Annotated in this window: 58 protein-coding genes and 2 tRNA genes (2 of these 60 running past the window's edge); 24 read left to right on the top strand and 36 right to left on the bottom strand. The window is 63.3% G+C overall.

Annotation, left to right across the window (positions count from 1 at the left end; translation table 11 throughout):
- Window positions 1-47 carry the final stretch of a LysR family transcriptional regulator gene (locus M1E10_RS09370; RefSeq protein WP_499176084.1) on the top strand. The gene continues 856 nt to the left of window position 1, outside the view, so the window shows 47 of its 903 coding nt (coding positions 857-903); its start codon lies off the left edge, out of view; the stop codon is at window positions 45-47.
- A gap of 3 nt (window positions 48-50) precedes the next feature.
- Here M1E10_RS09370 and M1E10_RS09365 read toward each other — a convergent pair whose 3' ends face one another.
- Complete coding sequence (locus M1E10_RS09365; protein WP_499176083.1) at window positions 51-1,079, bottom strand: glycoside hydrolase family 25 protein; 1,029 nt, start codon at window positions 1,077-1,079, stop codon at window positions 51-53.
- A gap of 308 nt (window positions 1,080-1,387) precedes the next feature.
- Here M1E10_RS09365 and M1E10_RS09360 point away from each other — a divergent pair, with 308 nt between their 5' ends.
- From M1E10_RS09360 to M1E10_RS09340, 5 genes are all read left to right on the top strand, one after another.
- Window positions 1,388-2,119, top strand: a complete 732-nt coding sequence (locus M1E10_RS09360) for a nutrient deprivation-induced protein (protein WP_499176082.1) — start codon at window positions 1,388-1,390, stop codon at window positions 2,117-2,119.
- A complete protein-coding gene (locus M1E10_RS09355; RefSeq protein WP_499176081.1) occupies window positions 2,112-2,528 on the top strand; it encodes a phage holin family protein in 417 nt (138 codons plus the stop codon). Before M1E10_RS09360 ends, M1E10_RS09355 begins: the two co-directional genes overlap by 8 nt.
- Window positions 2,528-3,541: a DUF3618 domain-containing protein gene (locus tag M1E10_RS09350; protein WP_499176080.1), complete on the top strand. Its 1,014-nt coding sequence runs from the start codon at window positions 2,528-2,530 to the stop codon at window positions 3,539-3,541. The genes M1E10_RS09355 and M1E10_RS09350 overlap by 1 nt, the downstream gene beginning before the upstream one ends.
- A gap of 179 nt (window positions 3,542-3,720) precedes the next feature.
- Complete coding sequence (locus M1E10_RS09345; protein ID WP_499176079.1) at window positions 3,721-4,029, top strand: Rdx family protein; 309 nt, start codon at window positions 3,721-3,723, stop codon at window positions 4,027-4,029.
- 92 nt (window positions 4,030-4,121) lie between these two features.
- A tRNA-Leu gene (locus M1E10_RS09340) sits at window positions 4,122-4,208 on the top strand.
- Window positions 4,209-4,387: 179 nt separating this feature from the next.
- Here M1E10_RS09340 and M1E10_RS09335 read toward each other — a convergent pair.
- The 3 genes from M1E10_RS09335 to M1E10_RS09325 all read right to left on the bottom strand — a co-directional run bounded on the left by M1E10_RS09335 (window position 4,388) and on the right by M1E10_RS09325 (window position 9,742).
- Complete coding sequence (locus tag M1E10_RS09335) at window positions 4,388-7,570, bottom strand: efflux RND transporter permease subunit (RefSeq protein ID WP_499176078.1); 3,183 nt, start codon at window positions 7,568-7,570, stop codon at window positions 4,388-4,390.
- Between the two features lie 133 nt (window positions 7,571-7,703).
- Window positions 7,704-8,891 carry an efflux RND transporter periplasmic adaptor subunit gene (locus M1E10_RS09330; protein ID WP_499176077.1) on the bottom strand — a complete coding sequence of 396 codons (1,188 nt, stop codon included), beginning with the start codon at window positions 8,889-8,891 and terminating at the stop codon, window positions 7,704-7,706.
- A 53-nt stretch (window positions 8,892-8,944) separates the two neighbouring features.
- Window positions 8,945-9,742 (bottom strand): alpha/beta hydrolase family protein, encoded by a 798-nt coding sequence (locus tag M1E10_RS09325; RefSeq protein WP_499176076.1) that lies wholly within the window; start codon window positions 9,740-9,742, stop codon window positions 8,945-8,947.
- A gap of 148 nt (window positions 9,743-9,890) precedes the next feature.
- Here M1E10_RS09325 and M1E10_RS09320 point away from each other — a divergent pair, with 148 nt between their 5' ends.
- Complete coding sequence (locus tag M1E10_RS09320; protein WP_499176075.1) at window positions 9,891-10,871, top strand: LysR family transcriptional regulator; 981 nt, start codon at window positions 9,891-9,893, stop codon at window positions 10,869-10,871.
- A 28-nt stretch (window positions 10,872-10,899) separates the two neighbouring features.
- Here the strand turns inward: M1E10_RS09320 and M1E10_RS09315 are convergent, their stop codons facing one another.
- The 6 genes from M1E10_RS09315 to M1E10_RS09290 form a co-directional block, all read right to left on the bottom strand.
- The gene (locus M1E10_RS09315) at window positions 10,900-11,796 is read right to left on the bottom strand and encodes an NAD-dependent epimerase/dehydratase family protein (RefSeq protein WP_499176074.1); all 897 of its coding nucleotides are present in this window, start codon (window positions 11,794-11,796) and stop codon (window positions 10,900-10,902) included.
- A 52-nt stretch (window positions 11,797-11,848) separates the two neighbouring features.
- Window positions 11,849-12,625 (bottom strand): SDR family NAD(P)-dependent oxidoreductase, encoded by a 777-nt coding sequence (locus M1E10_RS09310; protein WP_499176073.1) that lies wholly within the window; start codon window positions 12,623-12,625, stop codon window positions 11,849-11,851.
- A 147-nt stretch (window positions 12,626-12,772) separates the two neighbouring features.
- On the bottom strand, window positions 12,773-13,132 hold the full coding sequence (locus M1E10_RS09305; RefSeq protein ID WP_499176072.1) for a hypothetical protein: 360 nt from the start codon (window positions 13,130-13,132) through the stop codon (window positions 12,773-12,775).
- A gap of 82 nt (window positions 13,133-13,214) precedes the next feature.
- Window positions 13,215-14,063, bottom strand: coding sequence for a C40 family peptidase (locus tag M1E10_RS09300; RefSeq protein ID WP_499176071.1), 849 nt, complete (start codon window positions 14,061-14,063; stop codon window positions 13,215-13,217).
- 12 nt (window positions 14,064-14,075) lie between these two features.
- The gene (locus tag M1E10_RS09295) at window positions 14,076-14,417 is read right to left on the bottom strand and encodes a MarR family winged helix-turn-helix transcriptional regulator (RefSeq protein ID WP_499176070.1); all 342 of its coding nucleotides are present in this window, start codon (window positions 14,415-14,417) and stop codon (window positions 14,076-14,078) included.
- A gap of 56 nt (window positions 14,418-14,473) precedes the next feature.
- Window positions 14,474-15,859, bottom strand: coding sequence for a leucyl aminopeptidase family protein (locus M1E10_RS09290; protein ID WP_499176069.1), 1,386 nt, complete (start codon window positions 15,857-15,859; stop codon window positions 14,474-14,476).
- A gap of 128 nt (window positions 15,860-15,987) precedes the next feature.
- Between M1E10_RS09290 and M1E10_RS09285 the strand changes: the two genes are divergently transcribed.
- Entirely contained in the window at window positions 15,988-16,815 is an 828-nt protein-coding gene (locus tag M1E10_RS09285) for a tetratricopeptide repeat protein (RefSeq protein ID WP_499176068.1), read from the top strand.
- A 65-nt stretch (window positions 16,816-16,880) separates the two neighbouring features.
- Entirely contained in the window at window positions 16,881-17,441 is a 561-nt protein-coding gene (locus M1E10_RS09280) for a dual specificity protein phosphatase family protein (protein WP_499176067.1), read from the top strand.
- A 4-nt stretch (window positions 17,442-17,445) separates the two neighbouring features.
- Here M1E10_RS09280 and M1E10_RS09275 read toward each other — a convergent pair whose 3' ends face one another.
- From M1E10_RS09275 to M1E10_RS09235, 9 genes are all read right to left on the bottom strand, one after another.
- Window positions 17,446-18,423: a type II secretion system F family protein gene (locus M1E10_RS09275; RefSeq protein ID WP_499176066.1), complete on the bottom strand. Its 978-nt coding sequence runs from the start codon at window positions 18,421-18,423 to the stop codon at window positions 17,446-17,448.
- A gap of 9 nt (window positions 18,424-18,432) precedes the next feature.
- A complete protein-coding gene (locus tag M1E10_RS09270; protein ID WP_499176065.1) occupies window positions 18,433-19,446 on the bottom strand; it encodes a type II secretion system F family protein in 1,014 nt (337 codons plus the stop codon).
- 4 nt (window positions 19,447-19,450) lie between these two features.
- Window positions 19,451-20,947: a TadA family conjugal transfer-associated ATPase gene (locus tag M1E10_RS09265; RefSeq protein WP_499176064.1), complete on the bottom strand. Its 1,497-nt coding sequence runs from the start codon at window positions 20,945-20,947 to the stop codon at window positions 19,451-19,453.
- A gap of 51 nt (window positions 20,948-20,998) precedes the next feature.
- The gene (locus M1E10_RS09260; RefSeq protein WP_499176063.1) at window positions 20,999-22,288 is read right to left on the bottom strand and encodes a CpaE/TadZ family protein; all 1,290 of its coding nucleotides are present in this window, start codon (window positions 22,286-22,288) and stop codon (window positions 20,999-21,001) included.
- A gap of 34 nt (window positions 22,289-22,322) precedes the next feature.
- Complete coding sequence (locus tag M1E10_RS09255; protein ID WP_499176062.1) at window positions 22,323-23,081, bottom strand: CpaD family pilus assembly protein; 759 nt, start codon at window positions 23,079-23,081, stop codon at window positions 22,323-22,325.
- Window positions 23,078-24,487, bottom strand: a complete 1,410-nt coding sequence (locus M1E10_RS09250; RefSeq protein WP_499177132.1) for a type II and III secretion system protein family protein — start codon at window positions 24,485-24,487, stop codon at window positions 23,078-23,080. Before M1E10_RS09250 ends, M1E10_RS09255 begins: the two co-directional genes overlap by 4 nt.
- Window positions 24,488-24,580: 93 nt before the next feature.
- Complete coding sequence (cpaB, locus tag M1E10_RS09245; RefSeq protein ID WP_499176061.1) at window positions 24,581-25,381, bottom strand: Flp pilus assembly protein CpaB; 801 nt, start codon at window positions 25,379-25,381, stop codon at window positions 24,581-24,583.
- A 108-nt stretch (window positions 25,382-25,489) separates the two neighbouring features.
- Complete coding sequence (locus M1E10_RS09240) at window positions 25,490-25,930, bottom strand: A24 family peptidase (RefSeq protein WP_499177131.1); 441 nt, start codon at window positions 25,928-25,930, stop codon at window positions 25,490-25,492.
- Window positions 25,931-26,076: 146 nt separating this feature from the next.
- Window positions 26,077-26,277, bottom strand: coding sequence for a Flp family type IVb pilin (locus M1E10_RS09235; protein ID WP_499176060.1), 201 nt, complete (start codon window positions 26,275-26,277; stop codon window positions 26,077-26,079).
- Between the two features lie 346 nt (window positions 26,278-26,623).
- Here M1E10_RS09235 and M1E10_RS09230 point away from each other — a divergent pair, with 346 nt between their 5' ends.
- The 7 genes from M1E10_RS09230 to M1E10_RS09200 all read left to right on the top strand — a co-directional run bounded on the left by M1E10_RS09230 (window position 26,624) and on the right by M1E10_RS09200 (window position 32,017).
- Window positions 26,624-27,049: a type II and III secretion system protein family protein gene (locus M1E10_RS09230; protein ID WP_499176059.1), complete on the top strand. Its 426-nt coding sequence runs from the start codon at window positions 26,624-26,626 to the stop codon at window positions 27,047-27,049.
- A 106-nt stretch (window positions 27,050-27,155) separates the two neighbouring features.
- Window positions 27,156-27,755: a TadE/TadG family type IV pilus assembly protein gene (locus tag M1E10_RS09225; RefSeq protein WP_499176058.1), complete on the top strand. Its 600-nt coding sequence runs from the start codon at window positions 27,156-27,158 to the stop codon at window positions 27,753-27,755.
- Window positions 27,755-28,342: a TadE/TadG family type IV pilus assembly protein gene (locus M1E10_RS09220; RefSeq protein ID WP_499176057.1), complete on the top strand. Its 588-nt coding sequence runs from the start codon at window positions 27,755-27,757 to the stop codon at window positions 28,340-28,342. Before M1E10_RS09225 ends, M1E10_RS09220 begins: the two co-directional genes overlap by 1 nt.
- Before the next feature lie 103 nt (window positions 28,343-28,445).
- Complete coding sequence (locus tag M1E10_RS09215; RefSeq protein WP_499176056.1) at window positions 28,446-29,666, top strand: phosphopentomutase; 1,221 nt, start codon at window positions 28,446-28,448, stop codon at window positions 29,664-29,666.
- Window positions 29,663-30,673, top strand: coding sequence for an adenosine deaminase family protein (locus M1E10_RS09210; protein WP_499176055.1), 1,011 nt, complete (start codon window positions 29,663-29,665; stop codon window positions 30,671-30,673). The genes M1E10_RS09215 and M1E10_RS09210 overlap by 4 nt, the downstream gene beginning before the upstream one ends.
- Window positions 30,674-30,742: 69 nt before the next feature.
- Window positions 30,743-31,372: a uracil phosphoribosyltransferase gene (upp, locus tag M1E10_RS09205; protein WP_499176054.1), complete on the top strand. Its 630-nt coding sequence runs from the start codon at window positions 30,743-30,745 to the stop codon at window positions 31,370-31,372.
- A gap of 123 nt (window positions 31,373-31,495) precedes the next feature.
- Entirely contained in the window at window positions 31,496-32,017 is a 522-nt protein-coding gene (locus M1E10_RS09200; RefSeq protein ID WP_499176053.1) for a retropepsin-like aspartic protease family protein, read from the top strand.
- On the opposite strand, the gene deoA is transcribed toward M1E10_RS09200, so the two are convergent.
- The 10 genes from deoA to M1E10_RS09150 form a co-directional block, all read right to left on the bottom strand.
- Complete coding sequence (gene deoA, locus M1E10_RS09195; protein ID WP_499176051.1) at window positions 32,018-33,328, bottom strand: thymidine/pyrimidine-nucleoside phosphorylase; 1,311 nt, start codon at window positions 33,326-33,328, stop codon at window positions 32,018-32,020.
- A gap of 7 nt (window positions 33,329-33,335) precedes the next feature.
- Complete coding sequence (gene deoC / locus M1E10_RS09190; protein WP_499176050.1) at window positions 33,336-34,106, bottom strand: 2-deoxyribose-5-phosphate aldolase; 771 nt, start codon at window positions 34,104-34,106, stop codon at window positions 33,336-33,338.
- 66 nt (window positions 34,107-34,172) lie between these two features.
- Window positions 34,173-34,994 carry a purine-nucleoside phosphorylase gene (locus M1E10_RS09185; RefSeq protein ID WP_499176049.1) on the bottom strand — a complete coding sequence of 274 codons (822 nt, stop codon included), beginning with the start codon at window positions 34,992-34,994 and terminating at the stop codon, window positions 34,173-34,175.
- Window positions 34,991-35,383, bottom strand: a complete 393-nt coding sequence (locus tag M1E10_RS09180; protein WP_499176048.1) for a cytidine deaminase — start codon at window positions 35,381-35,383, stop codon at window positions 34,991-34,993. The genes M1E10_RS09185 and M1E10_RS09180 overlap by 4 nt, the downstream gene beginning before the upstream one ends.
- Window positions 35,384-35,386: 3 nt before the next feature.
- Window positions 35,387-36,358, bottom strand: a complete 972-nt coding sequence (locus tag M1E10_RS09175) for an ABC transporter permease (protein ID WP_037168658.1) — start codon at window positions 36,356-36,358, stop codon at window positions 35,387-35,389.
- A 10-nt stretch (window positions 36,359-36,368) separates the two neighbouring features.
- Window positions 36,369-37,472 (bottom strand): ABC transporter permease, encoded by a 1,104-nt coding sequence (locus M1E10_RS09170; RefSeq protein ID WP_499176047.1) that lies wholly within the window; start codon window positions 37,470-37,472, stop codon window positions 36,369-36,371.
- A 7-nt stretch (window positions 37,473-37,479) separates the two neighbouring features.
- Window positions 37,480-39,003: an ABC transporter ATP-binding protein gene (locus tag M1E10_RS09165; protein WP_499176046.1), complete on the bottom strand. Its 1,524-nt coding sequence runs from the start codon at window positions 39,001-39,003 to the stop codon at window positions 37,480-37,482.
- A gap of 65 nt (window positions 39,004-39,068) precedes the next feature.
- Complete coding sequence (locus tag M1E10_RS09160) at window positions 39,069-40,061, bottom strand: BMP family lipoprotein (protein ID WP_499176045.1); 993 nt, start codon at window positions 40,059-40,061, stop codon at window positions 39,069-39,071.
- 241 nt (window positions 40,062-40,302) lie between these two features.
- Window positions 40,303-40,953 (bottom strand): peptide-methionine (S)-S-oxide reductase, encoded by a 651-nt coding sequence (gene msrA, locus M1E10_RS09155; protein WP_499176044.1) that lies wholly within the window; start codon window positions 40,951-40,953, stop codon window positions 40,303-40,305.
- A 75-nt stretch (window positions 40,954-41,028) separates the two neighbouring features.
- Window positions 41,029-41,349, bottom strand: coding sequence for a hypothetical protein (locus M1E10_RS09150; RefSeq protein ID WP_499176043.1), 321 nt, complete (start codon window positions 41,347-41,349; stop codon window positions 41,029-41,031).
- A 205-nt stretch (window positions 41,350-41,554) separates the two neighbouring features.
- Between M1E10_RS09150 and M1E10_RS09145 the strand changes: the two genes are divergently transcribed.
- From M1E10_RS09145 to M1E10_RS09125, 5 genes are all read left to right on the top strand, one after another.
- Window positions 41,555-41,644, top strand: a tRNA-Ser gene (locus tag M1E10_RS09145).
- A 238-nt stretch (window positions 41,645-41,882) separates the two neighbouring features.
- Window positions 41,883-42,965, top strand: a complete 1,083-nt coding sequence (gene gmd / locus M1E10_RS09140; protein WP_499176042.1) for a GDP-mannose 4,6-dehydratase — start codon at window positions 41,883-41,885, stop codon at window positions 42,963-42,965.
- A 3-nt stretch (window positions 42,966-42,968) separates the two neighbouring features.
- Window positions 42,969-43,901 (top strand): GDP-L-fucose synthase family protein, encoded by a 933-nt coding sequence (locus M1E10_RS09135; RefSeq protein WP_499176041.1) that lies wholly within the window; start codon window positions 42,969-42,971, stop codon window positions 43,899-43,901.
- Window positions 43,902-43,983: 82 nt separating this feature from the next.
- The gene (locus M1E10_RS09130) at window positions 43,984-44,145 is read left to right on the top strand and encodes a hypothetical protein (protein WP_499176040.1); all 162 of its coding nucleotides are present in this window, start codon (window positions 43,984-43,986) and stop codon (window positions 44,143-44,145) included.
- A 153-nt stretch (window positions 44,146-44,298) separates the two neighbouring features.
- Complete coding sequence (locus M1E10_RS09125; protein ID WP_499176039.1) at window positions 44,299-44,697, top strand: DUF1236 domain-containing protein; 399 nt, start codon at window positions 44,299-44,301, stop codon at window positions 44,695-44,697.
- A 63-nt stretch (window positions 44,698-44,760) separates the two neighbouring features.
- Here the strand turns inward: M1E10_RS09125 and pncB are convergent, their stop codons facing one another.
- From pncB to M1E10_RS09090, 7 genes are all read right to left on the bottom strand, one after another.
- Entirely contained in the window at window positions 44,761-46,065 is a 1,305-nt protein-coding gene (gene pncB / locus M1E10_RS09120) for a nicotinate phosphoribosyltransferase (protein WP_499176038.1), read from the bottom strand.
- Between the two features lie 167 nt (window positions 46,066-46,232).
- On the bottom strand, window positions 46,233-46,550 hold the full coding sequence (locus M1E10_RS09115) for a hypothetical protein (RefSeq protein WP_499176037.1): 318 nt from the start codon (window positions 46,548-46,550) through the stop codon (window positions 46,233-46,235).
- A 78-nt stretch (window positions 46,551-46,628) separates the two neighbouring features.
- Window positions 46,629-47,579: a 2-hydroxyacid dehydrogenase gene (locus tag M1E10_RS09110; protein ID WP_499176036.1), complete on the bottom strand. Its 951-nt coding sequence runs from the start codon at window positions 47,577-47,579 to the stop codon at window positions 46,629-46,631.
- A 15-nt stretch (window positions 47,580-47,594) separates the two neighbouring features.
- A complete protein-coding gene (locus M1E10_RS09105) occupies window positions 47,595-49,223 on the bottom strand; it encodes an ABC transporter ATP-binding protein (protein ID WP_499176035.1) in 1,629 nt (542 codons plus the stop codon).
- Between the two features lie 4 nt (window positions 49,224-49,227).
- On the bottom strand, window positions 49,228-50,379 hold the full coding sequence (locus M1E10_RS09100) for an ABC transporter permease (protein ID WP_499176034.1): 1,152 nt from the start codon (window positions 50,377-50,379) through the stop codon (window positions 49,228-49,230).
- Window positions 50,379-51,473 (bottom strand): microcin C ABC transporter permease YejB, encoded by a 1,095-nt coding sequence (locus M1E10_RS09095; protein WP_499176033.1) that lies wholly within the window; start codon window positions 51,471-51,473, stop codon window positions 50,379-50,381. Before M1E10_RS09095 ends, M1E10_RS09100 begins: the two co-directional genes overlap by 1 nt.
- 137 nt (window positions 51,474-51,610) lie before the next feature.
- The gene (locus M1E10_RS09090) at window positions 51,611-53,455 is read right to left on the bottom strand and encodes an extracellular solute-binding protein (protein WP_499176032.1); all 1,845 of its coding nucleotides are present in this window, start codon (window positions 53,453-53,455) and stop codon (window positions 51,611-51,613) included.
- 180 nt (window positions 53,456-53,635) lie between these two features.
- Here M1E10_RS09090 and mepA point away from each other — a divergent pair, with 180 nt between their 5' ends.
- The 3 genes from mepA to M1E10_RS09075 form a co-directional block, all read left to right on the top strand.
- Window positions 53,636-54,673, top strand: a complete 1,038-nt coding sequence (gene mepA / locus M1E10_RS09085) for a penicillin-insensitive murein endopeptidase (protein ID WP_499176031.1) — start codon at window positions 53,636-53,638, stop codon at window positions 54,671-54,673.
- 132 nt (window positions 54,674-54,805) lie between these two features.
- Window positions 54,806-55,126 (top strand): methylglyoxal synthase, encoded by a 321-nt coding sequence (locus M1E10_RS09080; protein ID WP_499177130.1) that lies wholly within the window; start codon window positions 54,806-54,808, stop codon window positions 55,124-55,126.
- An 18-nt stretch (window positions 55,127-55,144) separates the two neighbouring features.
- A protein-coding gene (locus M1E10_RS09075; RefSeq protein WP_499176030.1) for a glucokinase crosses the window boundary here: on the top strand, window positions 55,145-55,377 show its beginning. It continues 790 nt past the right edge of the window; only the first 233 of its 1,023 coding nucleotides appear in the window; it begins with the start codon at window positions 55,145-55,147; its stop codon lies beyond the right edge, outside the window.

Genomic DNA, 55,377 nt, shown 5'->3' with positions numbered 1-55,377 from the left:
TGACCGAATGGCTGAAGGCGGAGTCCGCCGCGCCGCCTGTCGCCTAGCGCTCAGCTCGCGTGCCGCGCCACCCAATTGTGCCAGCCATCCTCGCTGCCGTTGAAGACATTGAGGTCGATCTTGCCATTGACGCCCTGCGACAGGCCAGAGCCCGAGTACTGCCAGAATACCCACTTGCGGCCCGGATAGACCGTGGAGGGATGCTGGGCCACCGCGCGCAGCCAGAACGGATAGTTCTCAAAGGCGCCGATCAGGTTGTCCTTGTAGAAGTCCGGGGCGGTGTAGATCACCGGCCGCTGGCCGTAGTGGCGCTCGAGCTTGTCCATGAAGACCTGCATCTTCTCGATGACATCGGCGCGCGAGGGCCGACGCTTGCAGCTCGATTCGCCATTCCACTCCACATCGATGACCGGCGGCAGCGCGTCTGGATCGCGCGGCACGTTGCGAATGAACCAGTCGGCCTGTTCGCTGGCGCGGCGGCACCAGTAGAAGAAATGATAGGCGCCGCGGCGGATGCCGGCTTCCTTGGCCTTGCGCCAGTTGGTCTTGAACATCGGATCGAGATGATCGCCGCCGTCGGTGGCCTTGATGTAGGCAAAGTTGGCGCCCTGCGTGCGCAGCTTTGGCCAATTGATATCGCCCTGCCAGCGGGAGACATCAACGCCGTGGACGGCGTAGTGCTTGGGCTGAACCTTGCCGAAGTTGATCGGCTTGGCATCGCTGAACTGCTGGCCATAAACACGAAGACGCCCCTGCGACCTGGAGGCTGCCGGGTTCTGCGGCGACATCATGGCCATGGGGCGATCAGTCGGAACCGGCATACCGACCGTTGTGACGGCCGGGGCAAAGGCCTGTGCATGCGGTGCTCCGTCTGCCCAGGCGAGAGCCTCCGGCGGCTGACCTTGCGCCTGCGCCGCCGGCGAACCGACCGCTGCCGAGGGCACAGGTCCCTGGGTGACGGAACCGGTCACCTCCCTCGACGGGAGGCCCGCCATGAGACCTTCAGGACCGGAGCCGGACGTGCAGCCGGAGAGCATTAGGCCGGCAAGGAGAGCCGCTGACAAAGCCGAAAAACGCATGAGCACCCGCACGCAAAACAGAGCCGAAACAAGCCAATCGCTGCGCGCCTTACGACGCCGTCGTTGAAAAGCTAACGGATAATTACCGGGAAAGGTTGAATCCAATCTTAACCGGGTGCCGCCTGGTGCGTCGAAACAGAGGTGTTGACGGGCTGATCGCGCAAAGGTGATTGGCTTCAAAGTCAGCCCGGCTCTGCTGCCGATTGCAGACAATTTCGGAACATTTTGACGTCACGAAAGGTTGAGCTGTCGATCACATCAGAACGATGTCGTCACATCGTCCCTTTCACCCAATCTGGGAGAGTCCCATGACCGAACGAGATTTGAATCGAGGATCCGGCCTCAACCCCGGTTCCCCACAATCGCCCGCGCAACCGGCGCAACAGGCCCATTCTTCCACCAGCCCCTCGTCGTCGAATGTCCAATCCGCAGCGTCTGCCGCGGGAGCAGCCGCGTCCTCGACAGCCCATCAGGCCGCAGGCGGCTTGAAGGAAAAGGTCAACGAGGACTGGCAGAGCGCGAAATCCACCGCCCAAGCCGAACTCGGCAACGTCAAGCAGCATGCCACGGACGCAGCCACCGACCAGAAGAATTTCGCCGCTGAACGCGTCAGCGGCATCGCGTCAGCGATCGAGAAGGTGGGCAAGGAACTCGAGCAGGGCGACCAGCCTGAAGTGGGTCGTTACGCGACGCAGATCGGCTCCAGCGTCCATCGCTTTGCCGACGACATCAAGGGCAAGGACATGGGCCAGATCGCCGGCATGGCCGAAGACTTCGGCCGCCGTCAACCGGCCGCCTTCATCGGAATTGCTGCGCTTGCCGGATTTGCCGCCAGCCGTTTTCTGACCGCCTCCGCAGACCGTGGCGCCAAGACAACGCAGGGTTCGGCAGACCGCACCAGTGCGAACACAACGGCCGGGACGGCTCCAGGCCGCAGCGCCGCAGCAAGCTCGACATCATCATCAACCCTACCCGTCAGCCCGACCACCGGTGCCGGCTACCCGACGGGCTATCCCACGGAGGGTTCCCGCAATGGCTAATCCGATCGACAACCGTCCCCTTTCCGAGCTGGTGAGCGGGCTTGTTTCCGATATCACCGGACTGTTCCGGAAAGAAATCAGTCTTGCCAAGACCGAGGCCTCGGAAAAAATGTCCCAGGCCGTTACCGGCATCGAGGCTTTCGGTGCAGGGCTGGTCTTTGCCATCGCCGCCGTCGGCGTGCTGCTGGCAGCGCTCGTGAACGGCCTTGCCGCCTTTTTCGTCGCACAGGGCATGTCCGAGACCGGCGCTGATGCACTTTCCTCCGTCATCGTCGGCGTCATCGTGGCCCTACTGGCCTACGGCTTGATCAAGAAGGGACTTTCCACGCTTCGCGGCGAGAACCTTTCGTTTGACCGTACCTCGGCCTCCCTTCGCCAGGATGCACAGATCATCAAGGAGCGCGTCTAATGTCCATGACCGACACTCAGCGAGCCGAAGAGCTCGAGCACGAAATCGCCCAGGACCGGCTGCGGATCGAAGAGCGGATCGACGCCATCCAGGCGAAGATGTCGCCCGGCCAGCTGATCGACGAAGCGATGGCCTATGCCAAGTCCAGCGGCGGCGCAGAATATGTCGCCAACCTCGGCAACGCCATGAAGACAAATCCTATTCCGGTCGCCCTGATGGGAATCGGCATGGCGTGGCTGATGGCAAATCCCGGCGCCAACAAGAGCCATGACGATCTCGGCTATGACGACGACGAGGTCGAGTATCCGCTGGCGCCGGTGACAGGCTCCGTTCGCCGCGTCGGCCCGGTCCAGACCGATGGCTCCTACCGCTACAGCCATTTTTCCGACGACCGTGGCAGCCGCTTCAAGGCATTGACCGATGAAACCGGCCGCCGCGCGGGCCACTTCATGGACGAGACCGGCAAGACCTACCGGGGCTTTGCGGACGCAACCGGCCAGCAGATGCATGACATCCGCGACGAAGCCGGCCGCATGTTCGATGACGCGTCGGGTTGGGTGTCCAAGACCTGGCAGCGGATCGGATCCTCGGCCGGGCGCGCCCGGAGCTCGGTGATGGGCGGCGCCCGTTCGGCCGGTAACAGCGCCATGTCCATGGGCGGCTCCGCCCGCGACCAGGCGGCGCATTTCAACGACAGCATCGCCAAGCACTTCCAGGACCAGCCGCTGATCGGCGGCGCTCTGGCGTTTGCGCTGGGTGCTGCGATCGGCGCTGCCCTGCCCCATACCCGTCGTGAAGACGAAGTGATGGGCGAGACGGCCGACGGCGTTCGCAACGAAATGTCGGCCAAGGCATCCGATACGATGCACAAGGTCGAAGACGCTGCCTCGGAGGTCTATAGCAAGGCTGCAGAGGTTGCCTCCGAGGTGCATGATACCGCACGGGACAGGATTGCCGAAGAGGCACGCCAGTACCAGCGCACCAGCGACGGCAGCATCAACCGTCCGACCTGAGCTGGATAAACGACCGACTTCCCGGAGGGCTCCCGCGTCGACGCGGGGGCCTTTTTCCGTCGTGCCTGCGCGACGGCGACAGACCTCTTGAAAGTTGCGGCGTCCGATGCAGTATCCTTTGCGGCGGCAACAGACTTTGCATCGCCGGCATCACAGCAGCAGTCAACTCCGGAGCCGCCATGAACAGGCCACGCATTACCATTCTCTATTGCACGCAGTGCAACTGGCTGCTGCGCGCCGGCTGGATGGCCCAGGAACTGCTGCAGACCTTCTCCGACAGCCTTGGCGAAGTGGCACTGGTTCCCGGGACCGGCGGCAACTTCGAGATCCGCATCGATGACGTGCTCCTGTGGGAGCGCAAGCGCGACGGTGGCTTTCCGGGACCCAAGGAGCTGAAGCAGCGCGTCAGGGACGTCATTGATCCGGCCCGCGACCTCGGTCACCTCGACCGCGGATCGGCGGACGGAGGCTCTTCTCCGGGACCCTGATGAGGCCATGCAAAGATTTATCGCCGCCGACACAGAAACTTCAAAGAAGCGTGTTGACACCGAGGGGCCACCCCCGTAAATCGCTCTCCGTCGCCCAGATGGCGGAATTGGTAGACGCGCCAGCTTCAGGTGCTGGTACTCGAAAGGGTGTGGAGGTTCGAGTCCTCTTCTGGGCACCATTCCATTCGGAACGCATTGATTGCGTTCAACTTCCTGATGTTGAAAAACAGCCGGCCACACTGCTTCACGCAGGGTGGCCGGCTGCTTTGCGTTTCAGATCCTACCCCGATCGCGGTGGAGGATTTGAGTTCAAGTGACGGCCGTGCGGGCCCAGTAGAAGCCCGCACGGCGCCGAGGTCTACTCCGCTGGAGAGAGAGCGGGGACCTCCTCCGTACCGGATCGCCGCAGGGGACGGTTGCCGGTCAGGATACGGGCAAGCAGGTAGAAGACCGGCGTCATGAAGATGCCGAAGAACGTCACCCCGATCATGCCGGAGAAGACGGCGACGCCCATGGCGGAGCGCATTTCCGCGCCCGCGCCGGTGGAGATCACCAGCGGCACCACGCCCATGATGAAGGCGAGCGACGTCATCAGGATGGGACGGAGGCGAAGCCGGCTCGATTCGACGGCGGCCTCGAAGGGTGTTCGCCCCTCCAGTTCCAGCTCGCGGGCAAACTCCACGATCAGGATCGCGTTCTTTGCCGAGAGCCCGACAAGGACAACGAGGCCGATCTGCGTGAAGATGTTGTTGTCTCCTCCCGTCAGCCAGACGCCCGTCAGCGCCGCCAGCACGCCCATCGGCACAATCATGATGATGGCGATGGGCAGCGTCAGGCTTTCATACTGGGCCGCCAGCACGAGATAGACGAGCAACAGGGCCAGCGGGAAGACGACGATGCTGGAGTTGCCAGCGAGGATCTGCTGGTAGGTCAGGTCCGTCCATTCGAAGTCGATCCCCTGCGGCACGGTTTCGCGGACGATCTGCTCCATGGCAGCCTGGGCCTGGCCGGAGGAATATCCCGGTGCCGGTCCGCCGTTGATATCGGCGGACAGGAAGCCGTTGTAGCGGGTCGCCCGTTCCGGGCCCGTCGTCTCTTCCACCTTGAGGAGGGCCGAAAGCGGGATCATTTCGCCCGAGCGTGAGCGGACCTTCAGCTCGCCGATATCCTGAGCCTCGGCCCGGAAGTTCGCGTCTGCCTGGACCCTAACGCTGTAGGTACGGCCGAAGGCGTTGAAGTCGTTGACGTAGAGCGAGCCGAGATAGATCTGCAGCGTCTCGAAGACGTCGGTGACGGCAACCCCCAACTGCTCGGCCTTGGCGCGATCGACATCGGCGTAGAGCTGCGGCACGTTGATCTGGTAGCTCGAGAAGATGCCCGCCAGTTCCGGGGCCTGATAGGCCTTGGCGATGACCGCCTTGGTGGCTTCGTCAAGCGCCTGGGCGCCGTAGCCGGCGCGGTCCTCGATCTGCAGCTTGAAGCCGCCCGTGGAGCCGAGGCCGTTGACCGGCGGCGGCGGGAACATGGCGATGAAGGCTTCCTGGATGCCGGAATACTTCTGGTTCAATGCCATGGCGATGGCGCCGCCGGAGAGCTCCGGCGTCTTGCGCTCCTCGAAGTCGTCGAGCACGGCAAAGACGATGCCGGCGTTGGAGCCGATCGTGAAGCCGTTGATCGAGAGGCCGGGGAAGGCAATGGCATGGGCGACGCCGGGCTGTTCCAGTGCGATGTCGCTCATCTTGCGGATGACATCCTCGGTCCGGTCGAGCGTCGCGCCGTCGGGAAGCTGCGCGAAGCCGATCAGATACTGCTTGTCCTGCGCCGGCACGAAGCCGCCGGGAACGGCCGAGAACATGGCGTAAGTCGCACCGACGAGCGCCAGGTAGACGAGCATCACCAGGCTCTTGCGGGACATGAGCCCGCCCACCGTGCGGCCGTAACCGTTGGAGGCGGCGCCGAAGGCGCGATTGAAGCCACGGAAGAACCACCCGAAGAGGCGATCCATGACGCGCGTCAGCCAATCCTTAGGGGCATGGTGATCCTTCAGCAGAAGAGCCGCCAGCGCCGGGGAAAGCGTCAGCGAGTTGATCGCCGAGATCACCGTGGAGATGGCGATCGTCAGCGCGAACTGCCGGTAGAACTGGCCCGACAGGCCGGTGATGAAGGCGAGCGGCACGAAGACGGCGACGAGCACCAGGGCGATGGCGACGATCGGGCCGGAGACTTCGCGCATGGCCTTGTAGGTGGCTTCGCGCGGCGAAAGGCCGTTCTCGATGTTGCGCTCGACGTTCTCTACGACGACGATCGCGTCGTCCACCACGATACCGATCGCCAGCACCAGTCCGAACAGCGTCAGCGCGTTGATCGAGAAGCCGAAGGCGTACATCACCGCGAAAGTGCCGATGATCGACACGGGAACGGCGATCAACGGGATGATCGAGGCGCGCCAGGTCTGCAGGAAGAGGATGACCACCAGGACGACGAGGGCGATCGCTTCCAGAAGAGTTTCGACGACCTTCTCGATGGAGGCGCGGACGAATTTCGTCGTATCATAGACGATCTCGTATTTGACGCCTTCCGGCATGGCGAGCTGCAGTTCGTCCATGGTCCGGCCCACGGATTCGGCGATGTCGATGGCGTTGGAGCCGGGCGCCTGCAGGACGGCCACGGCGACCGCCGGTTGGCCGTCGAGCAGCGAGCGCAGCGTGTAGTCGGCGGCGCCCAGTTCGATGCGCGCGACGTCGCGCAGGCGGGTGATCGCGCCGTTCTCGCCGCTCTTGACGATGATATTGCCGAACTCCTCCGGGCTTTCCAGCCGTCCCTGGGCATTGACGTTCAGCTGCAGGCCGGTTCCGGGCGCGCTCGGCGAGGCGCCGATGATGCCGGCTGCGGCCTGGACGTTCTGGGCCCGGATGGCGTTGCTGATGTCGCTGGCAGATAGCGCATGCTCCGCCGCCTTCTGCGGATCGATCCAGACGCGCATTGAATAGTCGCCGGCACCGAAGACCTGCACCTGGCCCACGCCCTCGATGCGGGCAAGACGGTCCTTGACGTTGAGGGTGGCGTAGTTGCGCAGATAGGTGATGTCGTAACGGTCGTCGGAAGAGACGAGGTTGACCACCATGATGAAGTCCGGCGAGCTCTTGACAGTCGTGAGACCGAGCGCGCGCACCTCCGCCGGGAGCCTCGGTTCGGCCTGCGAGACGCGGTTCTGGACCAGTTGCTGCGCCTTGTCGGCATCGGTGCCGAGCTTGAAGGTGACGGTGAGGGTCAGCACGCCGTCGGACGTCGCCTGGCTGGACATGTAGAGCATGTCCTCGACGCCGTTGATCTGTTCCTCGAGCGGTGTTGCCACCGTCTGAGCGATCACGGTCGGATTGGCGCCGGGATAGACCGCGCGCACGACGATCGACGGCGGCACGACCTCCGGGTACTCGGAAATCGGCAGGGCGCGCAGGCCGATCAGACCCGCGACTACAATCAGGATCGACAGCACGGCCGCAAAGACCGGACGGTCGATGAAAAATCTTGATATATTCATCTCAAAACCCTCTCTCCAGGGCAAAACAAGGCACGAACAGATCCGGCCCGCGACCGGTGGTCACGAACGACAGGGCTGACTGCTGGAACGAATGCCATGGCTGGCGCTTCAGGGGCGCCAGCCATGGCGATTGCTAGTTGTGTGCGACTTCCGCCTCGACCTGTGGGTCGACGACGGCTCCGGGACGGATGCGCTGCAGGCCGTTGACGACGACGCGATCGCCGGCGGCAAGACCGTTTTCGACGATGCGCTTGCCGTCTACCGCGCCACCGAGATCCACCTGACGATAGACGACGGTGTTGGCGTCATCGACGACGAAGACGAATTTCTTGTCCTGATCGGAGCCGACGGCCTGCTCGCTGACAAGAAGATGCTCCTGCGGCTTGGGCTGCCCCAGGCGCACGCGGACGAACTGACCGGGGATCAGAAGGCCGTCCGGGTTGTCGAAGACGGCCCGCAGGCGGATCGTGCCGCTGGCGGCGTTCACTTCATTGTCCACCAGTTGCAGCTTGCCACGAGCGGCCGCTCCATCCGCCAGAGTGGCGATCTCGACGGGCACGTCCTCGAGGGCCCGTACGCCATCATCCTTGACGGGAAGCTCCGCCAGGATGGTGGCGACCAGGTCCTCGCCGGCATCGAAGCTTGCATAGATCGGATCGACCGATACGAGCGTCGTCAGCGGCTGGGCGGCATCTCCGGACCCCACGAGGTTGCCGGGGGTGACCTCCAGCCTGCCGACGCGGCCGGCGATCGGCGCCTTGATCTCGGTGTAGTCGAGATCGAGCTGGGCAAGCTTCAGAGCGGCTTCGGCAGACTGCAGGGCAGCCACCGCCTCGCGCTGGGCGCCCTTGCGCTGCGCCACTTCGCTTTCCGAAATGGTCTTTCGGGCAAGCAGCGCATTGCCGCGGTCAAGTTCTGTCGTGGCCAGCTCCAGCCGTGCGCGGGCCGAGGCTGCGAGACCTTCCGCCTGCGCGACGGCTGCGGCATAGGGTGCCGGATCGATAGTGATCAGCCGGTCGCCAACCGCCACCAGCCCGCCTTCGCGGAAATGCACCGCCTGGATGGTGCCGGCGACGCGCGGACGGATCTGAACGCGATCGACCGCTTCCAGCCGTCCGGAAAACTCCTGCCACGTCGTCACGCTCGAGGGCTCGATGGCCGCGACCGTCACGGGGATGGCTGGCGCGGCTGCCGGTGCCGCTGCAGCCGGCGTCGCTTCGGCCATCTGGCCGAGATCAAAATATAGCACAGCGCCCGCCACGGAGGCAGCCAGTGCAAGTCCGGCGCCCCACAGGGGCCAGCTTCGGTTCTTCGATGTCATCGGTGGTCTCCTTGCGGCCTAACCCGGCCGCCACATGCTTTCAAATCGATAATTCATGCACGCAAGTCCTGGACGAAGAGGCCGAACTGCCCGCAGAGCGCCTGCATCCAGACGCCGCCTTCGTCGTTGTAGATTTCATTCCAGCCGCTGCCGGCCGGAAAGACATGCTGGCGCACCCTGACCCCTGCTTGGGCGAGACGATCGGCATAACCGACGACCTCGTCGCGCAACGGATCATCCTCGGACGTCACCACCAGCGCCGGCGCCACGGCCGAGAGCCGTGAACAGAGGCTCGGCGCAGCGTAGGGGTGAGCGCACCCGTAAACTCCCCGCAGGTAGCGCATCCAGCCATCGGACCAGCGATCGCGCATGCCGATCGTGTCCGCCTGACGGATCGACACCGAACTCATCGTCGGGTCGATCAGAGGCGACAGCAGAACCTGGCCATGCAACTGGCCGGGCATCTGGTCGCGGGCTTTCAGCGCCAGTCCCGCCGCCACGTTTCCACCTGCCTCTTCGCCAGCCACCAGGATCAGGGATTTCGCCCCGCCCAGCTGCCTGCGCCGCGATGTCAGGCACCGGAGTGCCGCAAGGCCGCAATCCACGGCATCGGGGAACATGTTCCGCGAGATGCTGCCATGATCTGCCTCCACCACCACGGCACCGCTTGCGGCGAGCGCCCTGGCAATGGGTGTCTCCCGATCGGCAGGCTCATCCTGCTGAAAGGCGCCGCCCCGAAAGTAGAGGACGAGCGGTGGGGCCTTCTGTGTCACCGGCGGCTCGTAGACCCGCATCGGCATGCGCGGCCTCGCGGGCATATCCAGTTCGACATCTTCCCATCGCATCCTCATCGAGACCTCTGCCTGCTGTTTTCAAGGCAGCTTCTTGCTTCCGCGACGCCACCTGATATTATTGTTCGGTAGAAACTACACAAGTTTCCAATTCGTACTTCAATGTCCACTATCGCGGGACAATATTGCGCCGCAACGAGGTCATGTCATGGATCAGCTTTCTGCAATGCGTGCCTTTGTCCGGGTCGTCGAGACCGGAAATTTCACTCGTGCCGCGCGGACGCTCGACATGTCCAAGACGACGGTGACCAATCTGGTGCAGAATCTCGAGGGTCATCTGCGCGCCAAGCTCCTGAACCGCACGACGCGGCAGGTCGCCGTGACCACCGAGGGCGCGCTCTACTACGAGCGGGCGGCACAGTTCCTGTCGGACCTCGAGGAACTCGACGGCAGCATCTCCTCCTCGCAGTCGCAGCCCTCCGGCCGGCTGCGCGTCGAAATGGCCGGCGCCTTTGCCGACCTGATCGTCATTCCGTCGCTCTGCAGCTTCTACTGCAGCTATCCGCAGATCACGCTGGACATCGGAGTCGGCGATCGGCTGATCGACTATGTCGCCGAGAACGTCGACTGCGCGCTCAGGGCAGGAACGCCGACGGACCAGTCGCTGATCGCCCGAAAGGTGGGGGAAATCGGCTTGCGGACCTATGTGTCGCCGGGCTTCATCCAGATGTTCGGCATGCCGGAGCATCCGCGCGACCTGGAGGCGCAGTTCTTTTCCGTGGGCTATCTCAACGCCCAGGCGGGCCGCGTCCTGCCGATGGAATTTCGGCGCGGCGAGGAGACGCTGGAGATCACGCCCCGCTACGCCGTCTCCGTCAACGACAGCCGCAGCTATATCGCAGCAGCCGTCTCCGGCATGGGCGTGGCGCAGGCGCCGCAGTTCATGGCCCGCGATGCGGTGGAAAAGGGGCAGCTCGTCGAGGTGCTGACCGAATGGGAGCGGGAGCCGCTGCCGCTCTACATCGTCTACCCGCGGACACGCCATCTGAGCAACAAGGTGCGGGTCTTCGTCGACTGGCTCGTCAAGCTTCTCAAGGAAAGTGCGGCACGCGATGCCGATTGCCGGCTTGGGAAGATACCGCAGAAGCCGAAGGTACAGTTCGAGCCGACGTCCGTCGCGGCCGAGTAGTCGTCGACCGCAACGGAAACGCCTGCCGTCAGGGCTTGGGCACGTATCTGCGCCAATCATGCTCTTCCCGGAAACCGAGCACGTCGCGGATCTTGCGGTTGGAGATCGGCGCCTCGAACTCGCCGATATCCCCCGTGATCGGCGTGCCAGGCGCCCAGCGCTCGAGGAACGAACGGGTCGGCTCCCGGGCGGTGATGGTGTCGTTCACAGCGTTGAAGACCTGGAAGCCGAGGCCGTCCTTCTCGACGCAGAGGTGGACGATCTGGCCGAGGTCGCGGGCGTCGATATAGCTCCAGGCATTGCGCTTGCGCGACGGCGGGTCTGCCATGAAGGCCGGAAACTTGTCGTACTCGTGCGGCTCGATGACGTTGCCGATGCGCAGGGCATAGATGTCGGCGCCCGAGCGCATCGCAAAGGCGCGCGCGGTCTTCTCGTTGACGACCTTGGAGAGGCCGTAGCTGTCCATCGGATCGACGTCGTAGTCTTCGGTCAGCGGGAAGGAGTGGTAATCCTTGTTGCCTTCGGCGAAGCAGACGCCATAGGTCGTCTCGCTGGAGGCGATGATGACCTTGCGGATGCCGAGCTTCACCGCCGCCTCAATGACATTGTAGGTCGAGACGGTGTTGGCGGCGAAGGTGGCGTTGTCCGGCCGGATCAGGATGCGCGGTACGGCGGCAAAATGCACGACCGCGTCCACCTTCGCCGGTCCCTGCCCCGTTTCCAACCCATCAAAGCCGAAGTGCATGGACAGGGCATTGAAGGTCTCGCCGCTGTCGGTGAGATCCGCCGTCAGCGTGTTGACGCCGGGGCAGTCGAGTGGCGCCAGGTCGATGTTGAACACCTCATGCCCCTGCCCGACGAGATACGGCACCACGTGGCGCCCCGCCTTGCCGCTACCGCCGGTGAAGACGATCCGTTTTGCCATTTTTTCACTCCTCCCGATGTTGTCCGTCGCGTTCTTCTGCAATGACGCCGGATTACGGCATCAACTGGCCACCGTTGACCTCGATCACCTGGCCGATCACGTAGCTGGACAGCATTTCCGAGGCGAGGAATAGGTAGGCACCGACGCAATCCTCTGCCGTGCCGAGGCGCCCCTGCGGGATGGTGGACAGCGCCGCCTGCAGCTGCTGCGCGGTCGAATAGCGCTCGTGGAACGGGGTTGCGATGACGCCGGGGGCCACGCCATTGACGCGGATGCCGAAGGGAATCAGCTCCTTGGCCATGCCGCGGGTGACGTTGGAGACGAAGGCCTTCGACGAGCCGTAGAGGCCGGCGCCGTTGCTGGCGCCGTTTCGCGCGGCAATCGAGGTGGTGTTGATGATGAAGCCGCCGCGCTGCTTCAGGTGCGGAATGGCGGCGGTGGAGGCGGCCAGCACCGAGCGGGCATTCAGATCCATCACGGCGTCGTAATGCGCGTCCGTCATCTCCTCGTAGGAGAGACGGGCGACCATGCCGCCAGCATTGTTGATGAGGCCATCCAGGCGACCGAAGGCGGAGGCCGCCTCTTCGACGACCCGCGCCATCTCGCCGGATTTCGACGCGTCACCACGAATGAGCACCGTCTTGCCGCCGGTCTCTTCGATCTCGGCAGCCAAGGACTTGGCTGCATCGACGCTGGAATTATAGTGTAGGCCGACGGATGCACCCTGCGCCGCGAAGGCCTTGGCGAGTGCGGCACCGATGCCCGTGGAAGCGCCTGTGATGAGGACCGATTTTCCGGAGAGATCGGGGATGATGAGTTGCGATGTCATGGTGCCTCCCTGCGTGCGGCAGACCCCGCACATCTTCTTTTGCTGCTGCGAGCCTAGCATCTAACGTCGTCATGTCATCAGACAAGAGACGACATGCACATGTCATTGCGCCGGGAGACCGCTGGTCCGCAGCAGTGGAGCTTACGCTCAATGTTCCTTGGGGAGGTGGTGCGGATTCAAGCCCGGGACCCAGTGCGGATTGGGAAGGCGTGTGCCGGAGTAGGTCACGCCGCTCTCGGTCTGGCAGTGATAGACCTGACGGGGCGCGATGTCACCGTAGAGGATGTCGTACCCGCCTCGTCCGCGGTAGACGTTCTCGATGCTGCTGGAGCAGGTGTAGTCCTGACGCTGGACACGCTCCTGCTCAGGCACGACGCCCGGCAGGTCGTGAAAAGCCGTCTGCCCGCGCTGGGCAAAGGCACCGTCCTGCGCCCTTGCCGGCGCAAGGGTTGCGAGCACCACGGCAATCAGCATCAGCAGCGGCAAAATCCAGGCGGTCTTGATCATCGCGAATCCTCGAATCGACCGTCTCTACATAAGATCTGCTGAGAGCCTGTGCCATGGCAGCGGCGCCACGATTTTGTGATCGCTAGATACGGCGATAGTCGGTCGGCTGGCTGTAGAGCCAGCCAATCCGCTGCACCGCCGCCTCGAAGTTCTCGCGGGCGACCGTCATCGTGTGGCCGTTGGCATGCAGAAGCGTCTCATCGTCCTCCATGATGCCGACATGGCCCTTCCAGAACACGAGATCGCCGCGTCGCAGCTCCTCCCGCGCGATCGCTGTTCCGATCGCAGCCTGCATGTCGGAATCACGCGGTGCCGAGCGCCCCGTCATCATCAGCGCCAGCTGCACCAGGGCCGAGCAGTCGATCCCGAAGCCCGAGCGCCCTCCCCAGAGATAAGGTGTCTCAAGAAACCGGGCGGCAACCGCCACGTAGTCACCATTCGGCGCCTCCCCCATGGGCAGGCAGTGCGACGCAATCAGCGCCGTGCCGTCGGCGAGCGTCAGATAGCGAGTACCGCGGGTTTCCGCCTCCCCGACAATTCTCACCCGGCTTCCCATGGAGAGCGACGCGACCTGCGGGCGGCGAAGCTCCGGCTCGGGGTAGAGGAAGGTGCGCGGCACGCAGACCAGGTGGGTCACCTCTTCGGGTTCTCCCAGCTGCTTTTCAGGCAGATAGCCGACATAGCGATCCTGGTCGGCCTGGACCCAGGCCCAGCCATCCTTGCGCTGGAAGACGCGGACCGTCTCGCCCAGCAGCAGTTCGGTATCGATACCGCAAGCGCTGTCCGCCGAAGGACGTAGCGCCGCGACCGGCACGGCAATCCGGGCTGGCTCTCCGGCGACGAAACGTTCTGCCTCCACCTGACCACGAAGAGCCTCATCGGCCAGGTCCGGGCGGAAGGCGTTCAGGCGTCTGTCCAATGTCTTGTCCATCTCGTTTGCAGACTACCGCCTGCCCTCCATGCGGATCAGGTCCGCAAGCCTTTCCAGGTAAAGCGAACCGGCAACCGTCCGCTTCACCAAGACACTGCGCCGGTCCTTTTCGTCGCGCACCCGTTCCACCAGGCCGAGCTGCCCCATGGTGTCGAGCGCGCGGGTGACCACCGGCTTGGTGACCTCGAGTGTTGCCGCCAGTCCGCGCACCGTGTGCGGCGGCGGCACCAGATAGACCTGCAGCAGGATGGCCAGCTGCCGCAGGCTGAGATCGGCGCCTTCGCCGCGCACCTGTTCCAGCGTCACGCGGTGCCAAAGCCCCAGCGCATCCGTCGCCGTCAGTTCCACCGACATCACCGCTCCTCTGCGAAAGATACCAGCGGCAATCCTAGGCCGAACCCCTTACCGGATCATTGACCCGCCAGATCGCGGATGTATCGGTAAAGCGTCCGGATGGCGAAGGCCTCGCCGCCGACCGGCGCATGCGGCTTTTCCGACAGCGTCCATCCGTAGATGTCGAAATGGGCCCACCGCGTCTGCTTGCCCACGAAGCGCTTCAGGAACAGGGCTGCGGTGATCGAGCCGGCCATGCCGGCGGAGGGTGCATTGGTGATATCGGCGGCGCGCGACTTCAGATCCTTGTCATACCCAGGCCAGAGCGGCAGACGCCACATCGGATCGTTCTCCTCGCCGGAGATTTCCGACAGACGCGCGGCCAGCGCCTCGTCATCGGTGAAGAAGGGGGCGATGTCGGTTCCCAGTGCCACGCGTGCGGCGCCCGTCAGGGTTGCCATGTCGATCAGGAGGTCGGGAGGCGTTTCGTCGGCGTATGTCAGGGCGTCGGCCAGCACGAGCCGACCTTCCGCGTCGGTGTTGTCGATCTGCACCGTCAGGCCCTTGCGGCTGTGGTAGATGTCGCCCGGGCGGAAGGCATTGCCGGCTATGGAATTCTCGACTGCGGGCACCAGCACACGCAGATCGACGTCCAGTCCGGCGTCCATGATCATCAGCGCGAGGCCGAGGACGTTCGCCGCCCCGCCCATGTCCTTCTTCATCAGCGCCATGTTGGAGGCGCTCTTGATGTCGAGCCCGCCGGTATCGAAGCAGACGCCCTTGCCGACCAGCGTCACCCGTGGCGATCCCTGCCGTCCCCAGCGCATCTCGAGAAGGCGTGGCGCCTGGGCGCTGGCGCGGCCGACGGCATGGATGAGCGGGAAGTTCTGCGCCAGAAGATCATCGCCGACGATGGAGGTGACCTTCGCGCCGTAATGTTGGCCCAGCGACCGGAAGGCGGCCTCGAGGTCTTCCGGGCCCATGTCGTTGGTCGGCGTATTGATCAGATCTCGCGCCAGGAAGATGCCGGCCAGCTGCCGTTCGACGTCGGGCCGAACCTCATCCGCCAGGGCCAGGCGCACCTGCTTCTGCTTGTCCTGACGATAGCGGCCAAAGCTGTAGCTTCCAAGACCAAAGCCCAGCGCGATCCTTTCGGCGGACAATGCGCTCTCGACATGCCAGTCGCCGGCGGGCAGGAGTTTCGAGAGTTTTCCGGCCGACAGCGCCGCATCAGGCTCGCTGCCGAGGCCATACAGGGCGCAAACCAGCTTGCCGTCTGCGCCGGGAACCAGCAGCAGGCTGCCAGGGTCGGCCGTAAAGCCTGTCGCGCGTGCCCATGCCAGCGCTTCGGCATCAATGGTGCCATTCTCCATATCCGCAGCCGTCACGGCATAGACGGGACGGGAGGCTGCCGACTTCTCGGTCAGAACCGGCGGACGATCGATGTAGCGATAGCTGGACATGGGAGCCTTCTCATGAGGAATCAGAGCTTTAACCGTCTGTTAGGGTTAACAGTCTATTGCTAGACGGAGCAATGCGCCATCGGGGGAGCCTGATGGCAGCGCACATCCGAGCGACGAGAATGTTTGCCATGACCCGAAGCACCCCGCTCCAGATCCGGAAGGCCGCTCTTGCCCAGGCAACCGGCGCGGTGCTGATTGCCGTGGCGCTCGCGGGGTGCGCGACAAAGAAGGACGCCACCACCACCGGCTCGATCCAGCCGTCCGCGGCATCCATGGAGACCATGAGCGCCAGCCAGCTCGATGGCCTTGAGCGGTCGATCGGGGCCGCCTATGAGCGCAATCCGAAGGACCGCAACGCGGGCCTCCGCTATGCCCAGGTGCTCGGCATGACCGGCAAGCATGTTCAGGCCCTTGCGGTGATGCAGCAGGTGGTGATCGCCCATCCGACCGATCGCGACGTGCTGTCCGCCTACGGCAAGGCGCAGGCGGCAGCGGGCCAGCTGGAGCAGGCTCTGGAAACCATCCGACGCGCGCAGACGCCCGACCGTCCCGACTGGCGGCTCTATTCCGCAGAAGGCGCCGTCCTTGACCAGCTCGGGCGTTCGGACGAGGCCCGCCAGAAATACCGCATGGCGCTCGATACGCAGCCGAACGAACCGACCATCATCTCCAATCTCGGGATGTCCTATGTCCTGACCGGCGACCTGCGCACGGCCGAGACCTACATGCGCAATGCCGCCCAGCAGCCCGCCGCCGACAGCCGCGTGCGCCAGAACCTGGCGCTGGTCGTCGGCCTCCAGGGCCGGTTCGCCGAGGCCGAGGCAATCGCCAAGCGCGAACTCTCGCAGCAGCAGGCCGACGCGAATGTCACCTACCTGCGCTCCATGCTGGCGCAGCAGAACTCGTGGGCGAAACTTGCCGACAAGGACGCCAAGGCAAAGCCCGCAGTCAACTAGACGACAAGCAGCAAGATCCGCTACAATCCTCTCCCGAACTCCCAAGCTGGACTGGGATGGATGTCATGCGGCGTATTCTGAAATGGTCGATGAGGCTAGGGCTCCTCTCGGCACTGCTGGTCGGCTCCTATGTCGGCCTTCTGCATCTCACCGGTAACTTCCACGAGGTCATTGCCGGCGAGCTCTATCGTTCGGCGCAGCCGACGCCTTCCGCCCTCGAAGGGTACATTCAGTCCTACGGCATCAAATCGGTGGTCAACCTTCGCGGCGAAAGCGAAAGTGACTGGTACAGGGAAGAGACGGCGGTCGCCCAGCGGCTTGGTGTGAAGCACCTGAATTTCCGGATGTCTGCGGGTCGGCAACTGACTGCCGAGGAGAGTTTCCAGCTGATCGCGCTGCTGCGCGACGCACCAAAACCCATGCTGATCCATTGCCAGGGTGGCGCGGATCGAACCGGACTTGCCTCGGTCATCTACCTGCAACAGATCGCGCATGTCGACGAAGAGACCGCCGAATGGCAGCTTTCCCTGCTCTACGGCCATGTCGGCCTTCCATTCGTGAGCTATGCCTACCCGATGGACGAGAGCTGGGAGCTTTTTGAGAAAGTCCTGGGGCTGCCGAGCTGAGCGGCTAGAAGCGGTCGGAAACCTGTATCCCTGCGGGCCCAAGAATGACGGCGATCAGGACCGGCAGGAAGAACAGGATCATCGGCACGGTAAGCTTCGGCGGCAGGGCGGACGCCTTCTTCTCCGCCTCGTTCATCCGTTCGTCACGGCCTTCCTGGGCCAGCACCCGCAGCGCCTGCGCAATCGGCGTTCCGTAGCGCTCGGCCTGGATCAGAGCCTGCGTGACGTTCTTGACCGTGTCGAGCTGGGTGCGGATGCCAAGGTTTTCCAGCGCGATCCGTCGGTCCGGCAGGAAGGAGAGCTCGGCGGTGGTGAGCACCATCTCCTCGGCGAGCTCCGGCGACTGGCTGCTCATCTCCTCGGCGACGCGACGCATCGCCGCTTCCATGGAGATCCCCGATTCCACGCAGATCAGCATCAGGTCGAGCGCGTCCGGCCAGGCGCGGCGGATGGAATGCTGCCGCTTCGTCACGCGGTTCGTCACATAGATGTTGGGCAAGTAGAAGCCGATATAGGCCGCAACGATGGCGGCCAGCATGCGGATGGCGAACGGCCGTTCGGCCAGATTGCCAAGACCGAAAATCCACACGAGAGCGAGCGTGAGACACAGGAAAGGCAGGAGGAAGCGCGCGACGAGGAAGATGTTCAGCGCGTTCTGCGACCGCAGGCCGGCAGCCCGAAGCCTGTTGACGGTATTGTCGTCGACCAGCGCTTTGCGCAGATTGAAGCGCTCGACGATGTTGCGCACCGACTGGTTGTTCTGCGTGCGGAGCGTTGCCTTGGAGGCCTCTGCGGTCATCCTGGCCCGCTCGCGTGCCCGCATCTGCTCCCGTTCGGTGGAGACAGCCTTCATGCGCTTGTCGAGGTTGCCGCGCTCCAGGAAGGGGCTCGCCAGCGAGAAGAAGGTGGCGAAAACGGCGATCGCGACGAAAATCGCAAAGAGCAGAGCCGGATCCGTCAGTGTCGTTGCGAGATCTTCCACCGCCAGCCCCTAGATGTCGAAGTTGATCATGTTGCGCATGACGAAGATGCCGACCGACATCCAAACCGCCGAGAAAAGCATGATCATGTGCCCGCGCGGATCGGTGAAGAGGATCATCATGTATTCCGGCGAGGTCAGGTAGACGAGCGCGGCGACGATGAAGGGCAGCGCGCCGATGATGACGGCGGAGGCCTTGGCTTCCATCGACAGGGCCTGAACCTTGGCCTTCATCTTCTTGCGCTCGCGCAGAACCTTTGCAAGATTGCCGAGCGCCTCGGAGAGATTGCCGCCGGCCTGGCTCTGGATGGTGATCACGATGGCAAAGAAGTTCACTTCCGGCAGCGGCATGGTCTGCATCATGCGCACGCAGGCTTCCGGAATGCTGAGACCGACCTGCTGCGATTCGACCACCCGCCGGAACTCCGCCTTCACCGGCTCCTGCCCGTCGGCGGCGATCAGGCGCAACGCGTCGTTGAGCGGAAGACCGGACTTGATGGAGCGCACCATGACATCAAGCGCGTTGGGGAACTCCGTGAGGAACTTCTTCTGACGCCGCTTGACGAGAAAGGCAACGATCCAGCGGGGCAAGCCAATCACCGCCACGAAGGCGGCGCCGGCAGCGGCGATCATCGGAACACCCGCCAGCAGCGCGGCCACCAGTGCGAAGACGCCGAGTGCCCCGCTCATCATGTAGAACCGGGGCATGGTCAGCGGCAGGCCCGTCTGGGCGAGGCGCGACTTCAGGCTGCCGTCGCCCATCTTCTTGGAGCGCTCTTCCTGCTTCTTTTCCAGATCCTTCAGGGAATCCTGCACCGACTTGCGGCGCTTGGACATCTCCTGGACCCGGTCTCTCGCCGCCTTTACCTTCGACAGGTCGGCTTCGGCCGACTTCACCCGACTGATCCGGGCGCTGGTCTTGTTCTCCGTCTCGATCCGCGAAAACAGCAGCGCATAGCTGACGGCGCCGGCAGACACCGCCGCCAGGGCCACGATCAGCAGAATGTTTGCGTCGAGACCGAACATTGTCCTACCCCGCCGTCTGTTCCATGGCATCCAGCGCGGCGGCTAGACGGCGTTCCTCGTTGTAATAGCGGGCCCGATCCCAGAAGTGCGGCTTGGCGATGCCGGTCGACATGTGCCGGCCGATCAGCCTGCCGTTGGCGTCCTCGCCCTCGATCTCGTAACGCATCAGATCCTGGGTGACGATGACATCGCCTTCCATGCCGATGACCTCGGTCACGTGGGTGATGCGGCGGGAACCGTCGCGCAGGCGGGCCGCCTGAATGATCACGTCCACCGAGCCGGAAATGATCTCGCGCACCGTCTTGGCAGGCAGCGCGTAGCCACCCATGGCAATCATGGATTCCATGCGGCTCAGGCACTCGCGCGGCGTATTGGCGTGGATGGTGCCCATCGAGCCGTCGTGGCCGGTGTTCATGGCCTGCAAGAGGTCGAAGACCTCCGGTCCGCGCACTTCGCCGACGATGATCCGCTCGGGCCGCATGCGCAGGCAGTTCTTGACCAGATCGCGCATGGTGATCTCGCCCTCGCCTTCGATGTTGGGCGGGCGGGTTTCGAGGCGCACGACATGCGGCTGCTGCAGTTGCAGTTCTGCCGTGTCCTCGCAGGTGATGATCCGCTCGTCCTCGTCGATGTAGCGGGTGAGGCAGTTGAGCAGGGTTGTCTTACCCGAGCCGGTGCCGCCGGAGATCACGACGTTGCAGCGGACACGGCCGACGATCTGCAGCAGGACGGCGCCTTCCGTGGTGATGGAACCGAACTTGACGAGCTGTTCGAGGGTCAGCTTGTCCTTCTTGAACTTTCTGATCGTCAGTGCCGGCCCGTCGATGGCCAGTGGTGGTGCGATAACGTTGACGCGCGACCCATCGGGCAGGCGCGCGTCGCAGATCGGCGAGGATTCATCGACTCGCCGCCCCACCTGGCTGACGATGCGCTGGCAGATCGACAGGAGCTGGGAGTTGTCGCGAAAGCGGATCTCGGACTCCAGCGTCTTGCCGGCGACTTCGATGAAGGTCTGGCCTGCCCCGTTGACCATGATGTCGGAGATGTCGTCACGGGCCAGCAGCGGCTCCAGCGGGCCGTAGCCGAGAACATCGTTGCAGATGTCCTCGAGCAGTTCCTCCTGCTCCGAGATCGACATCGCGAAGTTCTTGATGGTGATGATGTCGTTGACGATGTCGCGGATCTCTTCGCGCGCGCTTTCGCCGTCGAGCTTGGCGAGCTGCGACAAATCGATCGTGTCGATCAGCGCCGAGAAAACCTGGCTTTTGGTATCGTAGTAGTGCTCCGTGCGGACCTGCTTCTTGCGGGGAGCCGGCACAGGTGCGATCGGTGGCGGCGCGACGTGCTGACGCGTCCCATTGCGATCCTGCGCCGGCTCCGCAAAGACCTCCGGCCCTGCCGGCCTGGTGGCGACGGGAGACGGCGCCACGGGTGCAACATCGACCACGCTGCCGCCGCCGGTGCCTTTCCCGAATCCCTCGTTTCCGCGTTTTCCAAACATTCGCTCATCCAGTCTTCATCGCACCCTGGGGCGCAATCATTCGTGCAGCAGTTACTTCCGGCCCAGCATCCCCAGCATCTTGGACAAGCCGGCTTTCTTCGCCTTCTTGATCGCCGAGCGGCCGGTGACGATGTGGCAGATCTGCGAGAAGGTCTCGGCGGCCGGGGATTTGGCGTCGATTTCGGCAATCATCCGGCCGCTGTTGGCGGCGTTGCCGAACATCTGCGCGTCGAAGGGCAGGATGGCGATCGGTTCGATTTCCAGCGGCTCAAAGAAATCCGCCGGGGCAATTTCCGGCCGCTTGGCCATGCCGACCTGGTTGAGGATCAGGTGCGGCGGGCGGTCGTTCGGCCGCAGCTTCTTCAGCGCATCGAGCATGTTCTTGGTATTGCGCAGGTTGGCCAGGTCCGGAACGGCAGTGATGACAACCTCATCGGCATCGGCCAGCACGGAGCGTGTCCATTCCGACCAGGCATGCGGCACATCGAGAACCGCCACCGGCGCGCTGCGCTGAAGGATATCGACGACCGGGCGGAAGGCCATGCCCTCGTAGTCGTAGGCCCTGTCAAGAAGCGAAGGTGCGGCCAGCATCGACAGGTGTTCAGAGCATTTGGTCAGCAGCCGGTCGAGAAAAACCTCGTCGAGGCGATCGGGCGCAAACACCGCTTCGGCGATACCCTGTGAGGGATCCTGGTCGAAGTCGATATTGGCGGTACCGAAGGGAAGGTCGAGATCGGCGAGAATGGTCTCGGTGGCAAAGAGATTCGAAATGCCGAAGGCGCAGTTGTGGGCGATGGTGGAAGAGCCGACGCCGCCCTTGGCGCCGACAAAGGCGATCGACTTGCCGAGCGGCTCGGCCTCCGGATCGACGAAGATCGCCGAGATCGAGGCCAGGATGTCCGTCATCTGTACGGGACCGACGAGATATTCGGAGATGCCGTTGCGGATCAGTTCCCGGTAGAGCCCGATGTCATTGAAGCGGCCGACAATGATGACCCGGGTCGAGGGATCGCAGACCTCGGCGAGCGGCGCCAGTTCGTTGAGCAGACTACCCGGTTCTGCACTGGTCTCGAGAACGACGAGATTGGGGGTCGGGCTTCCGGCAAACATGTTGGCGGCGGCTTCGGTGCCGCCGTTGGTGACCCGCATGTTGACCTTGGCCATGCGACGGTCTCGGCTCATCCGATCCATCGTGCGCAGCATGGCTTCGCTTTCGCAGAAGGCGTGGATGGAGATCCGCGGCAGCGGGCGCAGGGCCGCAAGATCTGCCGGCGCCGCCTCATCCGTCGGAGAAACCTCCTCAAAGGTGGAGGTGCCGATGCTGTAGTCCACCGTGCTCATAGAGAAGGCCTCTGGTCTGGCCGGACAATTTTCATCATGGCGTGTCCCTGAGTACTGTCGCGGCGCTGCGGTAGCGATCAATGCCCGTCGCACGCTGCTGCACGTCTGCTGGCGTCATCTGCCGCGGACCGAGAAGATCGTTCGGGTTGGCGATCTGGGCGGCCAGATTGCTCTGACTGGCGCAGCCGAAATTGTAGTAGTTCTTGTTCTCGACGGTGTTCAGGGCGATGTCCGCCGGCCATTCGCCGCAGGGCCCGGCCTGTGCGGTGATGGCGACATAAGCCAGCCGGATCGGTGCCGCCTGCCCGTAGTCTGTCGCGGGATAACTGCTCTGGAGGATGTGGTTCTTCTGGACCCCCATACGCACCAGCAGGCTCCGCGTATCGCTGGCTGCCGCCGCGGCCGCGCCGGAATTGACGGCCCCCTGCGGGATGATGATCCGGATGATGCCCTTGGAGGTGCGCTTGTATTCGGCCGCGAAGCCGGCGATCACCTCGCTCTGGCCGCGCGTCAGCCCCTGATCGCCGGTGGCGATGGGGATATCGATCGTCTTTTCGGACTCACCGATAACGATCGGGTGGCGGGTGCGGTAATCGTCCGGCAGAGATCCGGTCGTCGTCCCGTCACGGTTGGCGCAGCTGCCGAGCAGCGTTGCAATCCCGAGAAAGACGGCGGTGGCGGAGATGCGCCCCGCACGATTGATCCGCGACGCCTGGGGCGGGGTTTCGGCAATTCCGCGGTGTTGAGGCGCAGCGTTGCGGGGCACCAAAATGTTCGGCTTCGCGCTGGTCATTTGTAGATAAATCCGACGTTGCCTTCATAGGGAAGGGCAGGAGCTGGCGCGTCCTTGCGTCCGTAGATGCGGTTCACGTGCCCGAGAAAGACGCTTGCCACGTCGCTTGCCGGGTTGAAGTTGTCGTCCGGCCGCGACAGCTCGTTGCGGGCGACCGGGCGCACCAGATAGGGCGTGGCGATGATGACGAGCTCCGTCTCCGTCCGCTCGAACGTCTTCCCGCGGAACAGGGCGCCGAACAGCGGCAGCTTGGAGGCGCCCGGGGTTCCCGACATCTCTTGCTGAACGTCGTCCCGGATGAGCCCGGCAAGGGCCATCGATCCACCTGATGGCAATTCCAGAACCGTCTCGGCATCGCGGGTGCGAAACTCGGGACCGCTGCTGTTGGTGACCGGCTCCGAGACACTGGTCTTGATGCGCAGGCTGATGCGGCCGGACGACAAGACGGTCGGCGTAAAGGCAAGCGAGATGCCGTAGTCGTAGGAGGTGATGACAGTATCGCCGTCTGAATTGGTGGTGGAGTAAAGGCGCTCGCCGCCGGAGTTGAAGGTGGCGGACTGGCCCGAAATCGCCGTCAGAGTCGGCTCTGCCAGCGTTCGAATGGCCTTGGCCTGCTCCAATGCGCTCAAGGCCGTTTCGATGCCCGTGCGACCGATCGTTCCGGCGATATTGCCCGTGAGGCCGGAGGCGCCGGCGCCGATCGTCAAGACATCGAGGCCTGACGACGTTCCCGACGGCTGACGGCTGAAGGAGTTGTCGAAGCCGAGCTGCTTGAGCACCTCGCGGCGGATCTCGGCGACGGTGACCTTAAGGGTCACCTGATCCTCGCCCTCGATGGTCAACAAATTGACGACCTGCGACTGCTGGCGGTCTTCTGCATAGAGGGCGACGGCGCCATCGCCGCTGCCCTGGCTGGTTGCCACCTGGCCGCGCGTCGTCGCCTCGCCACCGGTCAGGAAGATGGTTGCCAGCTTGGTTGCCTGTGCCGCGTCCTGGGGCGTCCGAACCGTGCCGCTCAATACGATGTTGTCGGAAATGATCTCGACCTTGATGGCGGAGTCCGGCAAGAAGCGGCGAAGGTTCTGCTCAAGTCCGGAAATATCGCGTTCGATCTCGATGTCGAGGGCGACGATCTCCTCGCCGTTGCGGCCGAAAATGAAGATGTTCGTCTGGCCGACCGTCTTGCCGAACAGATAGATCCGCCGCGAGGTGCGGGTGACGGCATCGGCCATGGAGGGATCTGCAACAAGAATGTCGTGCGCGTCGGCGGGAAGATCAACCACCAGCGCCTTGTTGAGGCCGAGCTTCAGACGCTTGCGCACACCCCTGCCCGCGTCGTTGATACGGACGATGCTGTTTTCCTGCGCGACGGCCTGCGGGAAGGCAGTGCCTCCCTGCAGCAGCACATGCGGCTGGCCAGCAAGGGCGAGGCAGAATGCAACACCGGCCGCCACGGAGCTTCTTGCTTTGCGTCTGAATTGGCTCACGTTTGCACTCCGTTACTGCGGCTGTATCTGCGTCTGCGGGGCGGTCACGATGGCCCCCGACTTGATGACCTGAATTTCCGCCTTGGTGCCGCCGTTCAGCAGATAGTCGGCCGCCACCGTGTCAGCCTCCTGCGCGTCGGCCACCGACCGGAGGGCAAGCGTCAGACGATCGGCCATCTGCTGTGCGACGGCCATGACCTGGGCCTGATCCGGCGTCAGTTCCAGCGTTGCCGTTGTGCCGACGACAGCCTTGGAGCCATCCGGGCTTTCCTGGATCTGCTGGTCGATCGCCAGCACCCGGACGTTTGACAGGACGTTTTCGGTCAGGAAACGCTCGTCCTTGTTACGCACCATGATGACGTCGACACGGTCATTGGGCAGCACGAAGCCGCCGGCACCGGTGGCAACCGAGATCTCGATCGCGACTGCGCGTTTGCCCGCAGGCAGAAGGGAGGACATGATGCGGTCGGAGGAGTCGGCGATCTTCTCGCCGCGGATCGGCTCACCTTCGAACACCGGAAGCCGAACGACCATGCCGCTCAGCTCCGAGATCGCCTGCGGCTGTGCCGATTCGGTGATGAAGCCTTCAACGACGCCGCCTTCCGGCCAGGCCAGCCAACGCAGCGAGTCTTCGCCCAATCGCGTTCCCACGGGGAGATTCGCGGCGGAGACCAGCACATTGATGGAAGGCTGCTTGATGACCGCTTCGGCGATCTGCGGCGCGCTCGTGCCAGAAAGACGCATCGCGAGCAGACCAGCAAGGCCTGCGGCGACGACGGCCACGGCTAGAATGAGGATGCGAGCGGGCTTCATGACCATTCCCTGGAGATTCACTACCCGGGAAGAATGGTCGCCAATCGTGTAATTAAGGTTAATTTTCCCATTACACAGGTGGTAAATGAGAAGTTTAGAGCCTTGGGCTTAGCCGAGCATCTTGATGGCGGCCAGGGCGATCGGCGAGTCCCAGAAGGTCATGATGCCGGCGATCCCGATGGCCACGCCATATGGGATCTTCTTCGTAGTCAGGATCTGCGCCGGGACTACCGTCTCGATGACGGCGAAGCGGTTGGCCTGCGCGCGCAGCAGCAGGACGAGAAGCGTGACAATGCCGCCCCAGAGAGCAGTCGCCACGATGAAGGCGCCAAGTGCGGGACTGAACCCGAACCAGACAGCGGAAGACGCCAACAGCTTGACGTCGCCGCCACCCATGATGTTGAGGGCGAAGAAGCCGAAACAGACAACCAGCACAATAGCGCCGGCCGCCGCGCTCATGCTGATTTCCGCCCATGGGAGGCCGGAAACCGGAGCCAGGACGGCGAATGACGCGAGAAGAAAGATCGATACCCGATTGGGAATCGTCATTGTGAAGAGATCACTGATGGCCGCAATGAACAGGCACACCGGAGCAATCATCAGTATTGCTGCGCCTATTGCGGGCATAATAGGACCTCTTCCTCTTTGGTAAAGCGATGGGGGCGAGAGCCAGAAGCAACTCTCCCCCGGCGCGTTTACTTGCAGCCTGCGGTCGTGGCGCCGGTCTGGCAAGATGTCATCTTCGTGCCGATAGCGCTGAAAGTGCTGTTCAGCGAATTACCGAGCGTCGAGGCGCCAGCGATGAGAGCGACGGAAATGAGGGCGGCGATCAGGCCGTATTCGATCGCAGTCGCACCGGACTCATCCCTGATAAAGCGAGCAAAAAACTTCGACATGCAATTTCTCCTGAAGCACAGTTGGATTGGACAGCATTCCCGACAACTTTTTCGCCGTTGTTCGGATGGCAAAACCCTACCGGCGGACGATTGCCATCCGCTTAAAGGACATCGTTAACGAGCTGTGAATGTGCAACAGCCAGGGTCCATGTCTTCATCGGTTGCCATCCCATTGATAAGAAAAGGCAAATATTGGGGCGTGAAGACGATATCGCGAGCACTTCACAGGATGCCGAAATCGTCCGGCAGTACAAGAGACCGATTTTGGGGACGGGCTTAAGCCTTCGTTCACCATTTTCCGGGAAGGATTGCCGAAGCATAGTCTCGAGTTGAAGGCCCAGCCGGCATGACACCACGCCCGATCATCTGCCTTTCGCTTGCTCTGGGCATCGCTCTTGGCGGGGCCATTGCAACGCATGCCCAGGATCAGGTGCAGCAAGGTGATGTGTTGCGGGTGTTCATGAACCATGCGCGGGTGCTGCGGCTCGACCGGCCCGTGAGCAAGGTGATCGTCGGCAATTCCAGTGTAGCCGACGCGACGGTCGCCGACCCCACCACCATCGTCGTCACCGGCCGCAGCTTCGGGACCACCAATCTCGTGCTGCTCGACAGCGACGGCAATGCGATTGCCGACGAACGCATCCTCGTGACTATCGACGAAAGCAATACGCTCCGGGTCTATCGTCAGAACGACCGGGTGATCCTTTCCTGTACTCCCAATTGCGAACAGCATTCGGACATCGCCGGCGCTGCCGCCGCCGCTATCCCCTGATGCCTTCGATCCTGGCGGCATTGGCTCAAATAGCACAGCCTGCGGCAACGGAATCCTAACAAAGCCGCCCTAGCATTCGCCTGCCTCCCTCGATTGGATACGGTTGATGCCCCAAACTCGCGACAGATCCAGTGAACCGGCCGATCCGCAGAGGACGCTCTCCTCTGCCAGGCGGCTGTTGCGCTCGCGCGATGGTGCGGCTGCGATCGAGTTCGCGCTGCTGGCCATCCCCTATTTCCTGATCGTCTTTGCAATCATCGAGACCTTCGTGGCCTATACGGGGGAGCAACTGATCGGGAACGCCGTCGATACGATGGCACGGCAGATGCGCACGGGCGAGATCAAGAACGACACCAAGGAAAGCGACTTCCGTGCGAAATTCTGTGAGGAGATCTCGATCCTCATCCACTGCAACGGAGGAGACAGTAACCGGCTGATCCTCGATGTCCGCAGTTTCTCCACCTACGCGGACATACCGACGGCCATTCCGCGCGTGGGTGGCGCGTCCTTCGGGGCACTGGCTGCCACCAATGCCTATCAGCCTGGCGGCTCCGGGACGATCAACATGCTGCGGGCCTATTATCGCTGGGAGATCATCACCGATCTGGTCCGGCCGTATATCTCCAACATCCGGCCTGCCGATGGCTCCTTGCCCAAGGAGTTCCTGATCGTCGCCACCGCCACTTACAAGAACGAGGACTATTGATGACGGACGAGAGGATGCAGCACGGCCGCGGCCTGTTGATGCAGATTCGCCGCCTTTGGTCCGACAGACGCGGCGTGGGAGCCGTGGAGTTCGCGCTGATCGCACCGCTGCTGCTGATGATCTACATCACGGTCTTCGAACTCACGATCGGGCTGAGCATCTCCAAGCGAGTGACGCGTGCCGCCGGGACAATTGCCGATCTCGTGACGCAGCAACAGGAGTCCGTCAGCGACTCTTTCCTCAACAGCATGAAGCATGTGGCGCAGAGCATCTTCGTTCCCTACGGCGGCACCACGACCCTTATCAAGATCACCGGGATTGCCCTTGATGCCGCAGCCAACCCGAAAGTCGCCTGGTCATGGGATGAATCCGGCGGCAAGCCCCACACAACCGGCACTACGATCACCATTCCCCAGAAGATGAAGGTTGCAAACACATTCATCGTGCATGCGGAAGTTTCGGTTCCGCATCAACTGCTGATGTTCATGCCGGGGCTCATTCCGAGCGAGATGCGTAGCATCACGATCAGTCGGGACTACTATTACCGCTCCCGATCCGGCAAGGCCATTACCTGCACCGACTGTTGAGACGCAGGTCTCTCTGCCCTTTGCTAAAATTCGACTGACGCTATATGAACCTGAACGCCAGCCCTCACGGCTGCTGCGACATCTTCAGTCATTCGGGTGATACATGGCGAGAGCCTTCCTGTTCGTTCTCGATTCCTTCGGCGTCGGTGGTGCCCGCGACGCGGACGCCTATGATGACCTGGGTTCGGACACACTCGGCCATATCGCGGAGTTCTGTGCCGCCGGCATCGCCGACCGCGCCGGACTGCGGGAGGGCCCGCTGATGCTTCCCAACATGTCCTCCCTCGGCCTTCTGGAAATTGCAAAACTCGCCAGCGGCGACTACCCGGCCGGCATGCATCGGCCGGAGCGGATCTTCGGGCTGCACGGCGCCGCCAACGAAGTCTCGCGCGGCAAGGATACCCCGTCCGGCCACTGGGAAATCGCCGGAACCCCGGTGATGTTCGACTGGGGCTATTTTCCAAACAAGACGGACGCCTTCCCGCCGGAGCTGGTGGAAGCGATCTGCAGCGCGGGGGATGTGCCCGGCATCCTCGGCAACTGTCACGCCTCCGGAACCGATATCATCGCGCAGCTGGGGGAAGAGCACATCCGGACGGGCAAGCCGATCTGCTACACATCCAGCGATTCCGTCCTGCAGGTCGCCGCCCATGAGGTCCACTTTGGCCTGGAGCGCCTGCTCGACCTCTGCCAGACTGTGCGGCGGCTGGTCGATCCGCTCAACATCGGCCGGGTGATCGCCCGACCTTTCATCGGCGAGACGGCGGTCCAGTTCGAGCGGACCGGCAATCGCCGCGATTTCTCCATTCCTCCGCCGGAGCCGACGCTCCTGAACCGCGCGGTGGATGCCGGGCGCACCGTGCATGCCATCGGCAAGATCGGCGACATCTTTGCCCATCAGGGCATCTCCCGTATCCTCAAGGCGAACGGCAATGCCGCGCTGATGGCCGCCACGCTGGAGGCGATGGATGTTGCCGCGGACGGCGATCTCGTGTTCACCAACTTCGTTGACTTCGACCAGCTCTACGGTCATCGCCGCGACGTGCCGGGCTATGCCGCAGCACTCGAGGCCTTCGACCTCATGCTGCCCGAAATTCACCGGCGGCTGAGCCCGGGTGACGTTGTCATCCTGACCGCCGACCATGGCTGCGACCCCACGTGGCGGGGGACGGATCACACCCGGGAGCGGGTCCCGATCATGGCCTTCGGGCCCGGCATCCGCTCCCGCGACATCGGGTTGCGGCCCACCTTTGCCGATATCGGCGAGACCGTGGCAGCGCATCTCTCGCTTCCTGCCGGCTCGCATGGATGGAGTTTTCTGTGACGACGCATGTGCTGAAAGCCGAGATCCATTGCCACATCGAGGGGGCAGCACCACCTGCCCTGGCGCTGCAGCAGGCGCAGAAATACGGCGTGGACGCCAGCACGTTCCTCTCCGACGGCAGCTACATCTGGCGCGATTTCTCCGAATTCCTGGTCTGCTACGACCGGGTGGCCGCGCTGTTTAAAACGGACGCCGACTATGCGCTGCTGACGGAGACCTATCTCACGGAGCTTGCGGCGACGAACACGATCTACAGCGAGATCATCGTGTCACCGGACCATGGCGACCGGATCGGGCTCGGCGCCGACGCCTATCTCTCCGGAATTTCCGAGGGTATCCGCGCTGCCCGGGAGAAGACCTCGATCGAAGCACGCATCATCGTCACCGGCGAGCGGCATTTCGGTCCGGACAGCGTGATTGCGGCAGCCGAATATGCCGCGCGCAGCAGCAATCCGCTGGTGACCGGCTTCAACATGGCGGGCGAAGAGCGGATGGGGCGTGTCGCCGACTACGCCCGGGCCTTCGATATCGCCCGCGACGCTGGCCTCGGGTTGACGATCCATGCCGGTGAGGTCTGCGGCCCGTTCAGCGTGACGGATGCACTGGACCTCGTGCGCCCGTCGCGGATCGGACATGGCGTGCGGGCCATCGAGGACATGGAGCTCGTGGCCCGGCTTGCGGACCTTGGGACGGTCCTGGAGGTCTGCCCCGGCTCCAACGTCGCGCTGCAGGTCTATCCGGATTTCCAGCATCACCCGCTGCGCCAGCTGAAGGAGGCGGGCGTCCGCGTCTGCCTCAACTCCGACGATCCGCCGTTCTTCCACACCTCGCTGGAGCGCGAGTACCGGGTCGCTACCGAGGTGATGGGGTTCTCGGAGGCTGAGATCAACGGCATGACGCGCACCGCGATTGAGGCGGCCTTCGTCGACGAAGATACCCGCAGCCGCCTGCTGGCGCGGCTGGACGCCAGTTCCACCGTCTCCACGGCCGATGTAAACCGCGCCTGAGGGCTTGCGGTTTGCCGCCGTTCGATGAAGAAGAGAAGAAATGAACGAACAGGGGAAGGCAGGTTTCCGATGGACGGCGTGACAGTCATCAATCATCCGCTGGTGCAGCACAAGCTGACGATCATGCGCAAGAAGGAAACGTCGACGGCGGGCTTCCGGCGCCTGCTGCGGGAGATTTCCACCCTGCTCTGCTACGAGGTCACCCGCGATCTCGAGATGACGATGGAGACCATCGAAACGCCGATGCAGCAGATGGAATCGCCAGTGCTGGAAGGAAAGAAGCTGGTCTTCGCCTCCATTCTGCGCGCCGGGAATGGACTGCTCGAAGGCATGCTCGAGCTCGTGCCGTCGGCGCGCGTCTCGCATATCGGCGTCTACCGCGACCACGAGACACTGCAGCCGGTCGAATACTACTTCAAGGCGCCCGAAGACATTGCCGAGCGGCTGATCATCGTCGTCGATCCGATGCTGGCAACCGGCAATTCCTCGATTGCCGCCATCGACAAGCTCAAGGAGCGCGGCGCCTATAATCTGCGCTTCCTGTGCCTCCTGGCAGCGCCGGAAGGCATCGAGAACTTTCAGAAGGCGCATCCGGACGTGCCGATCTTCACCGCTTCGATCGACAGCCATCTCAACGAGAAGGGCTACATCATGCCCGGCCTCGGCGATGCCGGCGACCGCATGTACGGCACCAAGTAGCAGGGTCTTCACCGCGCGTTAACGACAGGGCCGTTTAGAGGCCCTGATCGGCAATTACCGGGTCGGATTTTAGGACATCGTCGCTATGATCCCGGGCTGTCCAGCGAAACCCGGAACCATTCGATGTTGATGCGCAGCCTCGTCATTGCCGGTCTCGCCGTCGTCGCCTCGCAGGTGCCCGCTCTTTTCGGCCTTACGGATCTGTCCCCGACCGAGGCCGAGCTTGCACCCGCACCAACAGCAGTCCGCGTCGACGCCACGGCCACGGCCATACCTGGCACCGCGACACTTCGTGCCGGCGTCAACGGACATTTCAACGGCAGCTTCCGGCTGAACGGCAAGCCCGTCGACGGCATGGTGGATACCGGCGCCTCGACGGTGGCGATCAACGAGAGCACCGCACGGCGGCTTGGCTTCACCGCCAATCAGCTCGACTTCCGGCATTCGGTCAGAACCGCGAACGGGCAAACCGAGGCGGCGCATGTGGTGCTGTCCAGCGTCGAGGTCGGCAGCGTGCGCATTCGCAACGTCGATGCGCTGGTGCTGCGGGATGCGGCACTTTCATCGACGCTGGTCGGTATGAGTTTCCTCAACAAGCTCGGGACCTACAAGGTCGATGCCGGGAGCCTGTACCTGACGCAGTGATCAGCTAACGCGCTTGATCACCACGGGAGCAGCTTGCGGAGCTTTGTCGGCGAGGGTGAAGCAACGCTGCACCACATCCGCCATTCTCCCGCCCTGCTCGCGATCCGCGGCATGCACGAAGGCGATGGGATTGCCCTTTGACACTTGGGTGCCGAGCGGCAGGATGTCGGCCACGCCAACCGCGTGATCGATGTCGTCCTCTGGCCGCTTGCGCCCGCCGCCGAGCTCGATCACGGCCAGGCCGAGGTCGCGGGTGGCGCAGGCCGATAGCCAGCCGCTCTCCTGCGCCAGTACCGGAACAACCACTGCCGCTTGCGCGAGATATTGGCCCGGCCGTTCCACGAGATCCGCAGGGCCGCCAAGCAAATGGACCATGCGGGAGAAGACGTCGAGCGCCTCGCCGCCGTCGAGCGCCCGGGCCGCCTGCCGCTGGGCCGCCTCGAGTGTCTCTGTAACGCCGGCCTGAACCAGCATTTCCGCCGCGAGCACCAGCACCAGTTCATGGGCGCGGGTGCCGTTCTTGCGGCCGGACAGGACATCGAGGGCGTGGCGAACCTCCAGCGCATTGCCGGCGGCATCCGCCAGCGGCTGGTTCATATCGGTCAGCAGTGCGGTGGTGCGGGTGCCGGCCCCGTTCGCCACCTCGACGAGGGAGCGGGCCAGAGCTTCCGCCTCCTCGAGGCTTTCCATGAAGGCGCCATTGCCGACCTTGACGTCAAGAACCAGCGTTTCGAGGCCTGCGGCAAGCTTCTTCGACAGGATGGAGGCCGTGATCAGCGGTACGGATTCGACGGTGGCGGTCACGTCCCGGATGGCATAGAGCCGCCGGTCCGCCGGCGCCAGATCGCCCGTCTGGCCGACGATGGCGCAGCCCGCCTGCGACACCACCCGCTGCAGCAGAGCAGGGTCCGGCGCGACCTTGTAGCCGGGGATGGACTGCAGCTTGTCCAGTGTACCGCCGGTATGGCCGAGGCCGCGGCCCGAAATCATCGGCACCGCCAGTCCGCAGGCGGCGACGAGCGGCGCGAGCACCAGCGAGACATTGTCACCGACGCCGCCGGTGGAATGCTTGTCGGCGACAGGCCGGCCGATGTCCGACCATGTCATGACGTCGCCGCTGTCGCGCATCGCAAGCGTCAGGGCAACAGTTTCATCGCGCGACATGCCGCGGAAGAAGACGGCCATGGCAAAGGCCGCAGCCTGACCTTCGGTGACGTCCCCCCGGGTCAAGCCTTCGATGAAGACGGTAATCTCCTCGCCGGAGAGGGTCTGGCCATCCCGTTTGCGCCTGATGATCTCCTGCGGAATCATGATCGGCTCAGTAGCCCGATGCGGCCAGCGACGACGGCTGGCCGCTCAGGACCGCCGTGATGTCGTCGAGCAGGCTCGAGGCGCCGAAGCGGAAGGTCGACGGCATCACCCAGTTCGGACCCATGATGGTTTCCGCCAGCCGCAGGTAGAGATCGGCATCGGCAACCGTGCCGATACCGCCGGCAGGCTTGAAGCCTATGCTCCTGCGCGAATCGCGGATTGTCCGCAGCATGATGTCGGCCGCCTCCAGCGTGGCGTTGACGGCGACCTTGCCCGTGGAGGTCTTGATGAAGTCGGCGCCCGCATCGATCGCAAGCTCGGACGCGCGACGGATCAGGCTGCTGTCCTTGAGTTCGCCGGCCTCGATGATCACCTTCAGGCAGGATTGTGGGCAGGCGTCCCGCACGGCCGTGACCATGTCCGTTACGGCTGATTCGTCACCGTTCAGGAATGCCTTGTAGGGGATCACCAGGTCGATCTCGTCCGCGCCGCCCGCGACTGCGCGTCGGGTCTCCTCGACCACGGTCGGAATCGGCAGGTCGCCAGACGGGAAGTTGACGACGGTTGCGATGCGCACACTGCTGCCTGCGCCGAGGATGCTGCGGGCCTGGGGGACGAAGCGCGGCCAGATGCAGATGGCGGCCGCCGATCCATGGGGCGTGCGGGCTCGGCGGCAAAGCACCTCGATGGCGGCTGCATCGCAATCGTCGCGCAGGTTGGTCAGGTCGAGCAGGGAAAGCGCAAGGCTTGCCGCCTCCCGCGGAGTGTTGATCTCCATGGCCTGGTAACTCCTCGTTCGATGACCTTATAGTCGGTCTTCAAATGAGCCGACGCAAGGCGCAAATCAAGACCGGGCGTCGCCGCCCGCCTGGGGGTGCTCCGACAGCATGTCGCGAAGAATGGCGGCCAGCCGCTTGCCGCCGACCGGTGCCATGTCCTTGGTTTCCTCGTGACTGAGCTCGCTGCCGGTCATTCCGGCCCCGTAGTTGGTGATCACGGAGGCCGCGGCGACACGCAAACCGTAGTAGCGGGCGAGGATGACTTCCGGAACAGTCGACATGCCGACGGCATCGGCGCCCAGGGTCCGCGCCATGCGGATTTCCGCAGGCGTTTCGAAACTCGGACCGGAAAACCACATGTAGACGCCGGAGAAGAGCGGAATGCCGCAGCGGATCGCGGCATTGCGCATGCCCACGGCCAGATCGGTGTCATAGGCAGCGGTCATGCCGACGAAGCGTCCGTCCCCTTCTTCGCCGATCAGCGGGTTCATGCCCGAATAGTTGATGTGATCGGTGATCTGCATCACCGAACCGGGCGGCATGTCCTGGCGCAGCGAGCCGGCGGCGTTGGTCAGGATCAGCGACTGGACACCGAGGCCCTTCAGCACCTCGATCGGGAAGCGCATCGCCCGGGCATCGCCCTTCTCGTAATAATGGGCGCGGCCGGACAGCATGATCACCGGTTCACGGCCGAGATGGCCGGCGACGAGTTCACCCGCGTGTCCGGTCACGCCACTCACCGGAAACCCTGGCAGATCGCTGTAGGGGATGCGGACTGGATCGGCGATTTCCTCCACCAGAGAGCCAAGCCCCGAGCCGAGGACGAGGGCCGATCGCGGCATCATTCCGTGCAGTCGATCGATGAGCAGGTCCGCGACATCCCTCATCGCAGCAGGTCCGTCTCGAATGCATAGGGCAGAAGCTCACCCATGGTGACCGTCTTCTGGACGCCCTGATCATTGCAAAGGTAGATCCGGGTCTCGGCCGAGGCAAACTCGGCGATCTTCTGGCGACAGCCGCCGCAGGGCGTGCAGAGCGGCAGTTTCTCGGCGATCACGGCGATCTCCTCGATGCGCCGCCCGCCGGCCATGATCATCGCGCTGATGGCGCTCGGCTCGGCGCACCAGCCCTGGGGAAAGGAGATGTTCTCGATATTGGCACCCACGTGGATCTTGCCGTCGTCGGCGCGGATTGCGGCTCCCACCGGAAACTTCGAGTAGGGAGCGTAGGATTTCGCCATGGCGGCGCGGGCCGCTTCGAAGAGGTCGTGCGACATGAATTATCGCTCCTTCACGTAGGGGGCGCCGCCGGCCTTGGGCGCGCGGGCGACGCCGATGAAACCGGCCAGCAGGATGCAGGTCAGGATATAGGGCAGCGCCTGGAAGATCTGGACTGGCACCTCGCCGATCAGCGGCACGGACTTGCCCTGCATGAAATTGGCAACCGCATCGAGGAAGCCGAACAGCAGGCAGGCGAACATGACCGGAACCGGCTTCCACTTGGCGAAGATCAGCGCTGCCAGCGCGATATAGCCCTTGCCGGCCGACATGTTGTTGATGAAGGCGGCCGACTGCGCGATCGCCAGATAGGTGCCGGAAAACCCGCAGAGGAACCCTGCGACGATGACCGCCCGGTAGCGCATCCAGGAAACAGAAATGCCGGCAGTGTCGACGGCACCCGGATTTTCGCCCACGGCCCGCAGCCTCAGTCCGAAGCGGGTGCGAAACAGCACCCACCATGCGATCGGCACCGCCACGAAAGCCATGTAGGTGAGGATGTTGTTGCCAGAGATGACGTTGGCGTAGAGCGGGCCCAGGATCGGCACCTCGCGCACCGCATCGGCGCCCGGCAGGATGATCGGGGAGAAGCGGGCGTCGCCCGGCAGTTGCGGCGTGCGCCCCCCCTGGCCAAACCACGCCTGGCCGAGGACGACCGTCAGGCCGATCGCAACGAAGTTGAGCGCAACGCCGGAGACGATCTGGTTGCCGCGGTTGGTGATGGAGGCAAAGCCATGCACCAGCGAAAACATGATGGAGACACCGATGCCGGCCAGCAGGCCAAGCCACGGAGACCCGGTCAGATAGGCCGCGACAGCAGAGGCGAAGGCTGCGGCCAGCATCTTGCCCTCCAGCCCGATGTCGAAGATCCCGGCGCGTTCGGAGAACAGTCCGGCGAGCGCCGTGAACAGCAGCGGGATCGACAGCCGCACGGTCGATCCGAGGATGCTGACGACGATATCGAAGAACTCCATCCGTCTCTCCTCAAGCCCTGGCGAATTGCTGGTAGATGCGCACGACGGCCGGTCGCAGCATGTGTTCCAGGGCGCCGGCAAAGAGGATCACCAGTCCCTGGATCACGACGATCATCTCGCGGGTGATGGTCGGCATCTCGAAGGAGAGATCCGCCCCACCCTGATAGAGGATACCGAACAGCAGGGCCGCAAGGATGATGCCCACCGGGTGGCTTCGCCCCATCAGGGATACGGCGATGCCGACGAAACCGGCACCTGCGACGAATTCCACCTGCAGCCTCGCGGAGGCGCCGTTGACGGCGTTCAGCGACATCATGCCGGCAAGAGCGCCCGAGATCAGCATCGCGACGATGACGGTGCGGACATAGGGGACGCCGGCATAGATGGCGGCCGAGGGGCTGATGCCGAGGGTACGCATCTCATAGCCGAACTTCGTGCGCCAGATCAGCAGCCAGACGAGGTAGCACATCACCAGCGCGATCAGGAAAGAGACGTTGAAGGGCGCGGGGCCAAGATCCAGGCCGAACAGCGCCATCAGCCAGTCGAGCTTCGGCAGTTGCCCGCCGGGGAGGAAGGTCCGGGTTTCCGGGGCCATTTTCCCGGGTACGATGAAAACATTGACCAGCAGGTAGACCATCAAGGCTGCGGCGATGAAGTTGAACATGATCGTCGTGATGACGATATGGCTGCCGCGCTTGGCCTGCAACCAGGCGGGGATCAAGGCCCAGGCGGCGCCGAAGATGGCCGCGCCGGCAATCGCAAAGGGCATCGTCACGTACCAGGGCACATAGCGGTCGAGCGCCAGGGCCGCCAATGCGGCACCCAGTCCGCCGACATAGGCCTGGCCTTCGGAGCCGATGTTGAAGAGCCCCGCATGGAAGGCGACGGCCACCGACAGGCCGGTGAAGATGAAGCTCGTCGTGTAGAACAGCGTGAAGCCGATCGCGTCTCCGCGCCCGAGCGAGCCCTGGATCAGGAACTTCAAGGCCTCCCAGGGGCTTTCCCCGATCGACCAGACGACGAGGCCGGACAGGAGGAAGGCCAGCATGAGGTTCAGCAACGGGATCAGGCCATAGCTGATCCAGTTGGGAAGAGGCACGGATGCAGTTGTCATAAGCGCCTCACGCCGCAATACCGGCCATCATCAGGCCAAGGGTCTGTTCGCCAGCATCGCTGGTCTTCTCGCCGACGATCCGGCCGGCAAACATCACGAGGATGCGGTCCGACAGGGAGCGGATCTCGTCCAACTCGACGGAAACGAGCAGGACCGCCTTGCCGGCGTCCCGGGTCTCGATGATGCGGCGGTGGATGAATTCGATGGCGCCGACGTCGACGCCGCGGGTCGGCTGGCCGACGATCAGGAGCTTGGGGTCACGCTCGATCTCGCGGGCGACGACGATCTTCTGCTGGTTTCCGCCGGAGAAATTCGCCGTCTTCAGGCGCGGGTTTGGCGGGCGGATGTCGTATTTCGTGATCTTCTCCTCGGCATCCTTGCGGATCGCGTCGAGGTCGAGAAAGGCGCCGCGACCGTATTTCTGGTCGCGATGGTAGCCTAGGATGGAGTTTTCGTACTCCTCGAACTTCAGGACGAGCCCCATGTGGTGGCGGTCTTCGGGAATATGGGCAAGGCCCAAGTCACGCCGACGGGCGGCATCGAGACCGGCGACCGGCTGGCCGTCGATGAGGATCTCGCCGGACGCGGGCTTGCGGATGCCGGCTATGGCTTCCAGGAGTTCCGACTGGCCATTGCCGGCGACACCGGCAATCCCGACGATCTCGCCGGCGCGCACGTCGAAGGAGACATTGTCGACCATGGTGACACCGCGACCATCCTTGACGGTGAGGTTCTTGACCGACAGCAGCACCGGGCCCGGTTGGGCCGTATCCTTGTTCACATGCAGGAGCACGCGCCGGCCTACCATCAGCTCGGCCAGTTCCTCGACCGTCGTCTCAGCCGTCGTGCGTGTCGCCACCATCTCGCCGCGGCGCATCACCGAGACCTCGTCGGTGATCGCCATGATCTCGCGCAGCTTGTGGGTGATGAGGATGATCGTCTTTCCCTGCTCGCGCAGCACCCTGAGGACATCGAAGAGATGGTCGGCTTCTGCAGGCGTCAGGACGCCGGTCGGCTCGTCGAGGATCAGGATGTCGGCGCCGCGGTAGAGCGCTTTCAGGATTTCCACGCGCTGCTGCCGGCCGACCGGCAGTTCCTCGATGACGGCGTCGAGATCGACGTCGAGGCCGTAATCCTTCTGCAACTGCTGGAGCTTTGCACGCGCACGGTCCGTATCTCGGCCCAGCAGCATGCCGCCCTCGACACCGAGGATGATGTTCTCGAGAACCGTGAAGTTTTCCACCAGCATGAAGTGCTGATGGACCATGCCGATGCCGAGCGAAATTGCGGCCTGGCTGTCGCGAATGACCGTCTGCTTGCCGTGGATGTGGATCTGACCCTGATCGGCCTGGTAGAAGCCGTAGAGGATCGACATCAGTGTCGACTTGCCCGCACCGTTTTCGCCGATGATCCCATGGATGGTTCCCTTGGCGACCGTCAGGTTGATGTTCTTGTTGGCGTGCACCGGTCCGAACTTCTTGTCGATGCCGACAAGCGCTATGGCAGGCACTGTTGCAGGGTCGAGGCTCAAGCGTCCGCCTTTCGCATCCGGGCATGAAAAGGGCGCATGTGATCCGTCACATGCGCCCGCAGGTCTCAGTTCGGGCAGGAGTTGTCCGACATGTAATCGTGAACCTTGACGGTTCCGGCAACGATATCAGCCTTCGCCTTTTCGACGGCAGCCGTCATTTCCGGGGTAATCAGGTCCTTGTTGTTGTCGTCGACCGCATAGGTGACGCCATCCTGCTCGACGCCCAGCGCCTGAACGCCGGCCGTGAAGGCATCGCCCTGGGTATCCTTGAAGGCGTTGTAGACGGCGAGATCGACGCGCTTGACCATGGAGGTCAGCACCTTGCCCGGGTGCAGGTGGTTCTGGTTGGAATCGACGCCGATGCCGAGCTTGTCGTTATCGGCTGCCGTCTGCAGAACGCCAAGACCGCTGGCGCCGGCGGCCGCGTAGACCACGTCCGCGCCCTGGTCGATCTGGTTCTTGGTGAGCTCGCCGGCGCGCACCGGATCGTTCCAGGCCGCGCCCGTGGTGCCGACCATGTTCTGGAAGACCTGAGCATCCGGGTTGGCCGCCTTGACGCCCTGGACATAGCCGCAGCCGAACTTGCGGATCAGCGGAATATCCATGCCGCCGACGAAACCGACCTTGCCGGTCTCGGACGCCATGCCTGCGAGAAGGCCGACGAGGTAGGAGCCCTGCTCTTCATTGTAGACGACGGAGCGCACGTTCGGCAGGTCGACGACGGCGTCGACGATCACGAACTTGGTGTCGGGGAATTCTGCGGCGACCTTTTCCATCGCCGATGTCCAGGCAAAGGACACGGCAACCACAGGGTTATAGCCACGGCTTGCGAAATTGCGGATCGCCTGCTCGCCCTGCGTGTCGCTGGTGGGCTCGAAATCCCGGTAGTCGACCCCCGCCTCTGCCTTGAACTGCTCGGCGCCGGCATGGGCAGCCTCGTTGAAGGATTTGTCGAACTTGCCGCCCGTTCCGTAGACCAATGCGGGCTTGATCTCGGCTGCCAGCGCAGTCGCCGACAGTGCGGCCATCGCCATGAGAGTCAGAAGGGTTCTTTTCATCGTTCAGCCCTGTTTTCTTTTAAGTTGATAGCTGGGTCTCCCGCATCCCTGATCCCAGGCACATCTGCGGCCACCAGTCCTCCCCACGAGAGACCGGCTGCCCGCACTTTTGCATGGGTCATGGAAAAATTCACTCGATTTTTTTCATCTGGTAAAAATCCGGAGCGCGCCGGGCAACTGCATAAAAACATGCCGCGGACCGATGAAATCCGCGGCATGAGCAACTGGCCGCCGTTGTCTGTCAGCCAACCGGGCAGGCCACGCCTGTGCCCTTCAGGCCGCAATAGCCGCCGGGGTTCTTGGCGAGATACTGCTGATGATAATCCTCGGCATAATAGAAGACGTCCAGAGGAGCGAACTCGGTGGTGATCTTGACCTTCTTGCCGGCAGCGTCCAGGGCGCCCTGAAAGGCTTGCGCCGCCTGCCCTGCCTCGACAGCCTGCTCGTCTGTCGTCGTATAGACGGCCGATCGGTAGGTGGTGCCGATGTCATTGCCCTGGCGCATGCCCTGCGTCGGATCATGCTCTTCAAAGAAGACCTTCAGCAGATCGCGATAGGAGACAACCGAGGGATCGAAGACGACCTTGACGATCTCCGCATGGCCGGTCAGGCCCGTGGTGGTTTCGTTGTAGGTCGGGTTGGGCGTGGTGCCGCCGGCATAGCCGACCGCCGTGACGTAGACGCCGGGGATCGTCCAGAACAGACGCTCGGCGCCCCAGAAGCAGCCCATGCCGAGATAGGCAATCTCCAGGCCTTCCGGATAAGGACCTTTCAACGCTCGGCCGTTGACGAAATGCGTCTGCGCCTTCGGAAGCGGCTCGCTGCGACCCGGCAGGGCTTTGTCCGGGGTCGGCATAGCCGTCTTCTTGTTGAACATGTCGATCACGAACATCATCGCCTCCTAAGGGTTGAAACCTGCTCCGCCTGCCGACAGCATGATGGCCGACCGCGATCGCTCAAAGAGCCGTCAGGCCGAGAAGCGGCCTGCAAATCGCGGACGTCGATAGCCGATCATCCAGAACACCAGAGCAATCACGAGGAACACGGCGAAGGCCGGCTGCGCCAGAACCGGCGCCACGGCCCAGCGCCATGCGTCGGCACTGATATAGGAAGCGAAGGCCTCCTCTGCCAGAGTGAGGCTCACGACGTCGAGGTTCTGCCAGTGGTTGCCAAGCGAGGTCATGACCACGGCAGACGTGGACACGGACTCGATGGCATCCAGCGTAGCGGCCATGATTGCAGCCACGAGGGCGACGAGGCTCAGAAAATGAAAGACGGTCCTTACCAAGGCTTTTGCCTCCTTCCGCTTCAGGAGAAGCGTGCGTTGCATCCCTTCCATCAGCGATAGCGCGGGCGCAGGAGAGGCGCAATCGAGCGATTGATTGAACAGCGATGCATTTTCCTTCAAATTCCAGTTGATCCGCAGGAATTCATCGGTATATATCCCGCCCGACCGCTGCTTTGCCGATGTGCATGCAGCCCTGACACTTCAAGGACAGGTGGCCGAGTGGTTGAAGGCGCACGCTTGGAAAGCGTGTATACGTGAAAGCGTATCGAGGGTTCGAATCCCTCTCTGTCCGCCATCTCCACTTCATAAAAATTACCCATCGTTCTGTATTGTGACGATTCTTCCTGGTGTTGGCTCGGCCATGTACAGTGCCTTCCACTTGTGACGCGCGCAGGCTCTCTTGAAATGAGAGACTCTCAGGCCTTCGCGAGTATGGCGGCGCTTATTTTGCTGCGTTGCACTTTCGGACCAAAAACATTTTTGCTACGCAGTACTTCGGCCCCAAGTATATTCCCCGAAAAGGCGATGGAAACATGAAAGTTGCGTTGATCACCGGCATCACGGGCCAGGACGGTTCCTATCTTGCGGAACTTCTGCTCGCCAAGGGATATGAGGTCCACGGTATCAAGCGCCGCACCTCGCTCTTCAATACCGACCGCATCGACCACCTGTACCAGGATCCGCACGAGAAGAACCGCAAGCTGGTGCTGCACTACGGCGACATGACCGATTCGTCGAGCCTCATCCGCATCATCCAGCAGGTCCAGCCAGACGAGATCTACAATCTGGCCGCCCAGTCGCATGTGGCCGTGTCGTTCGAGGAGCCGGAGTATACGGCCAATTCCGACGCGCTCGGCGCGCTGCGCATCCTGGAAGCCATCCGCATCCTGGGGCTTGAGAAGAAGTCGAAGTTCTACCAGGCCAGCACCTCGGAGCTCTATGGCCTGGTGCAGGAGATCCCGCAGCGGGAAACGACGCCTTTCTATCCGCGCTCGCCCTATGCGGTGGCCAAGCTCTACGCCTACTGGATCACCGTCAACTACCGCGAAGCCTACGGCATGTATGCCTGCAACGGCATTCTCTTCAACCACGAGAGCCCGGTGCGCGGCGAAACCTTCGTGACGCGCAAGATCACTCGCGCGCTGGCGCGCATCAAGCTCGGCCTGCAGGATTGCCTCTACCTCGGCAACATGGATTCGCTGCGCGACTGGGGCCACGCCAAGGACTATGTGGAGATGCAGTGGCTGATGCTGCAGCAGGAGGTGGCGGACGACTTCGTCATCGCCACCGGCGTGCAGTACAGCGTGCGTGACTTCGTCAATGCTGCCGCCGCCGAGATCGACATGACGATCGAGTGGAAGGGATCGGGCGAAGACGAGAAGGGCTATGACGACAAGGGCCGCTGCATCGTCGCGGTCGACCCGCGCTATTTCCGCCCGACGGAAGTCGAGACGCTGCTCGGCGATCCGACGAAGGCCAGGGAGAAGCTCGGCTGGACCCCGAAGATCACCTTCCAGGAGCTTGTTGCGGAGATGATGCGCGAGGACCTGAAGGCGGCCGAACGCGACGAACTGGTCAAGCGCCACGGCTTTTCCGCTTACGATTACCACGAGTAGATCATGGACAGAGACGCAAAGATCTATGTCGCCGGGCACAGGGGCATGGTCGGTTCGGCCGTCGTCCGCAAGCTGTCCAGCCTCGGCTACACCAACGTGGTGACGCGGACGCATGCCGAGGTCGACCTCGTCAGCCAGCAGGCGGTGATGGAGTTTCTGGGCTCCGAGAAGCCGGACTACATCTTCATTGCGGCTGCCAAGGTGGGTGGCATCCATGCCAACAATACGCTGCGGGCCGACTTCCTCTACCAGAACCTGATGATCGAGACGAATGTGGTGCATGCCGCCTGGCAGGCGGGCGTCCAGCGCATGCTCTTCCTCGGTTCCAGTTGCATCTACCCGCGCGACTGCCCGCAGCCGATCCGCGAGGACTACCTGCTGACGGGGCCGCTGGAGCAGACCAATGAACCCTATGCGATCGCCAAGATTGCCGGCGTGAAGCTTTGCGAGAGCTACAATCGCCAGTACGGCACCCAGTATGTTTCGGCCATGCCGACCAACCTCTACGGTCCCAACGACAGCTACGACCTCAACAACAGCCACGTCCTGCCGGCGCTGATCCGCAAGACCCATGAGGCGAAGCTGAGGGGCGATGGTGAACTGGTGGTCTGGGGATCGGGCAAGCCGATGCGCGAGTTTCTCTATGTGGACGACATGGCCGAGGCCTGCGTCTTCCTGATGGAGAACGGTGTCAGCGACGGCCTCTTCAACATCGGCACCGGCGAGGATGTGACGATCCGCGAACTTGCCGAGACGGTGATGGACGTGGTCGGCTTCGAGGGCACCATCGTCTACGACAGCGCCAAACCCGACGGCACGCCCCGCAAGCTGCTCAACGTCGACAAGATGAAGGACCTCGGCTGGTCCGCCAGCACCGGTCTGCGCGACGGCATTGCCAAGGCCTACGCGGATTTCCAGGAGCGCTCCGGCGCCTGACGGCTGCGCCGTTAGGCCCGCACAAGCCTCGTCGCCCATTCCTTCCATGCCGGATGGTCGGCTACGAAGGAGAACAAAGATTGTGACTCACGACGGTGAACAGTCCGAACTGATCTCGGAACAGACGCTTGCCCTGTTCCTCGAGCAGAACGATGCGGATCCCCTGACTGACATCCTGGTCCAGTCGCTGGAGGAAACACTCAGCATCCTGCGCGACGAGATCGCCTTCCAAACCGTACACTGACCGCTGCAGCAACCCAGGCGACACTATGCCGGTAGTCGCCTCTCTGCTCTCCGCAGATGACATGCGTTCATCAAGGGTTACCAATCCTCCGGAACCAGGTGCCTCCTGACGCATTCTCATGCCCAGAAGGGCAAAAGAAACGGAGAGACCACAATGAAGACCATTATTCTCGCTTCCTGCGCACTCGTCGCAGCTTCTTTCGCTACCACGGCAGTTGCCCAGGAGGGGACCATGAGCGGCGCAGCCGGGGGTGCCGTGACCGGCGCCATCGTCGGTGGGCCGATCGGCGCAGCCGTCGGGGGCATCGCAGGTGCAGCACTCGGCACGGCCATCGATCCGCCGCCGCCGGAAGTCGTCACCTATGTGCAGGCGCAGCCGGCTCCAACCTCGACAGTCGTCGTCGAACGCCAGATCGAGGTCGGGCAGCCGATCCCGGAGACCGTCGTCCTGACCCCGGTGCCGGACCACAGCAACTACTCCTATGCCGTGGTGAACGAGCAGCGCGTGATCGTCGACCCGCAGACCGGCACTGTCGTCCAGATCATCCAGTAAGCCTAAATCAGCTTGAAGCCAGAACCATGGGGCTCCGCGTTGCGGGGCCCCTTTTTGGTGCCTTTAAACGTAGACGGCCTGGTCGACGCGATCCTGCTCCCCAAAGAAACGCAGGTAGCGCTCCACCTCGGCGGGATCGCCCGTCGCCTTGCGCGGATTGTCCGACAGCTTCACCGCCGGACGGCCGTTCGCCTCGCTGACCTTGCAGACGAGCGAGATCGGCTTCAGGCTTTCGACGTGCTGAGGTGCGCAGCCGGCAAAATCGTTGGTCAGGTTCGTGCCCCAGCCGAAGCCCATGCGCACGCGGCCTTCGAAGTGACGGTACGTATCGATGATCGCATCGACATCCAGACCGTCGGAAAAGATCAACAGCTTGTCCTTCGGATCGCGTCCCATCTTCTTCCACCAGTCGATGATCTTGTCGCCGCCGTCGATGGGCGGCGCGCTGTCGGGGCGGAACCCGGTCCAGTCGGCCACCCATTCCGGGGCATCGCGCAGAAATGCGGTCGTGCCGTAGGCGTCCGGAAGGACGATCAGGAGATTGCCGCCGTAGAGCCTGTTCCAGTCCTTGAGGACCTGATAGGGGGCGGCGCGAAGCTCCTCATCGGAGTTGGCCAGCGCTGCAACCACCATCGGCAGTTCGTGGGCGTTGGTGCCGACGGCTTCGAGATCTGAATCCATGGCGAGCAACACATTGCTGGTGCCGGTGAAGGCCGGGCCGATGCCCTCCTTCAGCGCCTCGACGCACCAGCGCTGCCACAGGAAGCTGTGACGCCGCCGGGTGCCGAAATCGGAGATCCGCAGGCCCGGGAGGGTACGCAGCCGCTCGACCTTCTCCCACATCTTCGCCTTGGCGCGCGCATAGAGAACATCGAGCGTGAACGGCCCCATGTGCCGCATCGCAGCGCGGGAGCGGAGCTCGTTGATGATGGCGAGCGCCGGGATCTCCCACATGGTGGTTTCCATCCAACGGCCATGGAAGGTAAGTTCGTACTGACCCTCACGTTTCGAAAGCTCGTACTCCGGAAGCTGATAGGTGGCCAGCCAGTTCAGGAACTCGGGCTCGAAGATCTGCTTGCGGCCATAGAACATGTTGCCGGCCAGCCAGATCATCTCCTTCTTGGAAAGATGGAGAGTGCGGGCGTGGTCCAGTTGCTCGCGCAGCTCGTGCTCGTCGATTTCGTCAGCAAGGCGAACGGTCTTGGTCCGGTTGATCAAGGAGAAGGTGGCGTCGACATCCGGATAAAGCTTCCAGATCATCTGCAGCATCAGCAGCTTGTAGAAATCTGTGTCGATCAGGCTGCGGATGATCGGATCAAGTTTCCAGGTGTGATTATAGACCCGGCTCGCGATATCGGTCTTCGTCATGCCTGCCCTGCCCCGGCCCGTCGAGGGGCCAACTGTGTCCGGTCAGGTACGCCCGAAGGCGACGACCGGTCGCCATCCGGAGGCAAGACTTATGGAAAAACATCCCGGAAGTCTACACGCCAATCGGCCGCGGCATGCCGCGGCCGATTGAAATCACCTCGTGTCAATCAGTTGGCGGGTGGAGGTGCCGGCGCGGTGGCCGGATCGGCCGTCGGCTGAGTATCTTGACCAGCAGGTGTCGTATCGCCGGTCGGCGGCGTTGCGGTCTGCTCATCCGGCGGCGCCGTGGCCTGGCCGAACATCTCGGCAGCACCCCAGGCGATCATGACGAGGATCAGGCCAGCAATCAGGACCTTCAGCACGGGGAACCCGGCTCGGCCCTGCCTTGCTTCGGTGGCGCTCATCGGCTGTTCTGGCCGTGAGCCGACAGGACGGGACTGGCCTGTGCCGGTACGGGGGGTGTTCGGGTCATTTGGGGTGTTCATTAGGTCGCTCCTTTCCGAGGCACATTCGGCCACGGTGTTGATTGAGGAACGGCCAACAGGACCTGAGGTTCCGTTTGTCTAGTATCCGGCTCCACGGTCAACGAGATGCTCAAGCGACTGGCCTGCCTCGAAGCGGTCGATCTGGCGTTCAGCATTGCGGAAGAGGGCGGCGGCATCCGACGCGGAGGCCGCATGCGGCGTGACGATGACGTTGTCCATGGCCCACAAAGGGCTCTCGGCCGCCAGCGGCTCGCTTTCGAAAACGTCGAGCGAGGCGCCGCCGAGCGTGCCGTTCTGCAGAGCGGCCAGCAGATCCGCCTCCACCTGGCTGCCGCCGCGGCCGGCATTGATAAAGACGGGAGCGCCCAGACGGCCCCCCTTTCGCAGTTTCGCGAAAAGCGCCGCGTTGAACAGGCCCCGGGTTTCCGGCGTCAGCGGCAGCAAGCCGACAAGAATATCCGTGCGCGACAGGAAGGCGTCAAACCCGTTTGCGTCGAAGGTCTCGATGCCCGGCAGGTCCTTCTTGCGGCGCGACCAGCCGATCACGTCAAAGCCCATCATCTTCAGCTTGGTTGCGCTATCCTGGCCGAGGACGCCGAGGCCCATCACGCCCACCGTCAGATCCTTCGCCTCCGGCTGCGGCAGTTCCCGCCAGACCCGGTCGCGCTGCTGCTTCAGGTAGCGGGGCGCCTGGCGCAGGTGCGTGAGGCATTGCAGCACGACCCACTCGCTCATCCGGGTCGTGAGGCTCTCGTCGACGAAGCGCACGATCGGCAGATCCGGCAGGTCCGGCATAGCCAGGATGTGATCAACGCCGGCGCCGCCGGAAAACAGAACCTCAAGGTTCGGCGCGCGCCGGAAGAGATCGGCGTCCGGCTTCCAGACGATGGCGTAGCCGGCATTGGAGAGATCCTGGTTCCTGTCCGCGGCCCGCAGGACGTCGCGCCCCTGAAAGGCGGTGCGGAGGGCCGCGTCGATCTCGCGACGCTCGAACTTCAGATCGATGACAACGGCGCGTTTGGCGGACATCCGGTTCCCCTTGAGCTACTGATTGATGGCGGCCGTCTCCACCGCCTCGAGATTGAAGGCTGCAGCCATGAGTGCCTTCGTGTAGTCCTGCCGCGGCGCGCTGAAGATCTGCTCGGCCGGCCCCTCTTCGACCACCTTGCCCGACCGCATGACGATGACGTGGTTGGCGAGCGCCTTCACCACCTTCAGGTCGTGGCTGATGAAGAGATAGGCGAGATCGTGCTTCTGCTGCAGGTCGCGCAGAAGATCGACCACCTGAGCCTGTACGGTCATGTCGAGCGCGGAGGTGGGTTCATCGAGCATGACGAAGCGCGGCTTCAGTACCATGGCACGCGCAATGGCGATGCGCTGTCGCTGGCCGCCGGAGAACTCGTGCGGGTAGCGCCACCGGGTCTCCGGATCGAGGCCCACTTCGGTGAGCGCCCAGCACACCTGCGCGTCCCGTTCGTCAGCCGATAGCGCCCGCTCGTGCACCTTGAGACCTTCGGCGATGATCTCGCCGACCGACATACGGGGGCTCAACGAACCGAAGGGATCCTGGAAGACGACCTGCAGGCGATCGCGCAGCGGCCGCATCTGCTTGAAGGAGTAGTCGCCGATGTCGTTGCCGATGAAGGCGATCTTGCCCTGCGACGAGATCAGGCGGGCGAGCGCCAGACCGAGCGTCGTCTTGCCGGAACCGGATTCGCCGACGACGCCCAACGTCTCGCCGGCGCGCAGCGACAGGCTGACGCCATCGACCGCCTTGACGTGATCCACCACCTTGCGCATCAGGCCGGCCTTGATCGGGAACCAGACGCGGATATCCTTGCCTGCCATCACCACGGGCTTGGACGGATCGGCCGCCGGCGGCTGCCCACGCGGTTCCGAGGCCAGCAGGTGGCGGGTGTATTCGTGCTGTGGATTGACGAAGACATCCTCGACGTTGCCGCTTTCGACGATCTTGCCCCCGGTCATGACGCAGACGCGGTCGGCAAACTTGCGGACGATGCCGAGATCGTGGGTGATGAACAGCATGGACATGCCATGCTCGCCCTTCAGACGACGCAGGAGATCGAGGATCTGCGCCTGGACGGTCACGTCCAAAGCGGTCGTCGGCTCGTCGGCAATCAGAAGCTTCGGCCGATTGGCGAGCGCCATGGCGATCATCACGCGCTGGCGCTGGCCGCCGGAGAGCTGGTGCGGATAGGCCTGCAGCCGCTTTTCCGGCTCGCGGATACCGACCTGGTGCAGAAGTTCGAGAATGCGCGCTCGTGCCGCCTGGCCGCCGAGCCCCTGGTGGAGGTCGAGGATCTCGCCAATCTGCTTCTCGATCGTGTGGAGCGGATTGAGCGAGGTCATCGGCTCCTGAAAGATCATCGTGATCTGGTTGCCGCGCACCTGTCGCAGTGTCGGTTCGGGCGCCGTCAGGAGATCGTGCCCGCCGAAGAGGATTTTCCCGGAGGGGTGGCTCGCCGAGGGATAGGGCAGCAGCCTGAGGACGGAGTTTGCGGTCACCGACTTGCCTGAGCCGGATTCGCCGACGAGTGCCACGATTTCGCCCGGCATGATGTCGAAGGAGACGCCATCGACGGCAAGCGACGTGTTGCCGCCCTGGTGAAAGGCCACCGACAGATCGCGAACGGATAGGAGCGGTTCTGTCATCGGTTCACCGGAAGGTCTTGCGGGGATCGAAAGCGTCACGGATCGCCTCGCCGACGAAGATCAGCAGGGACAGCATGATCGACATGGTGAAGAAGGCCGACAGTCCAAGCCAGGGCGCCTGCAGGTTGTTCTTGCCCTGGGCGATCATCTCGCCAAGCGAGGGCGAGCCAGGTGGCATGCCGAAGCCGAGGAAGTCGAGCGAGGTCAGCGTCGCGATCGATCCCGACAGGATGAAGGGCAGGAAGGTCAGTGTCGCGACCATGGCATTGGGCAAAAGGTGCCGGAACATGATCGTCCAGTTGCCGACGCCGAGCGCACGGGCGGCGTTGACGTATTCGAAGTTTCGCGCCCGCAGGAACTCCGCCCGCACGATGCCGACGAAGCCGACCCAGGAGAACAGCAGCATGATCCCAAGCAGGACGAAGAAGCCCGGCGGCAGAATGGCGGCGATGATCAGCAGGATGTAGAGCACCGGCATCGACGACCAGATCTCGATGAAGCGCTGGAAAAGCAGGTCGGTCCAGCCGCCGAAATAGCCCTGAATGGCACCCGCCGTGACGCCGATGAACGCGGAGGCTATGGTCAGCACCAGGCCGAACAGCACGGAAATGCGAAAGCCGTAGATGATCCGAGCGGAGACGTCGCGGGCCTGGTCGTCGGTGCCGAGCCAGTTGAGATTGCCCAGGATGCAGGACGGATCGTCGTCGCCGAGCGCGTAGCCCGCGCATCGCTGCTCGGGCTCCATCAGCCAGAAGGGGGCCGTCGGTGCCGAGTGGGGGATATTGGAATTAACCGTCAGGTAGGAGTAGCGGATCGAGGGCCAGACCATCCAGCCGTTCGCCTCGATCTCATCGGCGATGAAGGATGAGCGATAGTCGGTGGTGGCGAGGAAGCCGCCGAACTTCTCCTCCGGGTAGTCCACCAGCACCGGAAACAGGATCTCGCCCTTGTAGGAGGCGACGATCGGGCGATCGTTGGCGATGAGCTCGGCAAACATGCTGAGCACGAAGAGGACCATGAAGATCCAGAACGACCAGTAGCCGCGCCTGTTGGCACGGAAGTTCTGGAGGCGGCGTCGGTTGGTGGGGGACAGCCAGCCGCGTTTTGGCGGAGCGACGGTCGCGGTGGGCGGCGCTGCAAGTGCCTGAGCCTGCATCAGACGTCCCTCCGCTCGAAATCGATGCGCGGGTCGATCCAGGTGTAGATGAGGTCGGAGATGAGGCTGACGACGAGGCCCATCAGCGAGAAGATGTAGAGCGTGCCGAAGACGATCGGGTAATCGCGGTTGACGATCGCCAGATAGCCGAGGCGGCCCAGCCCGTCGAGCGAGAAGATGTTCTCGATCAGCAGCGACCCGGTGAAGAAGGCGGAGATGAAGGCGCCGGGGAAGCCGGCAATGACGATCAGCATGGCATTGCGGAAGACATGGCCATAGAGCACCCGCCGCTCCGGCAGGCCCTTGGCACGGGCGGTGACGACGTATTGCTTGCGGATCTCGTCAAGAAAGGAGTTCTTGGTCAGGAGCGTGGTGGTCGCGAAGGCGGAAAGCGACAGGGCGATCAGCGGCAGGGTCAGGTGCCAGAAGTAGTCGATGATCTTTTCCCACCAGGACAGCTGCGCGAAATTATCCGACACCAGCCCCCTGAGCGGAAACCAGTCGAAGAAAGAACCGCCCGCGAAGACGACGATCAGCAGGATGCCGAACAGGAAGCTTGGAACCGCATAGCCGACGATGACGATGCCGGAGGTCCAGACGTCGAAGGCCGAACCGTCCTTCACCGCCTTGCGGATGCCGAGCGGGATGGAGATGACGTAGGAAATGATCAGGATCCAGAAGCCGAGGGAGATGGAGACCGGCAGCTTGTCGATGATCAGGTCGATCACCGAGGCATTGCGGAAGAAGCTCTCACCGAAGTCGAAGCGGATATAGTCCCACATCATGTCGAGGAAACGGGTGAGCGGCGGCTTGTCGAAGCCGAACTGCTGCTCGAGCTTGGCGATGAAGTCGGGATCGAGGCCCTGGGCGCCGCGATAGCGGGAGTTGTCCTCGAATCCGCCGCCCTGCGACCCCAACAGGTCGCCACCGCCGGAAAGGCGGTCGGACGCGCTGTCTCCCTGCCCCGTCAGCTGCGCGATCACCTGTTCGACCGGACCACCCGGTGCGAACTGGATCACCAGGAAGGAAATGCCCATGATCCCGACCATGGTCGGGATCATCAGCAGCAGGCGTCTGAGGATATAGGCACCCATCAGCAGCTACACCCTAGCAGTGCGGAGGCAAACAAGCGCGGCATGGTCAGCGTCAACCGGTGTGGTCCTTCCTTCGCGGCATGGCCGCGTTTCAAGTGATTCGCGTCTCTAGTGATGCCATACCACCCGCAGCGAGGCTAGTTCGCCGCCGTCGTGGACCACCAGATGGCCGGGAAACCGAGCGAATACTCCGGCAACGTCTCAGGATGAGCGATGGTGTTCCAGTAGGCGATGCGCGATGTCTTCGAGCTGTAGGTGGGGACGACGATGTGGTGGGCGAGGAGCACGCGGTCGAGTGCCTTGACGGCGGCGATCTGTTCGTCGCGATCCCTGGCAAAGATGACCTTACGGACCAATGCATCGACGCCGGGATCGCTGATGCCGCTGTAGTTTTGTGATCCGTCGCGCTGGGCCGCCTGCGAGCCCCAGTACTCCGCCTGCTCGTTACCCGGATTGGCCGACTGGCCCCAGGCATTGTACATCACGTCGAAATCGCGCGCGCGCCAGCGGTTGGTGAACTGGGACTGCTCGACGCTGCGCACCGTCGCTTCGACGCCGATCATCTTCAGATTGCGCGCGAAGGCAAGCGCGACAGGCTCGATGGTCGGGCCGCCCAGCATGATCTCGAAGCTCAGCGGCTCACCGGTCTTCGTGTTGACCATGCGGTTGCCCTGCAACTGATAGCCTGCCTCCCGCAGCATGGTGACGGCCGTGCGCAGGTTCTCGCGCAGCTTCTGCGGATCGCCGTTCACGGGATTCCGATAGGGCTCGGTAAACACCTTCGGCGGCACCAGGTCCTTCACCTCGTTGAGGATTTCCAGTTCCTGCCCCTCCGGCAGGCCAGTCGAGGCCATGTCGGTGCGGAAAAAGAAGCTGTCGACCCGGTCATAGGAGTCGTAGAAGATCGTCCGGCGCAGTTCCTCGAAGTCGAAAGCGTAATTCAGCGCTTCCCGGACGCGCGGATCGGAGAACTTGTCTCGTCGCGTGTTGAACACGAAACCGACCATGACGCCGACCTTGCGCAGTTCGTTCTCGTGCTCCTCGAGCTTGATGCGTCCGTCGTTCACGGCCGGAAAATCGTAGGAGGTCGCCCAGCGCCGGGCGGTGTTCTCCCACCAGTAGTCCTCGTTGCCGGAACGGAAGGATTCAAACATCACGTCGCGGTCGGCGTAGTAGCGGTAGGTGATGGTGCCGAAGTTGTTCTGGCCAACGTTGACGTTGACGTTCTTGCCCCAGTAGTCGTCGCGCAGTTCATAGGTGACTGCGGCGCCGGGTGCGACGGATGCAACCCTGTAGGGTCCAGACCCCACCGGCGGCTCGAGCGAGGTGCGGCCAATGTCGCGGGCCCCGCCGCTGGCGCCTGCGCCCTCCCACCAGTGCTTGGGCACGACCGTCAGCTGCCCGACGATCTGCGGCAATTCGCGGTTGTTCGGCTCGTCGAAGGTAAACGTGATCTCTCGGTCGCCGGTCTTTTCCGCCTTCAGCACGTGGCGGTAGTAGAATTCCAACTGCGGGACGTTCTGCTTGGCATTGTCGAAGCTGAAGATCACGTCCTCCGGCGTTACCGGCTCGCCGTCGGCCCATTTAGCCTCGGCCCTCAACCGGAAAGTGACGGAAGAATAATCGTCCGGATGGCTCAGCGATTCCGCCAGAAGACCGTACATCGAGGAGAGCTCGTCGTCGGCGGAGACCATCAGGGTTTCGAAAACCTGCGACAGGCCGGCGGCCGGTTCACCGCGCGCCAGCAGCAGATTGAGCGTGTCGAAACTGCCTTCCACCGCCAACCGGAGAGGGCCGCCCTTCGGCGCCTGGACATTGACATAGTCGAAGTGCGGGAAGCCCTGGGGGTACTTCAGCTCGCCAACCGTGGCGATGCCATGCCGCCACTGGAGTTCCGGTTCCTGCGCCAGACCTCGCCCAGGCAGTGCGGGCCAGGCGAGAACCAAAGACAATGTCCATACGGCGAGGCGGCGAGCCAACATGCAGATACCCCTGTTTCTCTTTTCGTTGCCATGCAGCATAGGGCAAAGTCTGGCGAAAAACAGGCTTTCGCACTCACAAGCGTTTTATCGGAGAGGCATCGGCCAGTGCCGCCATCTCCGTTTCACCAAAGTTCTCTTTCACGGTAAGATCAACGGAGTGATTTGCAGGGCGGCGAGAGCATGCGCAGGACATCGAGACATTTGACACGACTGCTGGCCACAGGCCTTTGCCTGGCGCTTCTCGCGGGTCAGGGATTGGCCGAGACGCGGCCGGCAAAGGAACTGTTCGGCGGCGCAAAGCTGCCATCACAGGGCCAGGCTGCCCCGTTCGGCTCCTATGCCAAGGGTTGCGTCGGCGGCGCGGTCGCCCTCGCGACAGACGGCCCGACCTGGCAGGCGATGCGGCTGTCGCGCAACCGACGCTGGGGCACCCCGGAGATGATCGCGCTGCTGGAGCGTTTCTCGGTCGATGCCGCGTCGCTGGGATGGGGGTCTGGCATCCTCGTCGGCGACATCTCGCAGCCGCGCGGCGGGCCGATGCTGTTCGGCCACGCCTCCCACCAGATCGGCCTCGACGCAGACGTGTGGTTCACGCCAAAGCCGGCTGAGCCGCTGTCGCCGCAGCAGCGCGAGGACATGCCGTTCACCTCGATGCTGGACAAGAGCAAGTTCCTGACGGTCGACAACCGGCGCTGGTCGGATACGCATGCGCGGGTGGTGATGCAGGCGGCAAGCTATCCGCAGGTGGAGCGGGTCTTCGTCAACCCGGCGATCAAGAAGAAGCTCTGCGAGACCTGGCGCGGCGACCGTTCCGACCTCGGCAAGGTTCGGCCGATCTATGGCCATGACGAGCACTTCCACATCCGCATCGGCTGCACCGAGGGTGCTGCCGGCTGCAAGCCGCAGGCCGCTGTCGGCCAAGGCGACGGCTGCGACAAGTCGCTTGCCTGGTGGTTTACCCAGGAACCCTGGGCCAAGCCGAAGGCAGACCCAAATGCCAAGCCGGTGAAGCCTCGCCAGGTGATGCTTTCCGACCTGCCGCGCGCCTGCGCCGTGGTGCTGTCGGCGCCCTCAAGCAGCACCGGACAGGAAACAGTCTCCGTCTATTCCGCCGGCAGGGTGGTCCCTGGTTCGGCTCAGAGCATCGAAGCTATCATCGGCGATAGGCAAACCCTGCCGGAGACCGGACCTTTGCCACTGTCTCGGCCTTTCAACTGAGGAAGCGGCTGCCCCACTTCTCAACTTGCCGATGCCACTGTAGAACGCATCAAACCGATTAAAACTCCTGCGAGACTTGCCTTGACCCTCCCCTGCATCGCGCTGATTGCGCACGACCAGAAGAAGGACGACATGGCGGCATTTGCGCAGCAGCACCAGCAGGCGCTGTCGAGGTTCCGGCTGGTGGCGACCGGTACGACCGGGGGCCGTATCCAGGAGGCGTGCCCTGGCCTCGAGGTGACCCGGCTGAAAAGCGGCCCGTTGGGCGGCGACCAGCAGATCGGGGCGATGATCGCGACCGGTGAGGTCGACATGCTGATCTTCTTCGTCGATCCACTGAGCTCGATGCCGCACGACGTCGACGTCAAGGCGCTGACGCGGCTTGCCACCGTCTACGACATTCCGATGGCGCTCAACCGCGCCACCGCCGAACGACTGATCGACTTTCAATAAAACGACGACCGGGGACCGATGCATCACGCCACTGAAAACGAGAGCCTGCCCTTCCCGATCCTGATCGGCGACATCGGCGGGACCAATGCCCGGTTCTCGATCCTCGTCGATGAGACGTCGGAACCGATCCCATTCCCCAACGTGCAGACGGCGGATTTTGCGACCATCGACGAGGCCATTCAGCGGGAGGTCCTGGGTAAAAGCACCATGCGCCCGCGCTCTGCCATCCTCGCGGTGGCGGGGCCCATCGA

This window comes from Rhizobium sp. PK7-22, from assembly GCF_056530405.1.
This window is presented reverse-complemented; position numbering and strand designations above follow the sequence as displayed.

Bases quoted from the DNA above. Each gene is read 5' to 3' on its own strand.
- cpaB (WP_499176061.1), bottom strand. From the start codon at position 25,381: ATGAAGCCCGCTCGCATCCTCATTCTAGCCGTGGCCGTCGTCGCCGCA.
- M1E10_RS09175 (WP_037168658.1), bottom strand. From the start codon at position 36,358: ATGGAGTTCTTCGATATCGTCGTCAGCATCCTCGGATCGACCGTGCGG.
- M1E10_RS09215 (WP_499176056.1), top strand. From the start codon at position 28,446: ATGGCGAGAGCCTTCCTGTTCGTTCTCGATTCCTTCGGCGTCGGTGGT.
- M1E10_RS09335 (WP_499176078.1), bottom strand. From the start codon at position 7,570: ATGAATATATCAAGATTTTTCATCGACCGTCCGGTCTTTGCGGCCGTG.
- M1E10_RS09235 (WP_499176060.1), bottom strand. From the start codon at position 26,277: ATGTCGAAGTTTTTTGCTCGCTTTATCAGGGATGAGTCCGGTGCGACT.
- M1E10_RS09300 (WP_499176071.1), bottom strand. From the start codon at position 14,063: ATGGACAAGACATTGGACAGACGCCTGAACGCCTTCCGCCCGGACCTG.
- M1E10_RS09360 (WP_499176082.1), top strand. From the start codon at position 1,388: ATGACCGAACGAGATTTGAATCGAGGATCCGGCCTCAACCCCGGTTCC.
- M1E10_RS09180 (WP_499176048.1), bottom strand. From the start codon at position 35,383: ATGTCGCACGACCTCTTCGAAGCGGCCCGCGCCGCCATGGCGAAATCC.
- M1E10_RS09255 (WP_499176062.1), bottom strand. From the start codon at position 23,081: ATGACCAGCGCGAAGCCGAACATTTTGGTGCCCCGCAACGCTGCGCCT.
- M1E10_RS09350 (WP_499176080.1), top strand. From the start codon at position 2,528: ATGTCCATGACCGACACTCAGCGAGCCGAAGAGCTCGAGCACGAAATC.
- M1E10_RS09355 (WP_499176081.1), top strand. From the start codon at position 2,112: ATGGCTAATCCGATCGACAACCGTCCCCTTTCCGAGCTGGTGAGCGGG.
- M1E10_RS09115 (WP_499176037.1), bottom strand. From the start codon at position 46,550: ATGAACACCCCAAATGACCCGAACACCCCCCGTACCGGCACAGGCCAG.
- M1E10_RS09100 (WP_499176034.1), bottom strand. From the start codon at position 50,379: ATGCAGGCTCAGGCACTTGCAGCGCCGCCCACCGCGACCGTCGCTCCG.
- M1E10_RS09125 (WP_499176039.1), top strand. From the start codon at position 44,299: ATGAAGACCATTATTCTCGCTTCCTGCGCACTCGTCGCAGCTTCTTTC.
- M1E10_RS09160 (WP_499176045.1), bottom strand. From the start codon at position 40,061: ATGAAAAGAACCCTTCTGACTCTCATGGCGATGGCCGCACTGTCGGCG.
- gmd (WP_499176042.1), top strand. From the start codon at position 41,883: ATGAAAGTTGCGTTGATCACCGGCATCACGGGCCAGGACGGTTCCTAT.
- M1E10_RS09330 (WP_499176077.1), bottom strand. From the start codon at position 8,891: ATGACATCGAAGAACCGAAGCTGGCCCCTGTGGGGCGCCGGACTTGCA.
- M1E10_RS09220 (WP_499176057.1), top strand. From the start codon at position 27,755: ATGACGGACGAGAGGATGCAGCACGGCCGCGGCCTGTTGATGCAGATT.
- msrA (WP_499176044.1), bottom strand. From the start codon at position 40,953: ATGTTCGTGATCGACATGTTCAACAAGAAGACGGCTATGCCGACCCCG.
- M1E10_RS09135 (WP_499176041.1), top strand. From the start codon at position 42,969: ATGGACAGAGACGCAAAGATCTATGTCGCCGGGCACAGGGGCATGGTC.
- deoA (WP_499176051.1), bottom strand. From the start codon at position 33,328: ATGATTCCGCAGGAGATCATCAGGCGCAAACGGGATGGCCAGACCCTC.
- M1E10_RS09345 (WP_499176079.1), top strand. From the start codon at position 3,721: ATGAACAGGCCACGCATTACCATTCTCTATTGCACGCAGTGCAACTGG.
- M1E10_RS09185 (WP_499176049.1), bottom strand. From the start codon at position 34,994: ATGAGGGATGTCGCGGACCTGCTCATCGATCGACTGCACGGAATGATG.
- M1E10_RS09230 (WP_499176059.1), top strand. From the start codon at position 26,624: ATGACACCACGCCCGATCATCTGCCTTTCGCTTGCTCTGGGCATCGCT.
- M1E10_RS09200 (WP_499176053.1), top strand. From the start codon at position 31,496: ATGTTGATGCGCAGCCTCGTCATTGCCGGTCTCGCCGTCGTCGCCTCG.
- M1E10_RS09105 (WP_499176035.1), bottom strand. From the start codon at position 49,223: ATGACAGAACCGCTCCTATCCGTTCGCGATCTGTCGGTGGCCTTTCAC.
- M1E10_RS09280 (WP_499176067.1), top strand. From the start codon at position 16,881: ATGCGGCGTATTCTGAAATGGTCGATGAGGCTAGGGCTCCTCTCGGCA.
- M1E10_RS09315 (WP_499176074.1), bottom strand. From the start codon at position 11,796: ATGGCAAAACGGATCGTCTTCACCGGCGGTAGCGGCAAGGCGGGGCGC.
- M1E10_RS09260 (WP_499176063.1), bottom strand. From the start codon at position 22,288: ATGAGCACGGTGGACTACAGCATCGGCACCTCCACCTTTGAGGAGGTT.
- M1E10_RS09110 (WP_499176036.1), bottom strand. From the start codon at position 47,579: ATGTCCGCCAAACGCGCCGTTGTCATCGATCTGAAGTTCGAGCGTCGC.
- M1E10_RS09225 (WP_499176058.1), top strand. From the start codon at position 27,156: ATGCCCCAAACTCGCGACAGATCCAGTGAACCGGCCGATCCGCAGAGG.
- M1E10_RS09240 (WP_499177131.1), bottom strand. From the start codon at position 25,930: ATGACGATTCCCAATCGGGTATCGATCTTTCTTCTCGCGTCATTCGCC.
- M1E10_RS09325 (WP_499176076.1), bottom strand. From the start codon at position 9,742: ATGAGGATGCGATGGGAAGATGTCGAACTGGATATGCCCGCGAGGCCG.
- M1E10_RS09305 (WP_499176072.1), bottom strand. From the start codon at position 13,132: ATGATCAAGACCGCCTGGATTTTGCCGCTGCTGATGCTGATTGCCGTG.
- M1E10_RS09310 (WP_499176073.1), bottom strand. From the start codon at position 12,625: ATGACATCGCAACTCATCATCCCCGATCTCTCCGGAAAATCGGTCCTC.
- M1E10_RS09090 (WP_499176032.1), bottom strand. From the start codon at position 53,455: ATGTTGGCTCGCCGCCTCGCCGTATGGACATTGTCTTTGGTTCTCGCC.
- M1E10_RS09265 (WP_499176064.1), bottom strand. From the start codon at position 20,947: ATGTTTGGAAAACGCGGAAACGAGGGATTCGGGAAAGGCACCGGCGGC.
- pncB (WP_499176038.1), bottom strand. From the start codon at position 46,065: ATGACGAAGACCGATATCGCGAGCCGGGTCTATAATCACACCTGGAAA.
- M1E10_RS09080 (WP_499177130.1), top strand. From the start codon at position 54,806: ATGGCGGCATTTGCGCAGCAGCACCAGCAGGCGCTGTCGAGGTTCCGG.
- M1E10_RS09095 (WP_499176033.1), bottom strand. From the start codon at position 51,473: ATGGGTGCCTATATCCTCAGACGCCTGCTGCTGATGATCCCGACCATG.
- M1E10_RS09170 (WP_499176047.1), bottom strand. From the start codon at position 37,472: ATGACAACTGCATCCGTGCCTCTTCCCAACTGGATCAGCTATGGCCTG.
- M1E10_RS09270 (WP_499176065.1), bottom strand. From the start codon at position 19,446: ATGTTCGGTCTCGACGCAAACATTCTGCTGATCGTGGCCCTGGCGGCG.
- mepA (WP_499176031.1), top strand. From the start codon at position 53,636: ATGCGCAGGACATCGAGACATTTGACACGACTGCTGGCCACAGGCCTT.
- M1E10_RS09320 (WP_499176075.1), top strand. From the start codon at position 9,891: ATGGATCAGCTTTCTGCAATGCGTGCCTTTGTCCGGGTCGTCGAGACC.
- M1E10_RS09290 (WP_499176069.1), bottom strand. From the start codon at position 15,859: ATGTCCAGCTATCGCTACATCGATCGTCCGCCGGTTCTGACCGAGAAG.
- upp (WP_499176054.1), top strand. From the start codon at position 30,743: ATGGACGGCGTGACAGTCATCAATCATCCGCTGGTGCAGCACAAGCTG.
- deoC (WP_499176050.1), bottom strand. From the start codon at position 34,106: ATGGAGATCAACACTCCGCGGGAGGCGGCAAGCCTTGCGCTTTCCCTG.
- M1E10_RS09285 (WP_499176068.1), top strand. From the start codon at position 15,988: ATGACCCGAAGCACCCCGCTCCAGATCCGGAAGGCCGCTCTTGCCCAG.
- M1E10_RS09365 (WP_499176083.1), bottom strand. From the start codon at position 1,079: ATGCGTTTTTCGGCTTTGTCAGCGGCTCTCCTTGCCGGCCTAATGCTC.
- M1E10_RS09295 (WP_499176070.1), bottom strand. From the start codon at position 14,417: ATGTCGGTGGAACTGACGGCGACGGATGCGCTGGGGCTTTGGCACCGC.